Annotated in this window: 53 protein-coding genes (2 of these 53 cut by a window edge); 9 read left to right on the top strand and 44 right to left on the bottom strand. The window is 72.6% G+C overall.

The features are described 5' to 3' along the window. Positions 1-2,556, top strand: partial view of a 1,4-alpha-glucan branching protein GlgB gene (gene glgB / locus ACZZ97_RS04400; protein ID WP_463472385.1) — the 3' portion only. It extends 99 nt beyond the left edge of the window; 2,556 of the gene's 2,655 nt are visible here — the last part of the coding sequence; the start codon falls outside the window, past its left edge; its stop codon occupies positions 2,554-2,556. 85 nt (positions 2,557-2,641) lie between these two features. Here the strand turns inward: glgB and ACZZ97_RS04395 are convergent, their stop codons facing one another. Beyond that, positions 2,642-3,628 (bottom strand): tetratricopeptide repeat protein, encoded by a 987-nt coding sequence (locus ACZZ97_RS04395; RefSeq protein WP_463472384.1) that lies wholly within the window; start codon positions 3,626-3,628, stop codon positions 2,642-2,644. After that, positions 3,625-5,433, bottom strand: a complete 1,809-nt coding sequence (locus ACZZ97_RS04390) for a hypothetical protein (RefSeq protein WP_463472383.1) — start codon at positions 5,431-5,433, stop codon at positions 3,625-3,627. Before ACZZ97_RS04390 ends, ACZZ97_RS04395 begins: the two co-directional genes overlap by 4 nt. Positions 5,434-5,680: 247 nt before the next feature. Here ACZZ97_RS04390 and ACZZ97_RS04385 point away from each other — a divergent pair, with 247 nt between their 5' ends. Together ACZZ97_RS04385 and ACZZ97_RS04380 are read left to right on the top strand one after the other, a co-directional pair. Continuing rightward, a complete protein-coding gene (locus tag ACZZ97_RS04385) occupies positions 5,681-7,432 on the top strand; it encodes a coiled-coil domain-containing protein (protein ID WP_463472382.1) in 1,752 nt (583 codons plus the stop codon). Positions 7,433-7,487: 55 nt separating this feature from the next. Further along, the gene (locus ACZZ97_RS04380; protein WP_314104025.1) at positions 7,488-8,546 is read left to right on the top strand and encodes an AI-2E family transporter; all 1,059 of its coding nucleotides are present in this window, start codon (positions 7,488-7,490) and stop codon (positions 8,544-8,546) included. Between the two features lie 40 nt (positions 8,547-8,586). Here ACZZ97_RS04380 and ACZZ97_RS04375 read toward each other — a convergent pair whose 3' ends face one another. From ACZZ97_RS04375 to ACZZ97_RS04330, 10 genes are all read right to left on the bottom strand, one after another. Further along, positions 8,587-9,339, bottom strand: coding sequence for an alpha/beta hydrolase (locus ACZZ97_RS04375; RefSeq protein WP_463473758.1), 753 nt, complete (start codon positions 9,337-9,339; stop codon positions 8,587-8,589). Between the two features lie 2 nt (positions 9,340-9,341). Next, the gene (locus ACZZ97_RS04370; protein ID WP_463472381.1) at positions 9,342-9,659 is read right to left on the bottom strand and encodes a hypothetical protein; all 318 of its coding nucleotides are present in this window, start codon (positions 9,657-9,659) and stop codon (positions 9,342-9,344) included. Positions 9,660-9,737: 78 nt separating this feature from the next. After that, a complete protein-coding gene (locus tag ACZZ97_RS04365; protein WP_463472380.1) occupies positions 9,738-10,535 on the bottom strand; it encodes an aggregation-promoting factor C-terminal-like domain-containing protein in 798 nt (265 codons plus the stop codon). 93 nt (positions 10,536-10,628) lie between these two features. Continuing rightward, on the bottom strand, positions 10,629-11,186 hold the full coding sequence (locus ACZZ97_RS04360; RefSeq protein WP_463473757.1) for a DivIVA domain-containing protein: 558 nt from the start codon (positions 11,184-11,186) through the stop codon (positions 10,629-10,631). Positions 11,187-11,232: 46 nt separating this feature from the next. Continuing rightward, the gene (locus tag ACZZ97_RS04355) at positions 11,233-12,231 is read right to left on the bottom strand and encodes a phosphatidate cytidylyltransferase (RefSeq protein ID WP_463472379.1); all 999 of its coding nucleotides are present in this window, start codon (positions 12,229-12,231) and stop codon (positions 11,233-11,235) included. Beyond that, positions 12,232-12,750, bottom strand: coding sequence for a ribosome recycling factor (gene frr, locus ACZZ97_RS04350; RefSeq protein WP_197980542.1), 519 nt, complete (start codon positions 12,748-12,750; stop codon positions 12,232-12,234). A gap of 72 nt (positions 12,751-12,822) precedes the next feature. Next, complete coding sequence (pyrH, locus tag ACZZ97_RS04345; RefSeq protein ID WP_192042350.1) at positions 12,823-13,542, bottom strand: UMP kinase; 720 nt, start codon at positions 13,540-13,542, stop codon at positions 12,823-12,825. A 169-nt stretch (positions 13,543-13,711) separates the two neighbouring features. Then, the gene (gene tsf / locus ACZZ97_RS04340) at positions 13,712-14,539 is read right to left on the bottom strand and encodes a translation elongation factor Ts (RefSeq protein ID WP_463472378.1); all 828 of its coding nucleotides are present in this window, start codon (positions 14,537-14,539) and stop codon (positions 13,712-13,714) included. 44 nt (positions 14,540-14,583) lie between these two features. Continuing rightward, positions 14,584-15,534, bottom strand: coding sequence for a 30S ribosomal protein S2 (gene rpsB, locus ACZZ97_RS04335; RefSeq protein WP_314103006.1), 951 nt, complete (start codon positions 15,532-15,534; stop codon positions 14,584-14,586). Positions 15,535-15,897: 363 nt separating this feature from the next. Beyond that, positions 15,898-17,418: a sugar porter family MFS transporter gene (locus ACZZ97_RS04330; RefSeq protein WP_463472377.1), complete on the bottom strand. Its 1,521-nt coding sequence runs from the start codon at positions 17,416-17,418 to the stop codon at positions 15,898-15,900. Positions 17,419-17,496: 78 nt separating this feature from the next. On the opposite strand from ACZZ97_RS04330, the gene ACZZ97_RS04325 reads away from it, so the two are divergent. Then, positions 17,497-18,084: a M23 family metallopeptidase gene (locus ACZZ97_RS04325; RefSeq protein WP_463472376.1), complete on the top strand. Its 588-nt coding sequence runs from the start codon at positions 17,497-17,499 to the stop codon at positions 18,082-18,084. Positions 18,085-18,201: 117 nt separating this feature from the next. Here the strand turns inward: ACZZ97_RS04325 and ACZZ97_RS04320 are convergent, their stop codons facing one another. The 13 genes from ACZZ97_RS04320 to rpsP form a co-directional block, all read right to left on the bottom strand. Beyond that, on the bottom strand, positions 18,202-19,143 hold the full coding sequence (locus tag ACZZ97_RS04320) for a tyrosine recombinase XerC (RefSeq protein ID WP_463472375.1): 942 nt from the start codon (positions 19,141-19,143) through the stop codon (positions 18,202-18,204). 83 nt (positions 19,144-19,226) lie between these two features. Continuing rightward, entirely contained in the window at positions 19,227-20,477 is a 1,251-nt protein-coding gene (gene dprA / locus ACZZ97_RS04315; protein WP_463472374.1) for a DNA-processing protein DprA, read from the bottom strand. Beyond that, positions 20,474-22,003 (bottom strand): YifB family Mg chelatase-like AAA ATPase, encoded by a 1,530-nt coding sequence (locus ACZZ97_RS04310; RefSeq protein WP_463472373.1) that lies wholly within the window; start codon positions 22,001-22,003, stop codon positions 20,474-20,476. The genes dprA and ACZZ97_RS04310 overlap by 4 nt, the downstream gene beginning before the upstream one ends. Further along, positions 22,000-22,362 (bottom strand): YraN family protein, encoded by a 363-nt coding sequence (locus tag ACZZ97_RS04305; protein WP_463472372.1) that lies wholly within the window; start codon positions 22,360-22,362, stop codon positions 22,000-22,002. The genes ACZZ97_RS04310 and ACZZ97_RS04305 overlap by 4 nt, the downstream gene beginning before the upstream one ends. Positions 22,363-22,467: 105 nt before the next feature. After that, the gene (locus tag ACZZ97_RS04300) at positions 22,468-22,791 is read right to left on the bottom strand and encodes a DUF2469 domain-containing protein (protein WP_123546435.1); all 324 of its coding nucleotides are present in this window, start codon (positions 22,789-22,791) and stop codon (positions 22,468-22,470) included. A 69-nt stretch (positions 22,792-22,860) separates the two neighbouring features. Then, the gene (locus ACZZ97_RS04295) at positions 22,861-23,496 is read right to left on the bottom strand and encodes a ribonuclease HII (RefSeq protein ID WP_194612493.1); all 636 of its coding nucleotides are present in this window, start codon (positions 23,494-23,496) and stop codon (positions 22,861-22,863) included. Then, on the bottom strand, positions 23,496-24,248 hold the full coding sequence (gene lepB / locus ACZZ97_RS04290) for a signal peptidase I (protein ID WP_399540198.1): 753 nt from the start codon (positions 24,246-24,248) through the stop codon (positions 23,496-23,498). Before lepB ends, ACZZ97_RS04295 begins: the two co-directional genes overlap by 1 nt. 64 nt (positions 24,249-24,312) lie before the next feature. Then, positions 24,313-24,660 carry a 50S ribosomal protein L19 gene (gene rplS, locus ACZZ97_RS04285; RefSeq protein ID WP_043596315.1) on the bottom strand — a complete coding sequence of 116 codons (348 nt, stop codon included), beginning with the start codon at positions 24,658-24,660 and terminating at the stop codon, positions 24,313-24,315. Positions 24,661-24,847: 187 nt separating this feature from the next. Beyond that, positions 24,848-25,417 carry a hypothetical protein gene (locus ACZZ97_RS04280; RefSeq protein ID WP_314102195.1) on the bottom strand — a complete coding sequence of 190 codons (570 nt, stop codon included), beginning with the start codon at positions 25,415-25,417 and terminating at the stop codon, positions 24,848-24,850. Between the two features lie 74 nt (positions 25,418-25,491). Continuing rightward, entirely contained in the window at positions 25,492-26,184 is a 693-nt protein-coding gene (gene trmD, locus ACZZ97_RS04275) for a tRNA (guanosine(37)-N1)-methyltransferase TrmD (protein WP_463472371.1), read from the bottom strand. Positions 26,185-26,194: 10 nt separating this feature from the next. Continuing rightward, positions 26,195-26,872 (bottom strand): ribosome maturation factor RimM, encoded by a 678-nt coding sequence (rimM, locus tag ACZZ97_RS04270; protein ID WP_463472370.1) that lies wholly within the window; start codon positions 26,870-26,872, stop codon positions 26,195-26,197. A gap of 3 nt (positions 26,873-26,875) precedes the next feature. Further along, complete coding sequence (locus ACZZ97_RS04265; RefSeq protein ID WP_123546439.1) at positions 26,876-27,112, bottom strand: RNA-binding protein; 237 nt, start codon at positions 27,110-27,112, stop codon at positions 26,876-26,878. A gap of 3 nt (positions 27,113-27,115) precedes the next feature. Next, positions 27,116-27,538, bottom strand: coding sequence for a 30S ribosomal protein S16 (rpsP, locus tag ACZZ97_RS04260; RefSeq protein WP_133737737.1), 423 nt, complete (start codon positions 27,536-27,538; stop codon positions 27,116-27,118). A gap of 252 nt (positions 27,539-27,790) precedes the next feature. On the opposite strand from rpsP, the gene ACZZ97_RS04255 reads away from it, so the two are divergent. Further along, positions 27,791-28,936, top strand: a complete 1,146-nt coding sequence (locus ACZZ97_RS04255; protein WP_314102192.1) for a glutamate--cysteine ligase — start codon at positions 27,791-27,793, stop codon at positions 28,934-28,936. A gap of 70 nt (positions 28,937-29,006) precedes the next feature. On the opposite strand, the gene ffh is transcribed toward ACZZ97_RS04255, so the two are convergent. Both ffh and ftsY read right to left on the bottom strand, forming a co-directional pair. Further along, positions 29,007-30,572 carry a signal recognition particle protein gene (gene ffh / locus ACZZ97_RS04250; RefSeq protein ID WP_463472369.1) on the bottom strand — a complete coding sequence of 522 codons (1,566 nt, stop codon included), beginning with the start codon at positions 30,570-30,572 and terminating at the stop codon, positions 29,007-29,009. A 43-nt stretch (positions 30,573-30,615) separates the two neighbouring features. Further along, on the bottom strand, positions 30,616-31,485 hold the full coding sequence (gene ftsY / locus ACZZ97_RS04245) for a signal recognition particle-docking protein FtsY (RefSeq protein ID WP_314102190.1): 870 nt from the start codon (positions 31,483-31,485) through the stop codon (positions 30,616-30,618). A 250-nt stretch (positions 31,486-31,735) separates the two neighbouring features. Here ftsY and ACZZ97_RS04240 point away from each other — a divergent pair, with 250 nt between their 5' ends. Both ACZZ97_RS04240 and ACZZ97_RS04235 read left to right on the top strand, forming a co-directional pair. Continuing rightward, on the top strand, positions 31,736-32,755 hold the full coding sequence (locus tag ACZZ97_RS04240) for a TerC family protein (protein ID WP_463472368.1): 1,020 nt from the start codon (positions 31,736-31,738) through the stop codon (positions 32,753-32,755). A 139-nt stretch (positions 32,756-32,894) separates the two neighbouring features. After that, complete coding sequence (locus ACZZ97_RS04235) at positions 32,895-33,461, top strand: histidine phosphatase family protein (RefSeq protein ID WP_463472367.1); 567 nt, start codon at positions 32,895-32,897, stop codon at positions 33,459-33,461. Positions 33,462-33,494: 33 nt separating this feature from the next. On the opposite strand, the gene smc is transcribed toward ACZZ97_RS04235, so the two are convergent. The 11 genes from smc to ACZZ97_RS04180 form a co-directional block, all read right to left on the bottom strand. Then, the gene (gene smc, locus ACZZ97_RS04230) at positions 33,495-37,205 is read right to left on the bottom strand and encodes a chromosome segregation protein SMC (protein WP_463472366.1); all 3,711 of its coding nucleotides are present in this window, start codon (positions 37,203-37,205) and stop codon (positions 33,495-33,497) included. Between the two features lie 151 nt (positions 37,206-37,356). Further along, positions 37,357-38,370, bottom strand: coding sequence for an Fpg/Nei family DNA glycosylase (locus tag ACZZ97_RS04225; protein WP_463472365.1), 1,014 nt, complete (start codon positions 38,368-38,370; stop codon positions 37,357-37,359). Between the two features lie 3 nt (positions 38,371-38,373). Then, complete coding sequence (gene rnc, locus ACZZ97_RS04220; RefSeq protein ID WP_314104229.1) at positions 38,374-39,078, bottom strand: ribonuclease III; 705 nt, start codon at positions 39,076-39,078, stop codon at positions 38,374-38,376. Positions 39,079-39,131: 53 nt separating this feature from the next. Beyond that, positions 39,132-39,335, bottom strand: a complete 204-nt coding sequence (gene rpmF, locus ACZZ97_RS04215) for a 50S ribosomal protein L32 (protein WP_043593937.1) — start codon at positions 39,333-39,335, stop codon at positions 39,132-39,134. 69 nt (positions 39,336-39,404) lie between these two features. Then, the gene (locus ACZZ97_RS04210; RefSeq protein ID WP_463472364.1) at positions 39,405-39,995 is read right to left on the bottom strand and encodes a YceD family protein; all 591 of its coding nucleotides are present in this window, start codon (positions 39,993-39,995) and stop codon (positions 39,405-39,407) included. 11 nt (positions 39,996-40,006) lie between these two features. Then, a complete protein-coding gene (locus ACZZ97_RS04205) occupies positions 40,007-42,346 on the bottom strand; it encodes a transglutaminase TgpA family protein (protein WP_463472363.1) in 2,340 nt (779 codons plus the stop codon). Further along, entirely contained in the window at positions 42,339-43,604 is a 1,266-nt protein-coding gene (locus tag ACZZ97_RS04200) for a DUF58 domain-containing protein (protein ID WP_463472362.1), read from the bottom strand. The genes ACZZ97_RS04205 and ACZZ97_RS04200 overlap by 8 nt, the downstream gene beginning before the upstream one ends. A 2-nt stretch (positions 43,605-43,606) precedes the next feature. Continuing rightward, entirely contained in the window at positions 43,607-44,656 is a 1,050-nt protein-coding gene (locus ACZZ97_RS04195) for an AAA family ATPase (RefSeq protein WP_463472361.1), read from the bottom strand. Positions 44,657-44,778: 122 nt separating this feature from the next. Next, positions 44,779-45,261: a pantetheine-phosphate adenylyltransferase gene (coaD, locus tag ACZZ97_RS04190; RefSeq protein WP_314103220.1), complete on the bottom strand. Its 483-nt coding sequence runs from the start codon at positions 45,259-45,261 to the stop codon at positions 44,779-44,781. A 34-nt stretch (positions 45,262-45,295) separates the two neighbouring features. Continuing rightward, on the bottom strand, positions 45,296-47,467 hold the full coding sequence (locus ACZZ97_RS04185; protein ID WP_463473756.1) for an ATP-dependent DNA helicase RecG: 2,172 nt from the start codon (positions 47,465-47,467) through the stop codon (positions 45,296-45,298). A 139-nt stretch (positions 47,468-47,606) separates the two neighbouring features. Then, positions 47,607-49,313 carry an acyl-CoA dehydrogenase family protein gene (locus tag ACZZ97_RS04180; protein ID WP_314103225.1) on the bottom strand — a complete coding sequence of 569 codons (1,707 nt, stop codon included), beginning with the start codon at positions 49,311-49,313 and terminating at the stop codon, positions 47,607-47,609. Between the two features lie 131 nt (positions 49,314-49,444). Here ACZZ97_RS04180 and rsmD point away from each other — a divergent pair, with 131 nt between their 5' ends. Next, positions 49,445-50,014, top strand: coding sequence for a 16S rRNA (guanine(966)-N(2))-methyltransferase RsmD (gene rsmD / locus ACZZ97_RS04175; protein ID WP_463472360.1), 570 nt, complete (start codon positions 49,445-49,447; stop codon positions 50,012-50,014). Positions 50,015-50,213: 199 nt separating this feature from the next. Here rsmD and thiL read toward each other — a convergent pair whose 3' ends face one another. Continuing rightward, positions 50,214-51,362: a thiamine-phosphate kinase gene (thiL, locus tag ACZZ97_RS04170; protein ID WP_463472359.1), complete on the bottom strand. Its 1,149-nt coding sequence runs from the start codon at positions 51,360-51,362 to the stop codon at positions 50,214-50,216. Between the two features lie 24 nt (positions 51,363-51,386). On the opposite strand from thiL, the gene ACZZ97_RS04165 reads away from it, so the two are divergent. Continuing rightward, positions 51,387-51,944, top strand: coding sequence for a DUF3515 domain-containing protein (locus tag ACZZ97_RS04165; protein WP_314103049.1), 558 nt, complete (start codon positions 51,387-51,389; stop codon positions 51,942-51,944). 211 nt (positions 51,945-52,155) lie between these two features. Here the strand turns inward: ACZZ97_RS04165 and ACZZ97_RS04160 are convergent, their stop codons facing one another. From ACZZ97_RS04160 to leuD, 5 genes are all read right to left on the bottom strand, one after another. Beyond that, positions 52,156-53,304: a D-alanine--D-alanine ligase family protein gene (locus ACZZ97_RS04160; protein ID WP_463472358.1), complete on the bottom strand. Its 1,149-nt coding sequence runs from the start codon at positions 53,302-53,304 to the stop codon at positions 52,156-52,158. Between the two features lie 94 nt (positions 53,305-53,398). Beyond that, on the bottom strand, positions 53,399-54,412 hold the full coding sequence (locus ACZZ97_RS04155) for an NAD(P)H-dependent glycerol-3-phosphate dehydrogenase (RefSeq protein ID WP_314103054.1): 1,014 nt from the start codon (positions 54,410-54,412) through the stop codon (positions 53,399-53,401). Between the two features lie 127 nt (positions 54,413-54,539). Continuing rightward, complete coding sequence (locus tag ACZZ97_RS04150) at positions 54,540-55,364, bottom strand: lysophospholipid acyltransferase family protein (RefSeq protein WP_463472357.1); 825 nt, start codon at positions 55,362-55,364, stop codon at positions 54,540-54,542. A 7-nt stretch (positions 55,365-55,371) separates the two neighbouring features. Beyond that, on the bottom strand, positions 55,372-56,739 hold the full coding sequence (gene murA / locus ACZZ97_RS04145; RefSeq protein WP_123546459.1) for a UDP-N-acetylglucosamine 1-carboxyvinyltransferase: 1,368 nt from the start codon (positions 56,737-56,739) through the stop codon (positions 55,372-55,374). Then, positions 56,740-57,007: the 3' end of a 3-isopropylmalate dehydratase small subunit gene (gene leuD, locus ACZZ97_RS04140; protein ID WP_463472356.1), read on the bottom strand. The gene runs 329 nt beyond the window's last position; 268 of the gene's 597 nt are visible here — the last part of the coding sequence; the start codon falls outside the window, past its right edge; the stop codon is at positions 56,740-56,742.

Genomic DNA, 57,007 nt, shown 5'->3' with positions numbered 1-57,007 from the left:
GCGGCTGCCGAGCCCGACGTCGCCCAGCCCGTCGCTGCGGAGCCTGACGTCGCCGAGCCCGTCGCTGCCGAGCCTGACGTCGCCGAGCCCGACGTCGCCGGGCCGGTCACCTCGGTGCCCGACGAGAACGACCCGCCCGTCACGGCCGAGCCCCCGCTGCCCCTCGACGAGCCGACGACCGCCGATGAGCCGACCACTGCGGACGAACCGGACGAGCCGTCCGACCCGGCCGAGGCCGACGAGCCCCTCCTCGCCTCGTCCGTGCCCGCCCCGGTCCCGACCGAGGAGCGGCCCGTCCTCGAGCTCGACGAGGCGACCCCGGCCGAGCAGGCCGCGGAGCGCCCCGTCCTCCACGAGGACCCGACGCCCCCGGACGTCCGACGAGAGCCCGCGGCGTCCGCGCGTCAGCTCCCCGCGCTCGACGACGCCGAGGTGCTGGCCGCGGCCGAGGGTCGGCACGCCCACCCGCACGCCCTCCTCGGCGAGCACACCGTCGACGGCGTCACCGTCGTGCGCGTCGTCCGGCCGCTCGCCGGCTCCGTCAGCGTGACGGGCGCCTCCGGCGAGGCCGTCGTCCTCGAGCACCACGCGCACGGGCTGTGGCAGGGCGTCGCCCCGGCACCGCTCGGCGGCTACCAGGTGACGGCCGACTACGAAGGAGGCGCCCCCTGGGTCGCCGACGACCCGTACCGGTTCTCCCCCACCGTCGGCGACCTCGACCTCTACCTCTTCGGCGAGGGCCGTCACGAGCAGCTCTGGACCGTGCTGGGCAGCCACGTGCGCGAGCACGAGGGCGTCCGCGGCACCTCCTTCGCCGTGTGGGCCCCGCACGCGCAGGCGGTCCGCGTCGTCGGCGACCTGAACGGCTGGTGGGGCGAGCGCCACGCGATGCGGCGTCTCGACGGCAACGGCGTGTGGGAGCTCTTCGTGCCGGGCGTCGACCAGGGCTCGTACAAGTACCAGATCCTCACGCCCGACGGCGAGTGGGTCGAACGGGCCGACCCGATGGCACGACGCGCCGAGGTCCCCCCGGCCACCGCCTCCGTCATCACCGAGGCCGGCCACGACTGGGGCGACGATGCCTGGCTCGAGCGCCGCGCGGCGACCGACCAGCACGCCGGCCCGATGAGCGTCTACGAGCTGCACGTCGGCTCGTGGAAGCCCGGCCTCGGGTTCCGCGAGCTGGCCGATCCGCTGGTCGACTACGTCACCGCGCTCGGCTTCACGCACGTCGAGTTCATGCCGCTCGCGCAGCACCCCTTCGGCGGCTCGTGGGGCTACCAGGTCACCGGCTACTACGCGCCGCAGAGCACCTGGGGCTCCCCCGACGACCTGCGCTACCTGATCGACCGGCTGCACCAGGCCGGCGTCGGCGTCATCGTCGACTGGGTGCCCGGGCACTTCCCGAAGGACGAGTGGGCCCTCGGCCGCTTCGACGGCCGCAGCGTCTACGAGCACTCGGACCCGCGTCGCGGCGAGCAGCCCGACTGGGGCACCTACGTCTTCAACTTCGGCGACTCGCAGGTGCGGAACTTCCTGGTGGCGAACGCGCTGTACTGGTTCGAGGAGTTCCACGTCGACGGTCTCCGCGTCGACGCCGTGGCCTCGATGCTCTACCTCGACTACAGCCGGAACGACGGCGAGTGGCTGCCGAACGAGCACGGGGGCCGCGAGGCCACCGAGGCGATCTCGTTCCTGCAGGAGACCAACGCCACGGCCTACCGCCGCCACCCCGGCATCGTGATGATCGCCGAGGAGTCGACCAGCTGGCCGGGAGTGTCACGCCCCACCAGCGAGGGCGGCCTCGGCTTCGGCCTCAAGTGGAACATGGGCTGGATGCACGACACCCTCGACTACGTCGAGAAGGACCCGCTCTACCGCTCGTACCACCACGGCGAGATCACCTTCTCGTTCCACTACGCGTGGAGCGAGAACTTCATGCTGCCGATCAGCCACGACGAGGTCGTCTACGGCAAGGGCTCGCTCTTCGAGAAGATGCCCGGAGACGATTGGCAGAAGCGCGCGAACCTCCGCGCGTACCTCGCCTACATGTGGGGCCACCCCGGCAAGCAGCTGCTCTTCATGGGATCCGAGTTCGGCCAGCCGACGGAGTGGAGCCAGGAGCTCGGGCTCGACTGGTCGGTGCTCGACCGACCTCAGCACCAGCAGGTCTTCGACCTCGTCGGCCGCCTGAACCAGGTGTACAAGTCGGAGAGCGCCCTCTGGGCGCACGACTTCGACACCGAGGGCTTCGAGTGGATCGACGGCGGCGCGGGTGAGCAGAGCGTGGTCGCGTTCCTCCGCAAGTCGGGCTCGGGCGACTCGCTCGCCGTGCTGGCGAACTTCTCCGGCCAGCCGCAGCGCATGCGCTTCGGCCTGCCGGAGGCCGGCACGTGGGACGAGGTGCTGAACACCGACGCGACGATCTACGGCGGCTCGGGCGTAGGCAACTTCGGCGCCGTCACGGCCGTCGACAGCCCGTGGGCCGGGCGTCCCGCCTCCGCCGACGTCCAGCTGCCGCCGCTCGGCGTCGTCTGGCTGAAGCTCCGCCGCTGAGCAGCCGCGTCGCTCCTCCCCCGGGGCGACGTGCACGAAGGGCCCCGACGACCAGGTCGTCGGGGCCCTTCGTGCATCGCGCGTCTCAGTACAGCAGCATCGTCAACCGGCGCCGGGCGGCGACGACGCGGGGGTCGTCCACTCCCAAGATCTCGAAGTAGTCGAGGAGGCGGGTGCGGGCGGCGTCCTTGCCTGCCGCGTCGAGCGACGGGAAGACCGTCAGCACGCGGTCGAAGGCGTCGTCGACGTGACCGCCGCTGACGTCGAGGTCGGCCACTGCCAGCTGGGCGTCGACGTCGGCCGGCGCCGCGGCGGCCGCGCCGCGGACGTCGGCGATCGTCACGCCCTGCAGGCGGGCGATCAGCGACACCTGGGCGAGGCCCGCGACGGCCAGCTGGTCGCGCGGGTCCTGCGCGATGGCCGTCCGGTAGGCGGTGATCGCCGCGTCGTAGTCGCCTCGGTCGATCGCGTCGTAGGCGTCCTGGTGGTGCGGCGGCAGGGGCTCGGGCTCGGGTTCGGGCGTCTCGCCGTCCTCGGAGGCCGCGGCGCCGTCGACCACGGCCGTCCCGGTGACGCCGTTCTGCGCAGCCAGCTCGAGCACCTGCTCGAACACGTCGCGCACCTGGGCCTCGGGCAGCGCGCCGACGAACAGCTGCACGGGCCGACCGCCGATGACGGCCGCCACCGCGGGGATCGACTGCGCCTGGAACGCCTCGGTGAGCTGGGGGTTCGCGTCGACGTCGACCTTGACGAGCAGCAGCCGGCCCGCGTACTCGGCCACGAGCTTGTCGAGGACGGGCGAGAGCTGCTTGCACGGCCCGCACCACTCGGCCCAGAGGTCGACGATCACGGGGACCGTGTTGCTCAGCTCGAGCACCTGGGAGAAGGTCGCGTCGGTCGCGTCCACGACGAGCGCGGGGACCGCGACGGCGGCGCCCGGGGCGCTGGCGGGCTGGCCGGGTGCCGCCGGCTGCGCAGGAGCGCCGGCGGCGGACGGTGCGGGCCGGTTGACGAGGGACGACAGGTCGACCGCCCCTCGGAGGCCGGCGGGGACGGGGGGAAGGCCGGTCACGGCAGCTCCTTCGCTTGGATGAGTGCCTGGCTGAAGCCGAGCAGGACGATCTTGTCGTCGCTGCCCACGGGAGGCACCTGGAACAACAACTGGACACCGTAGGTCGCCTCGATGCCCTTCTTGGACGTGTCGAGGCCGAGCAGGGACTTGACGACGCCCTGCGGCTCGACGCTCGCGCCCTCGGCGGTCGGCTTGACCGTCTCGACCTCGTTCAGCGCCACCGAGACGAGCGCCCCGGCGTCGTTCGTCGCGAAGGCCACCGCGTCGTCCTCGACGGGGGTCGACGAGAACTCGATGGAGGCGGTGGTCGGCAGGGCCGTCCGCTTCGCGTCCTTGTAGGCCTTGCCGATCTTGTCGCGCAGCGTGTCGCCCTCGCCCTGGAACTGCGCGGCCCACTGGCTCTCGTCGCCGTTGCGGAGGATGTCGCCGTAGGCCTCGGCGAGCTGGTCCGGCCGCAGGGTCAGGAGCTTGACGTCCGGTGCGAGCCTCGCGGCGCCGATCGTGGCGGGAGCGACCGTCGGCAGGGTGGCCTGCGCCTCGAGCGACTGGGCGTACTCGACCTTGTACGGGTCGCGAGCCGTCTCCTGGAGCAGCGTCAGGGCGACGGGCGCCTTGGTCGCGTCGGCGTCCTGGACGACCGTGAAGAGGGTGCGCGGCCACGTGTCCGACTGCTGCGGCAGCGTGAGGGTCACGTCGCCTGCGGGGATGGCCAGCGGGCCGGCGGCCGCGGCGTCCTTCGCCCGGATGACGTAGTCGGCCTGGCGCTGCTGGAGGGCAGGACCGGTGAACCGCGTCTCGGCCAGCGCGGCGTCGAGCGCACCGTCCGCCTGCGCCGCGACCGCCGCGATGCGCTCGACGATCCGCTCCGCCTGGGCGACCGTCACGACCGGGGGCTGCACGCTCGGGGCGTCGTCCTCGGCGTCGGCGCCGTCGGTCGGGGCGGCCGTCGGGGTCGCCGTCGCGGCCGAGCTCGCGCCCGCGCCCTCGGCGGGGGCCGGCCAGTAGTCGGCGGAGCAGCCGGCGAGGGCCAGCGACCCGACGAGGAGGAGGGGCACGACGGCGACCGACCGGCGCGCCCGGCCGCGACGCGCGCCGGGCGACGCCGAGGCGTCGATCGACTCGGGGGTCCCCGCCTTGAGCGCGCGGCGGCGGGACGGCCGGGAGAGCTTGGGGCGCGAGCCGTCGCTGGAGGTGCGGCGGGGGCCACGCGTCCGGCGGTGGTGCACGATCGCCCAGATGTACAGCAGGACGCCGATCAGGAGCGTGACCAGTCCGCCGACGATCAGGGGGCCGGCGGTCGGGGTCGCCGTCGAGAGGGGCCAGGTGACCGCGACGTCCGCCGGCGCGGGCTCGGTCCCGTCGGAGACGACGACGAGGGACACGTCGTCGGGCGCGTCCAGGGAGAAGGTCAGGGGGCTGCCGCTGTACTGGTCGTACCAGAGGTCGGAGTCGGCCGGGTCGGGCACCGTCGTCTCGTCGCCGGCGACGGTTCGGGTCGTGAGCTCGCCCGAGTCCGCGTCCCACTCGACGAGGTTGTAGTCGGCGTCGCCGACCCAGCCCATCACGTCCGAGGTGCGACCGGTGGCGGCGAAGACGCTGTCGGCCCCGTCGATCGAGACGGTCTGGCGCCCGTCGTGCCCGTGCAGGGCGCTGGCGGGCACGACGGTGACGGTCGCCTCGGAGGAGCTGGTCGACACCGAGGACGAGACGCTCGACGGAGGCGCGAACACCGTGCGCTGGGCGAACCCGAGGGCCACCATCAGCGCCGCGAGCACGACGACGACGACAGCGATGATGAAACGCACGTTGTTTTCTCCCTCCGTGCCGCCATCCCGGTCGGGTGGGAGCGCCGCGGCAGAAGCCGACGGAGCTCGCGCGGGCCTGGCCGGGAGGCCGGGCACGGCGGCGGGTATTTAAGACGGCTCAGCGTATCCGACCAGCCTGAGTGCCGCACCCCGGCCTTCCTCGCGAACCGTCACGCCCTCCTCCGGCCGCTAAAATCGTCGCGCCGGGCACGTGAGCAGTGCCCGCCACGGACGCGAAGGAGACACGGTGGCTGCTGACGACACGGAATTCGGGACCGAGCTGCGCGGCTACCGCAAGGACGACGTCGACGCGGCCCTCGGCGACCTCCGTCGCGAGCTGATCAAGGCCAACGCCGACCGTGCCGAGATGGCGGGGTCCGTCAAGCAGCTCCAGACGCGCCTCGACGACCTGCAGACGGAGCTCGAGGAGGCCGGCACGCCCACCTACGCCGGCCTGGGCAGCAAGCTCGAGCAGACCCTCCGGCTCGCGGAGGAGCAGGCGACCGCCCTCGTCAGCAAAGCCGACATCGACTCCGAGGAGCTCCGCACCTCGTCGACGAGCGAGGCACGTCGGGTGCTCTCCGACGCCCGGGAGCGCGCCGACGCCCTCCTCGAGGACGCCCGGGGCCGGGCCGCCGCCCAGGTCGCCGAGAGCACCGGCGAGGCCGACCGCATGGTGGCCAGGGCGCGCGGCGAGGCGCGTTCGCTGCTGCAGGAGGCCCAGCGCGACTCCTCCGCCATGCGGGGCGCAGCAGCCACCGAGTCGGCCGAGAACGTCAGCACGGCACGGCACGAGGTCGCCGCCCTGCACGCGACCGCCGAGCGCGAGGTCGCCGAGCTGCGGGCCCAGGTCGAGCGCGAGGTCGCCGACGCCCGTGACGGCGCCGCGGCGCTGGCACGGGACACCGAGCTGGCACGAGCCGAGTTCGTCGCCGAGGACGAACGCGTGCGCGCCGACCTCGCCCGCGAGTCCGAGACGGTTCGCGCCGAGCTGGCGCGCCTGGACGAGACCACCCGCGCCGATCTCGAGCTCGAGGTCGCCACCCGACGGGACGACCTCGCCCGAGAGGTCGAGGCTGCCCGCGCCGAGCTCGACGACGACGTCGACACCGGCCGTGCGGAGCTCGCGGAGCACGTCGCGGTGACCAGGGCAGAGCTCGACGCGGACGTCGCGCAGACGCGCGCCGCCCTGGAGCGCGAGGTCGAGGAGGCGCGCCTCGCTGTGCGGAGGGAGGTCGAGTCCGCCCGGGCCGACCTCGAGCACGAGCTGACGACGGCTCGTGACGCCCTCTCCGCCGAGGTCGCCGCCACCCACGAGCGCCTCGAGCGCGAGGTGCAGCAGCAACGGGACCGGCTCGAGCGCGAGGCGGGCGAGGCACGGGCCGTCGTCGAGGCCGAGACGGTCAACGCGAGGGCCGACCTCGACGCCGAGGTGGCCGAGAGCCAGGCGCAGCTCGTCGACGACGAGGAGGCGCAGCGCGTGCGCCTCGCGGCCGAGGCCGCGACCCAGCAGGCGAGGCTCGTCGCCGACCGCGAGACCGCCGTCGCCGAGCTCGCCCGGGAGCTCGAGGAGCGCCGCAGCGACGCGGAGGTCGAGCTGCGCACCCGACGCGACGAGGCCGAGCGTGAGCTGGTGCAGCGGCACCACGCCGCGGTGGCCGAGACGCAGGGCTACCTCGACGACGCCGCGGGGCAGCTCGAGGAGGCGCGGCAGCGCGCCGTCGAGACGCGCCGCGAGGCGGACGAGCTGGAGCGCACGTCGCACGAGCACGCCCGCACGGTCCGGTCGGAGGCCGACGCGACGGCCCACGACGTCCTCACGAACGCGGAGCAGCGTGCGGCGAGCCTCGTCGACGACGCCGAGCGCCGGTCCGCGGAGCTCACCGACGACGCCGAGCGCCGCCTGGCCGAGATCCGGGAGGAACGCGACGCCGTCGCGGGGTACCTCGAGAACCTGCGCGCCGTGTTGGCCCCGCAGGCGCAGGGTGCGTCAGAGTAGGCAGTCGGTGGCGTCGGGCTGAACGGCGCACCGGTCGTCGACAGGAGCCGCCCGCGTGAAGATCCACGATCCGTTCCGCCTCGGGCTGCTGGCGGGCCTCGGCGTCATCGCCGCCCTCGTGATCGGGGGCGCCCTCAGCGAGCTGTCGACGATCCTCACCTACGTGGGGGCCGCGATCTTCATCGCCCTGGGCCTCGACCCCGTCGTGTCGTGGCTGGAGAACCGCTCGGTGCCGCGCTGGCTCGCGATCGTCATCGTCTTCACGGTCGCGATCGGCGCCTTCGTCGGCGTGGTCTTCGCGATCGTGCCCGTCATCGTCAGCCAGGCGACGGCGCTGATAACGAACCTCGTCACGTACCTGCAGAGCGTCACCACGCAGGAGTTCGTCGACAACCTCCAGGCGCTCGTGCCCCAGAACTTCTTCGACGTGCAGCAGGCGCTCGACTCGGTCCTCGACTTCCTCACGAACCCCGACAACGTCGTCACCATCGGCGGCGGTGTGCTGGCCGTGGGCGTGGCCATCGGCAACGGGGTCTTCGCCACGGTCGTCGTGGTCATCCTCGTGCTCTACTTCACCTCGTCGATCAACACCTTCAAGGCCGGCATCTACCAGCTCGTCCCTGCGTCCAAGCGCGTGCGGTTCGCCGACCTCGCCGAGCAGATCAGCCAGTCGGTGGGCCGGTACGTGATCGGCCAGTTCACGCTCGCCGCCATCAACGGCGTCCTCAGCTTCGTCTTCCTCAGCTCCATCGGGGCGCAGCAGCCGGCGGTCTTCGCCTTCATCGCGTTCCTCGGCTCGATCATCCCGCTCGTCGGCACCATCAGCGGGTCGGCGATCATCGTGCTCGCGCAGATCGTGCTGCTGCCGGACTCCCCCGCGACCTGGGTCACCGCGGCCATCTGGTACCTCGTCTACATGCAGGTCGAGGCGTACGTCCTCAGCCCTCGCATCATGCGCCGAGCGGTCAAGGTCCCGGGGGTCGTCGTCGTCATCGCCGCGCTCACCGGCGGCACGCTGCTGGGCGTGCTCGGGGCGCTGATCGCCATCCCGGTCGCCGCCTCGATCCTCCTGATCATCCGGCAGGTCGTCGTGCCGCGGCAGGACGCCCGCTGAGGGCAGGAGCTGCCGCGGACGAGCCCACGGCGGAGCTCCCCTAGGAGGCGGCCTGCTCGCCCCCCGAGGGAGGCCACGTGGTCGAGAGCGGGAGCGCGCCGGGCGCCACGCGCCGCACGATCTCGTCGAGCACCCTCGACGTCTGCTTCTCGCCCACCCAGAGGTGCTTGCCGCCCTCGACCGCGACGACCTCGGCGCGGGGCACGGCGGCGAACCGTGCCCTCGCCTCCTCGGGCTGCAGGTAGTCGTCGTGCTCGGGGACGACGGCGACGATCGGCACCTCGGAGTCGTTCCAGGCGGCGAGCTCGGCGTCCGTCGTGCGGTGCAGGGGCGGGGAGAGCAGGAGGAGCCCCGCGACGTCGACGCCGCGGCCGTGCTTCAGCGCGACCTCGGTGCCGAACGACCAGCCGAGCAGCCACGGCGTGGGCAGCCCGGCACCCTGGACGAGGGCGACGGCCGCCCTCAGGTCGGCTGCCTCGGCCTCGCCCTCGCCGAAGGACCCCTCCGAACGCCCCCGGGGCGACGAGACGCCGCGGAAGTTGAAGCGGAGGACGGCCACGTCGGCCAGAGCCGGCAGCCGGGCCGCCGCCTTGCGGATCACGTGCGAGTCCATGAACCCGCCGGCGGTCGGGAGAGGATGCAGCGTGACCAGGGTGGCGACCGGGTCCCGGTCGAGCGGCGACGCGAGCTCGCCCACCAGGGTGAGCCCGTCCGCCGTGTGGATCTCGACGTCGGAGCGGCGCGCCGGGAGCTCGACGCCGCCGCGCACGTCCACGGGCGAGGGAGAAGGCAGGGTCACGAGATCCTCCAGCAGTGGGTGTGCCAGTGACGGCGCGAGGCGAGGTCGTCCTGCTCGCCGAAGATCCCGTCGGCACGCCAGACGACGAGGTGGGGCGTGCCCGGGGAGACCGTCAGGGCACAGCCGGGGCAGGTGTACTCCTTGACCGCCGAGGACGCGGACACCGACTGCACGACGAACTCACGCCCACGTCGCGTCTCGGTCCGTGGACCGCCGAAGAGGGACCGCGCGAGATCACGCTCGTCACGGACCTCTTCTGTACGGTTCCGCTCCGCGCGGTCACGCGGACGACGCGGGCGGTTGCTGCGGGGCATGCCCTCCAGCGTAGCCGGACGATCAGCGGTCAGGACCCAGCGGTGCTGGCTCAGCGGTGCTGGCTCAGCGGTGCTGGCTCAGTACCAGCCGACCGACTGCGAGTGGCCCCACGCACCGCACGGTGTCTTGTAGCGGCCCTGGATGTAGCCGAGCCCCCAGGTGATCTGCGTGGCGGGGTTGGTCTGCCAGTCAGCGCCGGCCGAGGCCATCTTGCTGCCCGGCAGGGCCTGCGGGATGCCGTGCGCCCCGCTGGACTTGTTGTGGGCGTTGATGTTCCAGCCCGACTCCTTGTTCCACAACGAGACCAGGCAGTCGTACTCGCCGGTGCCCCAGCCGCGCGCGGCCACCATCTCGGCGGCGATGGCCTTCGCCGTGCCCGGGTCGGGGACACCAGCCACGGGCGCAGCGCTCGACGATGGCGCCTTCTTGGCGCTGCCGGAGGCGGCGTCCGCAGCTGCAGGCTCGTCAGCCGAGGCCTCCTCGACCACCGGTGCGGGCGGCGGCGGGGGCGGCGGCAGGGTGACGCCGTACTGGTCACGGTCAGCAGCCAGGACGACGCCGGCGCCCACGACGAACGACTGGCCCGGTGCCACCAGCGCAGCCGCGCCTCCCGCGCTCGTCGTCGCTGCCTCGGCACCCGACAGCGGGTTCACGAGGGAGGCGGAGAGGAAGGCGAAGGTCGCGGCGAAGCCCACCAACGGCAGGGCGTAGCGACGCCCGACCGAAGGACGAGGCACCGGGGCCGGCGGGGACGCAGGAGGTGCGACGAGCGAGGCGGGGACGCGTCGCCTCTCGATCGTGCGGGGTCGACTGACGACCAGCCGCTGCTCGGAGAGAGAGTGGCCCGTGGTCGCGTTCGCTGAGTGCCTGCCCATGAGTCCGTACAGGCTAACGGATCCGTCACGGATCGGCCAGGGGCCTCCCTGGCGCGTCGGGGACGGGCAGGGCGGCGAGCCTCGCGGTCCCCGTCAGCGGACGGCGAGCATGACGTCGACCACGGCGTCGAGGAGCACGTCCACCTGGGCCTCTCGGTAGCCCCCGCGCCGGGCGCGGAAGACCGATCCCCGGACGTCGTCGATGCTGAGGGCCTTGCCGTCGGTGAAGTAGCCCTGCAGCCGCCGCGCCAGACGATCCACGTCCTTGGGGTGGTAGCCGACGGTCAGCACGCTGACGCGGTCGAACCTGTGGCCCACCGGGCGGTCGAGCCTGGCCACGATCTCCTCGGCCGCGCTGCGCGCCTCGCCGTACCAGCCCTCGTCGCCCGCGGCGGTCACCGCCCGGTCGCGCTCACGGCTCGCGAAGGCGTCCTCGAGGCGCTCCAGCGCCTGGTCGACGTGCGCCGGGGAGTAGCCGCCCTTCCGCATGGCGAACGCGGTCCGGCGGATGCGAGCCGAGTCGACCGACGACGCCTCGGCCCCGCCCGTGTAGGCGGCTCGCGCCTCGGCGAGGAACGCCTCGACCTCGGACACGTCGTAGCCGCGCTGGCCCTTGGGCACCGTGGGGAAAGTTGAGCTCACGCCGTCCATCATGCCGCATCGACCTCGGGGGGCCGAGGCGGGACCCTCGGCGGGGTCAGGTGACGAGCAGGTAGAGCGCGTACGCGGCTGCCGCGGACGGCAACGTGCTGTCCAGGCGGTCGAGGAACCCGCCGTGGCCGGGCAGCCAGGTGCTGATGTCCTTGATGCCGAGGTCGCGCTTGATGAGCGACTCGGAGAGGTCGCCGATCGTCGCGGTGACGATGATCACGCCGCCGAGCACGAAGCCGAACCACCAGGGCTCGCCGAGCATCAGCCACGAGGTGAGCACGGCCGCGATCAGGCTCGCGGCGACGGACCCGGCGAAGCCCTCCCACGTCTTCTTCGGGCTGATGCGCGGCGCCATCGGGTGCTTGCCGAAGTTGAGGCCCGTCGCGTACGCGCCGGTGTCGACGGCGATCACGATGATGAGCGTCGCCAGCGTCCAGTTGGCGCCGTTCGGCTCGGCCGCGAGGACGAGCATGAAGCTGCCGAGGAACGAGCAGTAGATCTGCACGAAGACGCCGGCACCGATGTCACGCCAGACGACGGAGGCGGGCTTGCGGTGTGAGGGACGCACCAGCTCGGCCACGCGCCAGAGCGACACGACGAGGACGCCGCCGACGAGACCGAGCCACTGGCCCTGCACACCGAAGACGAACGAGAGCGGCACCATGGCCAGGCCCACCAGCACGCTCGGCAGACGGGGCACGTCCCGCCCGGCGAAACGGAGGGCACTCGTCAGCTCGAAGCACAGCGACCCGATCAGGGCACCAGCCACGATCATGAAGAACGCCGGCTCGAAGATCAGGCTCAGCAGGACGGCCGCACCGAGGCCGACGCCCACCGCGATGGCCGCGGGGAGGTTGCGTCCCGTGCGGGCCGTCAGCTTCTCGTTGCGGGCGCCGAGCTGGGCACGACGACTGCGGATCTGGTTCTCGAGGTCGTGCCGTGCGGCCTGCGCCCTGGCGTCGAAGTCGGCGCGACGGCTGCCGAGGGTGGTCTTGGGTGTCGGCACCGACTCGTCGGGACGTGCGCCGTCGGGAGCGTCGCTCATCTAGACCTCGAGCAGCTCGGCTTCCTTCTTCTTCAGGGCGTCGTCGATCTGGTCGATGTAGCCCTTCGTGACCGCCTCGAGCTCCTTCTCGCCCCGCGCGACCTCGTCGTCGCCGACCTCGGTCTTGAGCGCGTCGAGCGACTCCTTCGACTTCCGTCGGACGTTGCGGATCTGGACCTTGGCGTCCTCGCCCTTGCCGCGGACGATCTTGACGAACTCCTTGCGGCGGTCCTGCGTCAGCTCGGGGATCGTCACGCGGACGAGCGTGCCGTCGTTGGTCGGGCTGGCACCGAGGTTCGGGAAGGTCGCGATGGCCCTCTCGATCTCCTTCAGGGCCGACTTGTCGTACGGCGTCACGATCATGGTGCGCGCCTCGGGCACCTGCAGCGACGCGAGCTGCGCCAGCGGCGTCGGCGTCCCGTAGTAGTCGACAGGGATCTTCTGGAACAGGCTGGGGTTGATGCGCCCGGTCCGCACCTGCCCGAAGTCCGTCTTGGCCGACTCGAGTGCCCGGTCCATCTTCTCGCGTGTCTCGGTCAGTACGTCAGTGATCGTCACGATGCTCCCTTGGTTCGTCGTCGAGCTTAGTCGTCAGTTGCTGACGAGGGTCCCGATGCGCTCGCCCCGGATGGCGCGGGCGATGTTGCCGTCGCCCTCCATCCCGAAGACGTGCATCGGCATGCCGTTGTCCATGCAGAGGCTGAAGGCGGTCGAGTCGACCACCTTGAGGCCCTGGACCAGCGCCTCCTGGTAGGTGAGGCGGTCGAGCTTGACGGCGGACGGGTCGTGGCGGGGATCCGCCGAGTAGACGCCGTCGACGCCGTTCTTCGCGACCAGCACCTCGGCGGCCCCGATCTCGAGCGCGCGCTGCGCCGACACGGTGTCGGTCGAGAAGTAGGGCAGCCCCGCGCCCGCGCCGAAGATGACGACGCGGCCTTTCTCGAGGTGGCGCTCCGCGCGGCGCGGGATGTAGGGCTCGGCGACCTGGGTCATCTCGATGGCGCTCTGCACGCGCGTGGCGGCGCCGGCCTGCTCGAGGAAGTCCTGCAGGGCGAGGGCGTTCATGACGGTGCCCAGCATGCCCATGTAGTCGGCGCGCGCCCGGTCCATGCCGCGCTGGCTCAGCTCGGCGCCGCGGAAGAAGTTGCCGCCGCCGACGACGATGGCGATCTCGACGTCCTTGGCGGCCTCGGCGATCTCGCGGGCGATGGCGCCGACGACGTCGGGGTTGACGCCGAGCTGCCCGCCCCCGAAGGCCTCGCCCGAGAGCTTGAGGAGGACGCGTCGTCGTGTGGTGGTGTCTGTCGTCATGTGGGGTCTCCCTCGTGTCGTGGCCGTAGCCAGGGTAGCGAGTCGCGGCGCCGGTGCCCGCTCGTCTGGTGCCCGGCGCGCACCTCCTCGGCCTCGACGGGCCGGGACGGCGGCGGGCGCACGAACGGGGTCCGGGACGCGTGCGTCCCGGACCCCGTCCTGTGGCTTGCTAGGCGCCGACCTTGATCCGGGCGAAGCCCTGGATCTCGATGCCGGCCTGCTCGACGACCTTCGCGACCGACAGCTTGCTGTCCTTCGCGTAGGCCTGGTCGAGCAGGGCGATCTCCTTGAAGAAGCCGGTCAGGCGACCCTCGATGATCTTCGGCAGTGCGGCCTCGGGCTTGCCCTCGTTCTTCGCGGTCTCCTCGACGATGGCGCGCTCCTTGGCGACGTCCTCGGCGGGGACCTCGTCGCGCGACAGGTACGTCGGGGCGGCGAAGGCCACGTGCTGGGCGATCGAGCGAGCGGTCTCGGCGTCGGAGCCGGTGTAGCCCACGACCACGCCGACCTGCGGGGGCAGGTCCTTCGAGGTCTTGTGCAGGTAGATCGCGAACTCGGTGCCCTCGACACGGGCGACCGTGCGGAGCTCGACCTTCTCGCCCATGAGCGCGGCCTCGTCGTTGACGAAGGCCTCGACGGTCTGGCCGCCGATCGCGGCGGCGTTGCCCTCGGCGGCGTCCTTCGCGCCGGAGGCCGCGACGGCATCGAGCACGGAGTCGGCCAGCGCGATGAACTTCTCGTTCTTCGCGACGAAGTCGGTCTCGCTGGCGAGCTCGATCAGGGTGGCGTAGCCGCCCGACGCCTTGGCGGCGACGAGGCCCGCGGTGGTCTGACGGCCCTCGCGCTTGGCGACGCCCTTCAGTCCCTTGACGCGCAGGATCTCGACGGCCTTCTCGATGTCGCCATCGGCCTCGACGAGCGCGTTCTTGCTGTCCATCATGCCCGCGCCGAGGCGGTCACGGAGGGTCTTCACGTCAGCGGCGGAGAAATTCGCCATTGTCTGACTTCCTTTCGTGGAGTCGGAAGGGGGAGGTGGGGGTTCTACTTCGCGTCCGCGGCGGCGTCGGCGTCGGCCGGCTCCGCAGCGGTCTCGTCGCGGGGCTCGGCGACGGGCTCGACGACCGGCTCGCCCAGGGGCTTCGCGGCGACCTGAGCGTCGGCGTCGTTCTCCTCGACGGGAACGGCCTCGACAGGCGCCTCGGCGGCGGGAGCCGACTCGGCGGCCTTCGCCTCGCCCTGCGCGAGCAGCTCGGCCTCCCACTCGGCGAGGGGCTCGACGGGAGCGTCGGCGTCCTCCGGCTTCTGGTGACGCTGCACCAGGCCCTCGGCGGCAGCGTCGGCGACGATGCGGGTCAGCAGGCCGACGGAGCGGATGGCGTCGTCGTTGCCGGGGATCGGGAAGGTGATCTCGTCGGGGTCGCAGTTCGTGTCGAGGATGCCGATGACCGGGATGCCCAGCTTCTTGGCCTCGTCGATCGCGAGGTGCTCCTTCTTGGTGTCGACGACCCAGAGGGCGGACGGCGTCTTGGTGAGGTTGCGGATGCCGCCGAGCGTCTTGTGCAGCTTGTCGAGCTCGCGCTTCTTGATCAGGAGCTCTTTCTTGGTGAAGCCCTGCGTCGTGTCGTCGAAGTCGATGTCCTCGAGCTCCTTCATGCGGGCGAGGCGCTTCGAGACCGTCTGGAAGTTGGTCAGGAGACCACCGAGCCAGCGCTGGTTCACGAAGGGCTGGCCGACGCGGTTCGCCTGCTCGGCGATGGAGCCCTGGGCCTGCTTCTTGGTGCCGACGAAGAGGACGGTGCCGCCGTGGGCGACCGTCTCCTTGACGAAGTCGTACGCCTGGTCGATGTAGCCGAGCGACTGCTGCAGGTCGATGATGTGGATGCCGGAGCGCTCGGCGAGGATGAATCGCTTCACCTTCGGGTTCCAGCGGCGGGTCTGGTGTCCGAAGTGGACGCCGCTGTCGAGCAGCTGGCGGATGGTGACGACGGCCATGGTCGTTCTCCTATTTTCTGCGGCACGCGCGGACGCGAGCCTGTTGTCGGTTGTCTGGGCGGCCGGACGGCCGCCGCTGCCTGGTGCCCGGGCACGCATCCGCCGCCCGTGCCGGAGCACGATCGGACCGAGTGGATGCGGAGGCCGGTGTCACGCCGCGGGCGGCCGAGCTGCGAGGCAACTGAGCTGCGAGGGCGAGGTGCGTCGAGACGCACGGGCACGCGAAGTCAGCCTGCTGGGCAGGCTGCGTGTTCATGGTAGCACCGACGAGGGGCGCCCCGGAGGAGCGGTGCGACGCCCCGGGCCGTTCGTGCAGAACGCCCCGCCCGGACCCGGGCAGGGCGTTCTGCGTGAGGCCGGCGATCAGGCGCGGGCACCCCGGGCGGGCTTGCCGGACCCCGACTCGACCGCGGACACGCCCATCTCCTCGAGGCTGCGGCCCTTGGTCTCGGGGATCTTCGCGAGCACGAAGAAGAACGAGATGAGGGCGAAGGCCGCGAAGATGCCGTACGACAGCGTGAGGCTGACGGCAGCGAGCGACGGGAAGGACACCGTGACGATGAAGTTGGCGATCCAGTTGGCCATGCTGCCGATGCCGAGCGCCGTCGCACGGATGCTGTTCGGGAACATCTCGCCGAGCAGGACCCACATGAGCGGGCCCCACGTGGCGCCGAACGACACGACGAAGAGGTTGGCCGCGACGAGCGCGATCGGGCCCCAGGCACCGGGCAGCTGCGGGTCGCCGCTGGAGTCGACGACCGACTGGCTGAACGAGATCGCCGTGACGGCGAGGCTGACGAACATCCCGATCGAGCCGGCGAGCAGCAGCGGGCGGCGGCCGACCTTGTCGACCAGGCCGATCGCGACGAAGGTGACCACGACGTTGACCACGGCAGTGATGGTGGAGATCGTGAAGGAGTCGCTCTCCTGGAAGCCGACGGCCTGCCAGAGGGTCGTGGAGTAGTAGAAGATCACGTTGATGCCGACGAACTGCTGCAGCACGGCGAGGATGATGCCGACCCAGACGATCGGCTGGAGGCCGAACCTAGTGCCCCGGATGCTCGACTTCTTGTCGAGGGCCGCCTCGGTGGCGATGGAGTCCGTGATCTCCTTCAGGCTCGTGTCCACGGTCTCGGCGGGCACGATGCTCTTCAGCACGTCCTTCGCCTCGTCCTCCCGCCCCTCGCCGGCCAGGTAGCGCGGCGACTCGGGCAGCCGCCAGGCGAGGAAGCCGTAGACGACGGAGGGGACGATGCCGACGAGGAACATCCAGCGCCACGCGGCGAGGCCGAAGAGCGACGGCTCGGAGGCGCCGCCCGCGGTGACCGCGAAGAGCTGGTCCGAGAGCAGGGCGACGAAGATGCCGAGGGTGATGGCGAGCTGCTGGAACGACGCGAGCCGGCCCCGGATCGCCTTCGGCGACACCTCGGAGATGTACGCCGGGGCGATCACGGAGGCGATGCCGATGCCGAGGCCGCCGATGACGCGCCACAGGACGAGGTCCCAGACCGCGAAGGCGAAGGCAGCACCGATCGAGCTGATGAGGAACAGGGCCGCGCCGATGAGCATGACCTTGATGCGGCCCATCTTGTCGGCGAGACGGCCGGCGACGTACGCGCCGATCGCACAGCCGATCAGGGCCGAGGCCACGGCGAAGCCCGAGGCGAACTCGGTGAGCCCGAACTCGTCGGTGATGCTCTGGACCGCTCCGTTGATGACTGACGAGTCGAAGCCGAAGAGGAAACCGCCGACGGCCGCGGCGACCGCGAGAGCCGTCACCCGTCTGTTCAGGCTCTTCGTCGTCTCTGGTGATCGCGCCGCGTTCGACACTGGGTCTCCGTTCCACTGCTCGGGGAGCGGGCTCGTGTCCTCGCTCCCCCACATCCGTCGTGCACAGGTGTTCGTGCACGCGTGAACAGTACGCCCGGTGCGAGATCGGTGCACGCTCGGCAGAGTCTCACGATGGACATCGCTTGTCGCCGGGGTCGCACCCGGCCGCGCCGCCCCCTCCCCCGCCTCCTCGGCCTGTCGGTCGTGCTGCCGGTGCTGCTGCTCGTGCACGTCCCGGGCACCGACGTCACGGCGAGCGCCACGTCGGCCGGGACGACGGCCGGGACGTCGTCGGTGCCGGCCGTGCCGTGGTCGTGGCCGGCGGCCTCGCCGCACGCCGTCGTCCGGGTCTTCACGGCGCCCGAGCACCGCTGGTCGCCGGGGCACCGGGGCATCGACGTCGGCACGCCGACCGGCTCGGCCGTGACGGCGCCGGACGACGGCGTCGTGCACTTCGCCGGCGTGGTCGTCGACCGTCCCGTGCTGTCGCTGCGCCACGCCGACGGCGTGCTCAGCAGCCTGGAGCCGGTCGTCAGCGAGCTGGCCGCGGGCGATGCCGTCGTGCGCGGGCAGGTCGTCGGGACGGTCCAGGCGGGGCACTGCCCGGACGTCGAGTGCGTCCACCTCGGAGCCCGGATCGACGGTGAGTACGTGTCGCCGCTCATGATGCTCGGGCTGGGACGGCCGTCGGTGATGCTGCCGACACGTCGACCCGGGTGACCCAGGCGACCGGGCGGGTGGTCGGTCGGACGTGCGGGCGGGCGGGCTGCCCTGCGGGCGATCCGCCGTGCGGACGGGGGCGGGTCGACGGGGCGGGGTGGGCGACGAGTCGGCGGGTCAGGCCCTCGGGTGGGCCGTCCGGTAGCTCTCGCGGAGCCGCTCGGTCGACACGTGGGTGTAGATCTGGGTGGTCCCGAGACTGGCGTGTCCGAGCAGTTCCTGCACGGCGCGGAGGTCGGCACCGCCGTCGAGCAGGTGGGTCGCCGCGGTGTGCCGCAGCGCGTGCGGCCCCGCGGGGCCGCCGCCCGGCAGGTCGGCGAGCAGCCCCGCGACGAGCCGGTGCACGGCGCGGGTGCCGAGACGCGCCCCGCTCGCGCCGAGGAACGCCGCTCGACGCGCGTCGTCGGCTCGGGGCGGGTCGACGGGAGCCGCCTCGGCGAGGGCCGGCCTCCCGAGCGTGAGCCAGCGGTCGAGCGCCTCCGCCGCCGGCACCCCGAAGGGCACGACGCGCTGCTTCGCGCCCTTTCCCGTCACGAGCACGGTGCGCCGCTCGAGGTCGAGGTCGCCGACGTCGGTGCCGACCAGCTCGGACACGCGCAGGCCCGAGCCGTAGAGCAGCTCGACGACGGCGAGGTCGCGTCGGGCCACGGGGTCGGCCGTCTCGGCGCGGACGGACAGCGACCGCAGCACGCCGTCGATCTGAGGCGACGTGAGCACGCGCGGCAGGTGGCTCTCGGCCTTCGGGGCGCGGAGCCGCACGCCCACGTCGGCGACCGTGCGGTCCGTCTCGTCCAGCCAGCGCGTGAAGGCCCGCGCGCTCGAGGCCCGTCGCGCGAGGGTCGTCCGGGCGAGCCCCGACTCGGTCGAGCGCCAGAGCCAGTCACGCAGCAGCTCGAGATCGAGGTCGGCGGTGACGGGCGGCCGGCCGGCCCGCTCGGCGGCGTGGGCGTCGAGCTCGTCGAGGTCGGACGCGTAGGCCCGGACCGTGTGCTCGCTGAGCCCCCGCCCGTCACGGAGGTGGGCGAGGAACCGCTCGACGTCGCCGAGGAGGCGCGTCACGGCCTGACCCACCCGTCGCGGGAGTCCCCGGTCGTCTCCTGCGCCCCGGACCCGCCGCCGTTCGTCGCTCGCACGGGGCCAGGCTACCCACGTCGAGGGGCGGGACGACGGCGCCACCCGGCAGGCCGTCGCTCCACCAGATCGTCCGCCTCCATCTCGGCCAGGAGGGTCCGTACCGTCGCGACCGAGAGGCCGGAGGCGGCGGCGACCTCGTCCGTGCTGCGCTCGACCCGCGTACTGAGCGCGTCCTGCACTCGGCCGACGTCGACGGGCTGCTCGGCCTGCCAGGCCTGCTCGACGAGGTCGTCCTCACCGCCCACGAGCTCGACGACGTCGGCCGGCCCCGTGACGCACGTCGCGAGGCCGGACCGGAGCAGCGCGTGGCAACCGGCCGAGAGCGGCGACGTGACCGGCCCCGGCACGGCCCCGACGGGACGCCCCAGCGCGGTCGCGTGGCCGGCCGTGTTGAGCGATCCCGAGCGCCGACCGGCCTCGACGACGACGGCCGCGGCGCTGAGGGCGGCGATCAGCCTGTTCCGGCTGAGGAACCGGAACCGGTGGGGCATGGTGCCGCACGGCGACTCGGAGACCATGAGGCCGTCGCGCAGGACGGCACGGAGCAGGTCGTCGTGCCCTGTCGGGTAGAAGCGGTCGACGCCGCCCGCCATCACGGCCACCGTGCCGGCACCCGACGCGACGGCGGCTCGGTGCGCCATGCCGTCCACGCCGTACGCGCCGCCCGAGACCACGACGAGCCCGCGGTCGGAGAGCCCGCTCGACAGGTCGGCGGCGACCTGCTCCCCGTAGGACGTCGCCGCCCTCGCGCCGACGAGGGCCACGCCGGTCCGCCTCTCGGGCAGCCGTCCGCCGCCACGCAGCCACAGGGCGGCGGGTGCGTGGTCACCGAGGTCGTCGAGGCCCGACGGCCACGACGCGTCGCCCGGCACCACGACGCGCACGCTCAGGGCCGCCGCGGCCCGGAACCAGCCACGGACCGTCGCGGCCTCGACCCGTGGCGCCCACCGGCTCAGAGCCCGGTGCAGCTCGAGGCGGTCGACGTCGGGCACGCCGGCCTCGACCATCCGGGCCCCGAGGACTCCGGGGTCGAGCTCGGAGCGCCGCGCCGCGAGCGACTCGAGCACCAGCCGGAGCGACACGGCCGGGCCCAGGGCCCTGCGGCAGGCGCCCGCCGCGGCGTCGCCGTCGGAGGCGACGCCGCTCCAGGCCGCGAGCCCGAACGCGTCGACGGGGTCGCACCGGGACGGCTCGTCGGCCCGCACCCCGGCGGCGAGGTCGACGAGGTCGGCCGTGCTGGCCGAGAGCAGCGCGTTCACAACGACCTCCGCAGGCCGAGCGCCCAAGCGACGTGTCCGTGGCCCGGCACGTCTGCCCCGTCGAGGTCGGCGAGCGTCCACGCGACCTTCAGCACGCGGTCGTAGCCCCTCATGGTCAGGGCACCCGACTCGAGGGCGCGGTCGATCGGTCGGGTCGCGGACAGCGGGAGGCGGCGGCCCGGGGACCGCAGCCAGGTGCCCGAGACCTCGGCGGTGAGCCGCCACGGGGTGTCGGCGAGCCGAGCGGCAGACCGACGCCGCGCCTCCTCCACCCGTGCCCGCGCCGTCGCCGTCGTGACGACCTCGGCCGTCTCGGCGAGGCGGAACTGCGCCGAGCTGATGCGGGCGACCTGCAGCTGGATGTCGATCCTGTCGACGAGCGGACCCGAGAGCTTGGCGTGGTAGCGCCGCCGCTGGATCGGCGTGCAGACGCAGTCGCCGTCCCGGGTGCCGTGCTGACCGCACGGGCACGGGTTCGCGGCGGCCACCAGCTGGAACCGGGCCGGGAACCGAGCGACGGCACGGGACCGGTGGATCACCACCTGCCCGGACTCGAGGGGCTGGCGGAGGCAGTCGAGGACGGACTGCGAGAACTCGGGGGCCTCGTCGAGGAAGAGCACGCCCCGGCTCGCCCGGGTCACGGCGCCCGGGCGGATCACGCTGCTGCCGCCGCCGACCATGGCCGCGGCGCTCGACGTGTGGTGGGGATCCTCGAAGGGCGGACGTCGCTCGAGCTCGCCGTCGACGGGTCTGCCGGACAACGAGCGGACAGAGCTGACCTCGAGTGCCTCGTCGACGTCGAGGTCGGGCAGGAGGCCCGGCAGACGCGCGGCGAGCATGCTCTTGCCTGCCCCCGGCGGGCCCACCATGAGCAGGTGGTGGCCGCCGGCCGCGGCGACGACCAACGCCTCCACGGCGTCGGAGTTGCCGATGACGTCGCCGAGGTCGATGTCCTGCCGCCGAGGGTCGTCGACCCGCGGCCTGCGGATCGCGTCGACCAGCTCGGGGGCGAGGTCGGCGCCGTGCCGGATGGCCGCCTCGCGCAGGCTCGCGACCCCGACCACGGTGACGCCCGGCACCAACGACGCCTCGTCGACCGCGTCCGCGGGCACGACGACGGTACGCACGCCCGCCCGACGGGCAGCGAGGACGGCAGGCAGCACGCCGTCGACCGGCCGGACACGACCGTCGAGCCCGAGCTCACCGAGATGGACTGCCGCCTCCACCGACTGCGCCGACACGAGGCCCGACGCCGCGAGTGCCGCCATGGCGATGGCCAGGTCGAACGACGAGCCGTGCTTCGGCAGCGACGCCGGCGACAGGTTGGCCGTCAGCTTGCGCGCCGGGAGGGCGCACCCGGCGTTGCTGGCCGCCGCCCGCACGCGGTCACGAGCCTCGCCGAGCGAGGCGTCGGGGAGCCCGATGATGACGAAGGCCGGCAGGCCAGGGCCGATGTCCGCCTCGACCTCGACGAGCGCACCCTCGAGCCCGAGCAGGGACACGGCCCTCGTGCGACCGACGCTCACGCGCCGGCTCCCCGCACGTGCGAGATCGCGTCGTCGGCCGGGGTGCGGCCGAGGACGACGCCGACGACGTCGATGCGCACCCGCCTGCCCGTGCCGGGGTGCGCCTCGAGCCACGCCCCGGCCAGTCGCCTCAGCCGGGCCAGCTTCACGGGCGTCACCGCCTCGAGGGGATGGCCCCAGCCGATGCCGCGGCGCGTCTTCACCTCCACGAACACGACCTCGTCGCCGTCGAGCGCCACGACGTCGATCTCGCCCTCGCGGCACCGCCAGTTCAGCTCGACCACGGTCAGCCCATGGTCAGCGAGCCACCGGGCCGCGAGCACCTCGCCGTGCCGACCTGTCTCGTCCTTCTTCGCCATCTCGACCTCCTGCACGGACTGTGCCGGAGGTGGGGTCGAGGTCGCAGGTCGCGGACGGAGCCCTGGGGACGGGCGCCCCGCTTCGAGAAGTCGGGGAGGGACGAACTACTCGTCGAGTGCGAGTTCCTTGGGCAACTCGAGGTCGCGCGCCGTGAGCTCCTCGACGTTCACGTCCTTGAACGTGAGCACGCGGACCGACTTCACGAAGCGGTCGGAGCGGTAGACGTCCCACACCCAGACGTCGGTCATCGTCAGCTCGAAGTAGAAGTCGTGCTCGGTGTCGCGGCGCACGAGATCGACCTCGTTGGCCAGGTAGAAGCGCCGCTCCGTCTCGACGACGTAGCGGAACTGCGACACCACGTCCCGGTACTCGCGGTACAACGCGAGCTCGACCTCACGGTCGTAGTCTTCGAACTCGTCCTCGTCCATCGAGAAGACATCCTACGCGGCTGCGGACGAGCAGCACGCCGAGGACGACGCAGGGCAGCCGGTCGAGTCTCAGTGCAGCCAGGTGAGCCGGTGCAGGGGCGACGGCCCGAGCTCGCCGAGGGCCGCGTAGTGGGCCCCCGAGCCGTAGCCCTTGTTGCCTGCCCAGCCGTAGCCGGGGTGCACCTCGTCGGCCTCGATCATCATGCGGTCGCGGTGGACCTTGGCGATGACGGAGGCGGCGGCGACGGAGGCGCAGTCACGGTCGGCCTTGACCCGCGTCGTGATGCGGGGCACCGTCGTCAGTGCCGGGGACAGGTAGTCGTGGTTCCCGTCGAGGACGACGACGGAGCTCATGATGCCCACGCCCGCCTCGTGCAGGGCCGTCAGCGCACGCCGACCGGCGAGGCCGAGGGCGGCGACGATGCCGATCCGGTCGACCTCGTGCGCCTCGGCCAGCCCGACCGCGTGCGCCTGCACCCACCCCGTGGCGACGGGGTAGAGCGCCTCACGACGCTTCTCGCTGAGCAGCTTGCTGTCGCGCAGGCCGAGGGGCATCTCGCCGCACTCGGCGTGGACGGCGCTGAGGCCGACGGCGACGGGGCCCGCGATGGCGCCGCGGCCGACCTCGTCGCAGCCGATCACCCAGGTGGCACCGCGGGCGTGCAGCTCGCGCTCGACGTCGAGGGTGGGATCGACGACGGCCATCACTCGCCGTCGCGCTCGGTGCCGCGGAAGACGTCGGGGTAGTCGCCGAGCCACGTCCACCGCGTCGACGGCCAGCTGATCACGAAGGCCCGGCCCACGACGTCGGACATCGGGACGAAGCCCTGGCTCGGCGTCTCGCGGTTGTACCTGCTGTCTTTCGAGTTGTAGCGGTTGTCGCCCATCACCCAGAGGGACCCCTCGGGCACCGTGACGGAGAAGTCGTCGCCGGACACCCGCGTCTCGCCCGGAGGGAACTTCACGTACGGCTCTTCGATCGGCACGCCGTTGACCGACAACTGTCCGTAGTCGTTGCAGCACTCGACCGTGTCGCCCGGCAACCCGATGACCCGCTTGATCAGGTGGTCGTTGCTGTCCTGCGCGCCGAGGCCCACCTGGGTGAGGAACCACGAGAGACCGTCGGAGACCGGGCCGCCCGAGGCGGGGGCGACGGGGGCCGTGCCCTCGAGCCAGCCGCCGGGATCGGTGAAGACGACGACGTCGCCGCGCTTCACGTCGACGAGGTCGGGGACGAGCTCGTTGACGATGATGCGGTCGTTGATCTGCAGCGTGTCCTCCATGGACCCGCTCGGGATGTAGAACGACCGGATCAGGAACGTCTTGATCAGGAACGAGATGAGGAGCGCGGCGAGGAAGATGACCACCACGTCGCGCAGGAACGTGCCGATGCCGCGCTTGCGGTCATCGTCACGACGGGGGCGGCGCAGACGGCGCCGCAGGGATGCATTCGTCAATTTAACCGCCCGAGCTCCCCGCCATCGTACAGGGCGGGGAGCTCGGTGAAGATCGTGCGACGGGTCAGTTGTCGCGCTTCTCCTTGATCTTGGCCTTCTTGCCGCGGAGCTCGCGGAGGTAGTACAGCTTGGCGCGACGGACGGCGCCGCGGCTGACGACCTCGATGTGGTCGATGACCGGCGAGTGGACCGGGAAGGTGCGCTCGACGCCGACCTGGAAGCTGACCTTGCGGACCGTGAAGGTCTCGCGGATGCCCTCGTTCTGCTTGCCGATGACGACGCCCTGGAAGACCTGGACGCGCGAGCGCGTGCCCTCGATGATGTTCACGTGCACCTTGACGGTGTCGCCGGCACGGAAGTCGGGGACGTCCGAGCGGAGGTTGGCGGAGTCAACCGCGTCGAGGATGTGCATAGTCGTTCGCTCTCTGCAGCCGCCACAGGTCGACTGCCGTTCGTGGTGGGTTGCCCACCATCTGGTGATGAAGAAGACGTGCTCTGGAGAGGCAGACTCCCCTGAGGCAGAGTCGTGCCCAGGCACAAGGGTCAATGATGCCACAGCTGCGCGCCCCGACGCCACCGCAGGCGGTACGGCGCCGGCGCTACTCCCGCGGCGTGATGCGGATGACCCGGTCGGAGTCGCCGGAGGCGAGCCCTGCGGCGCGGGCGTCGACCCTGGCTGCCGTGGCGACCCGGTCGAGGTCGGCCAGCGAAGCCGCGACCCGGCGCCGCGCCTCCGCCAGGAACTGCCACACGGCGGCCGCGAGGAGGCCGAGGCCCCCAGCCACGGTCACGACGGCCGACAACCCGAAGAGCGCGCTCGACAGGTCGAGGTCGCCACCGGGCACGACACGGGTGAACGCCGACGACGCCGAGGAGGCGGCGGACCCGTCGACGAGGAAGAAGCCGAGGGCGAGCTGAGCCGCCCACGTGAGGGCCAGCAGACCGGCGTCGACCCAGGACACGGCTCGGTCGTCACGGACGCTGCGGCGAGCGATGACGACGCCCGCGGCGATCGCCTGGCCGACGAAGAGCAGCGGCACCAGCACGAGCTGCCCGAGGACCTGCAGCCCCAGCGGGACGCCGAAGAAGGCCCGTCCGAAGAGCACCCACAGGGGCAGCACGAAGACGGCAGGCCAGAGGAGGCGGTACAGGACTCGACGGATCGCCATGCGACGAGGCTACGGGCGCCCGGCGGAGAACTGGCTGCGAAGCCGGGCGAGGCGCGGCCGAGGAGGCGCCGTGCTCAGTGGAGCAGGTCGGGCCGCACCCGCCGGGTCCGCTCGACCTGCTGCTCGTGACGCCACGAGGCGATCGCACCGTGGTTGCCGCCCATCAGGACGGGCGGCACGTCGAGCCCGCGCCACGAGGCGGGCTTCGTGTAGCTGGGGTACTCGAGCAGGCCGCCCTCGTGGCTCTCCTCCGTGAGGCTCTCGGGGTTGCCGACGACCCCGGGGACGAGACGGCCGACGGCCTCGATCATGGCGGTCACGGCCACTTCTCCCCCGTTGAGGACGTAGTCCCCGAGGCTGATCTCGCGCACGGTGACCCGTGTCGCCGCGTGCTCGACGACCCTCTGGTCGATGCCCTCGTAGCGCCCGCAGGTGAAGACGAGGTGCGGCACGGCGGCGAGCTCGCGCGCCAGCGCCTGGGTGAAGGGCGTGCCCGCCGGCGACGGGACGATGACCGTCGTCGTCGCCGGGTCGCCGGCGTCGCCGAGCACGTGGTCGAGCGCCTCGCCCCACGGCTCGGGCTTCATCACCATGCCGGCGCCGCCGCCGTACGGGGTGTCGTCGACGGTGCGGTGCCGGTCGTGGGTGAAGTCGCGGAGGTCGTGCACCGCGACGTCGAGGAGGCCCTGCTGCCGGGCCTTGCCGAGGAGCGAGATGTCGAGCACGGAGAAGAACTCCGGGAAGATCGACACGATGTCGATGCGCACCGCGTCGCCGTCAGTTCTCGTCGGCGGGACGTGTTGCGTCGTCGGAATCGCGCGACGCCGGCTCGGCCTCGGCCCCGGCGTCAGCCGTGTCACCGTCGGCGGTGTCGGCCGTGTCGCCGTCGACCGTGTCGGCCTCGACCGTGTCGTCCGCGAGCTCCTCGAAGAGCCCGGGAGGCGGCGTCACGGTGACGACCCCCGCCTCGATGTCGACCGAGGGCACGAGAGCGCTGACGAAGGGCACGAGGACCTCGCCGTGCTCCGTCTCGACGGCCAGCAGATCCTGTGCGGGCAGGTGGTCGACGCGCGCCACCGTGCCGACGACGACGCCGTCGCGCTCGACCCGGAGGCCGACGAGCTGGTGGTGGTACCACGCGTCGTCCTCGTCGGGGAGCTCGTCGAGATCCTGGTCGACCCAGAGGATCGCCTTGACGAGGGACTCGGCCGCGGTGCGGTCGTCGACGCCCTCGAAGAAGCCCACGGGGTGGCCGTTGTACCACCGGAGCTCGCCCAGGGTGAGGGTCTTGCCGCTCCACTCACTGGTCTCGGGGACCTGCAGGGTGAACGACGCGCCGGGCGTGAAGCGCTGCTCGGGGGTGTCGGTGAACAGCTCGAGCTTGAGCGCGCCCTTCAGGCCGTGGGCCTTGGTGAGCCGCCCCACGCGGAGCTGGGTCTTGTCGGTGGGCGCCACGGCTCAGGAGTCGCTGTCGACGACGTCGACCCGGACGCGCTTGCCGTCGGCGATCGCCGTCACGAGCGTGCGCAGGGCCTTGGCGGTCCGGCCGGAACGGCCGATCACACGCCCGAGGTCGTCGGGGTGGACGTGCACCTCGAGCACGTCGCCGCGGGGCGACGACGACTCGACGACCTGCACCTCGTCCGGGTGATCGACGATCCCCCGGACGAGGTGTTCGAGTGCAGGTGCGAGCACTGACTACGCCTCGGTGGTCTCGGCGTCGTCAGCAGCCTCGGCCGGGGCCTCGGCGGGCTCGGCCTTGGCGGGCTTCTCCGACTTCGGCACGAGCACGGGCTTCTTCTTCTCGTCGGCGACGAAGGACTCTTTCGGAGCCTTGGTCTTGACGGTGCTGACAGCGTCGGCGTCGCCCTTGAAACGGCCCCAGTCGCCCGTGAGCTTGAGGATGGCGGCGACCTGCTCGGAGGGCTGGGCGCCCACGCCGAGCCAGTACTGCGCACGCTCGGAGTCGACCTCGATGAACGAGGGCTCCTCGGTGGGGTGGTACTTGCCGATCTCCTCGATGACACGACCGTCGCGCTTGGTGCGCGAGTCGGCGACGACGATGCGGTAGTACGGAGCACGGATCTTGCCCATGCGCTTGAGACGGATCTTGACAGCCACAATTCTCCTGTGTGATGTGATGTGGGCGAGTTGCTAGCCGTGAGCGTGGGGGCACACTCGGCTCGAAAGCTCTATGAGGTCTGGCGGTCACCTGATTAGAGGGTCGGACGACCGAAGACTCGACCCACCATTGTTGCAGACCGGACTGCCGATCTGCCAATCCCTCGAGATCGTGTCGGCGGACCCCGACCGCGTGCGGCTGCCAGGATGGTGCAGCCGAGGACCCGCACCCCCGGCGAGAGAGCAGGCACCATGCGCATCGACTTCACGAGCTCCGAGCCGTCGACCCTCGGCGTCGAGTGGGAACTCGCCCTCGTCGACCAGGGCAGCGGCGAGCTCGCGCCGTACGCCCCGGCCGTGCTGGCCGACCTCGCCCACCTCAACGACGACGGGCCCGAGCGCCTCACGGGCGAGCTGCTCACCAACACCGTCGAGGTCGTGACGGGCGTGCACCGGCGGGTCTCCGACGCCGTCGACGACCTCCGCTCGACGATCGACCACGTCCAGTCGAGCGCCGACCTGCTCGGCGCCGACCTGATGTGCGCGGGCACGCACCCGTTCAGCCGGTACGCCGACCAGGACGTCACCCCTGACAAGGAACGGTACGCGACGCTCATCGACCGGACCCGGTGGTGGGGCCGCCAGATGATGATCTGGGGCGTCCACGTGCACGTCGGCATCGACTCCCGCGACAAGGTGCTGCCCGTCCTCAACGGCCTGCTCACCTGGCTGCCCCACTTCCAGGCGCTCACGGCGTCGAGCCCGTTCTGGGTGGGCGAGGAGACGGGCTACGCCTCGAACCGCGCCCTGATGTTCCAACAGCTGCCCACCGCGGGCCTCCCCCCTCAGTTCGGCGCCTGGGCGAACTACGAGGAGATGGTCGCCGACATGACCCACACCGGGGTCATCGACGACCACAGCGAGCTGCGCTGGGACATCCGCCCGTCGCCGAAGTGGGGCACCCTCGAGACGCGCGTCTTCGACGGGATCTCCACGTTCGAGGAGGTGGGGGCGATGGCCGCCCTCGTCCAGTGCCTCGTCGACGACATGTCGACCAAGCTCGACCAGGGGCACGAGCCCGCCCAGATGCAGCCCTGGTTCGTCCGCGAGAACAAGTGGCGGGCGGCCCGCTACGGCATGGACGCGATCGTCATCCTCGACGCCGCGGGCGACGAGCGCCTGGTGACCGACGACCTCCGCGACCTGCTCGTCGACCTCGAGCCCGTCGCCGAGCGCCTCGGCTGCCTCGACCAGCTCCGCGGGGTGGACACGATCATCGAGCGCGGCGCGAGCTACCAGCGCCAGCTCACCGTCTCCGCACAGCACGGGGGCGACCTGCGACCGGTCGTCGCGTCGCTCGTGCGCGAGCTCCGTGAGGGGATCGCGCCCGCTTCGTGAACAGCAGGAGGCGCGGGTCGGCCGACCCGCGCCTCCTGCGCTCTCGAGGGCCTGCGCCCCTGACGGGCCGCTAGCCGCGGCCGAGCATCTTCTGCAGCGACGCCAGCTCTTCTTCGGTGGGCGCCTTGCCGGCGCCGCCGCCGAGGCCGAAGCCCGAGCCGCCCGCCGAGCCGCCCGCGGCGCCTGCCGACCCGCCCGACGCCAGGGCCGCGTTCTGCGCGGCGCGCTTGGCGGGGTTGCCGGCCTTGGAGCCCTTCTTCTTCGGCTGCTGCTTCTTGCCGCCGTAGGACGCGCCGGGGATCGGGCCCATGCCGGGAACCTGCGGCACGCCGCCCTTGGCGACGGTCTTCATCATCTTCGAGGCCTGCTCGAAGCGCTGCACGAGCTGGTTCACGTCGGTGACGGTCATGCCCGAGCCGCGCGCGATGCGCAGACGGCGAGAACCGTTCAGCAGCTTCGGCAGCGCCCTCTCCTGAGGGGTCATCGACTGGATGATCGCCTCGGTGCGCACGATCTCGCGCTCGTCGAAGTTCTCGAGCTGCTCGCGCATGCCCTTGGCGCCGGGGAGCATGCCGAGCATGCCCTTGATCGACCCCATCTTGCGCAGCTGCTGCATCTGCTTCAGGAAGTCGTCGAGGGTGAAGTTGTCGGTCGCGATCTTCTCCGCGACGGCCCTGGCCTCTTCTTCGTCGAAGGCGCCCTGCGCCTGCTCGATCAGGGAGAGGATGTCGCCGAGGTCGAGGATGCGGCTCGCCATGCGGTCGGGGTGGAACGGCTCGAACGCGTCGAGCGTCTCGCCCGTCGAGGCGAACATGATCGGCCGACCGGTGACCGAGGCGACGCTCAGCGCCGCGCCGCCCCGCGCATCGCCGTCGAGCTTCGACAGCACGACGCCCGTGAAGTCGACGCCCGCCTGGAAGGCCTTGGCCGTCGCGACCGCGTCCTGGCCGATCATGGCGTCGATGACGAAGAGCACCTCGTCGGGATCGATCGCCTTGCGGATGTTCGCGGCCTGCTTCATCAGCTCGGCGTCGACGCCGAGACGGCCCGCGGTGTCGACGATGACCGTGTCGTAGACCTTGTCGCGGGCGAACTTGATGGCCTGCTTAGCAACCTTGACGGGGTCGCCGACCCCGTTGCCCGGCTCGGGGGCGAACACGGCGGCACCCGCCTGCTCGCCCACGACCTGGAGCTGCTGCACCGCGTTGGGGCGCTGCAGGTCACAGGCCACGAGCAACGGCGTGTGGCCGTCCTTCGCGAGCCACTTGGCGAGCTTGCCGGCCAGGGTCGTCTTGCCCGCGCCCTGGAGGCCGGCGAGCATGATGACGGTCGGCGGGTTCTTCGCGAACTCGAGGCGGCGCTGCTGCCCGCCGAGGATCTCGATGAGCTCCTCGTTGACGATCTGGACGACCTGCTGCGCCGGGTTGAGGGCCTTGTTCACCTCGTCGCCCAGGGCGCGGTCGCGGATCTTGGTGGTGAACGCCTTGACGACCTCGAACGCGACGTCGGCGTCGAGCAGGGCGCGCCGGATCTCCCGGACGGTGCCGTCGACGTCGGCGGGCGTGAGCTTGCCCTTGTTGCGGAGGTTCTTGAACGTGTCCGCGAGGCGGTCAGAGAGGGTTCCGAATGTGGCCATGGTGGCCTCAGCTTAACGGACCGCGAGACCGGTGCCCTGCGGACTAGCCGATCAGGTTCTGGACGAACACGTGGGGCGTGAAGCCCGTGAGGTCGGCGATGCCCTCGCCCTGGCCGACGAGCTTGATCGGGATGCCGGTCTGCTCCTGCACGGCGAGGACGAACCCGCCGCGGGCCGAGCCGTCCAGCTTCGTGAGGACGAGCCCCGTGACGCCGGCGTGCTCGATGAAGGCCTGAGCCTGGGCCAGGCCGTTCTGGCCGGTCGTCGCGTCGAGCACGAGCAGCACCTCGGCGATCTCGGTCTGCTTCTCGACGACGCGCTTGATCTTGCCGAGCTCGTCCATCAGGCCGGACTTGGTCTGCAGGCGGCCGGCGGTGTCGATCAGGACGATCTCGACGCCCTCGCGCATCGCGTACTCGACCGTCTGGAACGCGACCGAGGCAGGGTCCTGACCCGGCTGCTGTGGCCGGACGATCTGCGCGCCCGCGCGCTCGGCCCAGGTCGCCACCTGCTCGACCGCGGCGGCCCGGAAGGTGTCGGCCGCGCCCACGACCACGGACCGGTCGAAGTTGCGCAGGAACTTGGCGAACTTGCCGATCGTGGTCGTCTTGCCGACGCCGTTGACCCCGACCATGAGCACGACGGCAGGACGGGCGCTGAGCTTGAGCGTCGAGTCGAGCACCGACAGCCGCTCCTCGAGGGTCTCGCGCAGCATGCGCTTCAGGTCGGCCGGGTCGGTCGTCGCGTAGCGCTGCACCTTCTCGCGCAGGTCGTCGACGACCTGCTCGGTGACGTCGGGACCGAAGTCGGCGCCGATCAGCGCCTCCTCGAGCTCGTCCCAGGTGGTGTCGTCGATCGTCTTCTTCGCGAACATGCCGCGGAGGGCACCGGAGAGGGACCAGGGGGAAGCCATGGGCCACAGCCTAACGAGCCGCACGGACAGCACGGGCCGCGCGGACTCGTTCTCGGGCCGACGACCGCCCGGACCGTTGCAGTGGATGTAAGCTCAGCGGGTTGAAGGGGAGTACTCCCTCGCGGTGCCATCGTCAATACGGAAGAGACCGATCTCGACCCGGTGCGCCGGTCCTCGAACGTCCAGCTGAGCTGGACGGCCGTCTGGGCGGAAGAGACCTTCAGTACCCGTCGCGTACTGGAGGTACACCATGGACGTCCACTTCCTCACCTGGGCGATCACCATCGCCGGAATCCTCGGGTTGTTGATCTTCGACTTCTACAGCCACGTCAAGACCCCGCACGAGCCCACCATCCGCGAGTCGGCCTTCTGGTCGATCGTCTACATCGGCATCGCGATCCTGTTCGGCGTCGGCGTCGGCGTCTTCTCGAACTGGACCTACGGCGGCGAGTACTTCGCCGGCTGGATCACCGAGAAGGCGCTCTCGGTCGACAACCTCTTCGTCTTCCTGATCATCATGACGAGCTTCGCGGTGCCGCGGATCTATCAGCAGAAGGTGCTGCTCGTCGGCATCGCGATCGCCCTGATCTCGCGTGGCCTCTTCATCGCCGCCGGCGTCGCGATCATCGACAACTTCTCGTGGGTCTTCTACCTCTTCGGCGCCCTGCTCTTCTGGCTCGCCTACAGCCAGGTCCGCGGCGGCCACGACGAGGGCGACCAGGCGGACAGCAAGCTCATCCGCACGCTGCGCCGCATCGTCCCGACGTCGGACGACTACGACGAGGACCGCCTGACGACCAAGGTGAACGGCAAGCGCCTCTTCACGCCGCTGTTCCTGGTGATGCTCGCCATCGGCCTCACCGACGTGTTGTTCGCGCTCGACTCGATCCCCGCGATCTTCGGCCTGACGCAGGAGGCGTACATCGTCTTCACCGCCAACGCCTTCTCGCTGCTCGGCCTCCGCCAGCTGTACTTCCTGATCTCGGGCCTGCTCGAGCGACTCGTCTACCTGGCCCAGGGCCTCGCGGTCATCCTCGCCTTCATCGGCGTGAAGCTCGTGTTCCACGCCCTGCACGTCAACGAGGTGCCGTTCATCAACGGCGGCCAGCCGATCGAGTGGATCCCCGAGATCCCGATCTGGTTCTCGCTCGGCTTCATCCTGCTGACCATCGCCGTCGCGACGGTCCTCAGCCTCCGCAAGACGAAGCGGGACGGCATCCCGAACAAGCTGCCCGCGACGACCGCCGAGGCCGAGGCCGACGAGCGCTAGGGCGCAGAAGGCGGTGCGCGCGTCCACGGGACGTGCGCACCGCCTCCTCGGCTCCGCTGCAGGACAACCACACCGCACCACCGCACGACAGCGGCACCGCACCACCACGACCGCGACACCAGGACGGAAACACAGGCACATGCGACTCGAGCTCATCCGACACGGACAGACCGACTGGAACAGCCAGGACAAGCTGCAGGGGTCGTCGGACGTCCCGCTGAACGACACCGGTCGCGGGCAGGCCCTCGAGGCAGCACGCGTGCTGGCCGGCGCCGAGTGGTCGGCGATCGTGTCGTCGCCGCTGATGCGGGCCCGCGAGACGGCTCAGATCATCGCGGCCGAGCTCGGCATCGAGCTCGGCGACGCCTACGACGAGCTGATCGAGCGCGACTACGCGTCGCGCGAGGGCTGGGTGCCCGACTCCCCCATCCCGGACGAGCCGAACGAGTCGTTCCCGGACATCGAGCCGCGGGAGTCGGTCGCCGCGCGCGGCCTCGGCGCGCTCGAGATGATCCGCGACACCCGCCTGCACCTCGACGGCCCCGACGCGCACATCGTCGTCGTCTGCCACGGTACGATCATCCGCTTCACCCTGGCTGCGATCATGGGCGCCGAGGTGCCGCACATCGAGAACGCCGCCGCCAACACGGTCGAGTGGGACGGGTCGGCCTGGAAGGTCCTCTCGATCAACGACCGCTCGGTCTAGGCCGCAGAGCCCGTCGGGGCCGGCGCACGCCGTCTAGGCCACGGAACCCGTCGCGGCCGCGGTCCGCTGCCCCGGCGTGCTGTCGGTGACGACCCGCTGGCCGATGACGGCGCTCACCCCGTCCTGGCGCATCGAGACGCCGTACAGCGCGTCGGCGATCTCCATCGTGCGCTTCTGGTGCGTGATGACGATGAGCTGGCTGGTCTCGCGGAGGTCCTCGAAGATCGCGAGGAGGCGGCCGAGGTTCGCGTCGTCGAGCGCTGCCTCCACCTCGTCCATGATGTAGAACGGGCTCGGCCGGGCCTTGAAGATGGCGATCAGCAGCGCGACCGCGGCCAGCGAGCGCTCCCCGCCCGACAGCAGCGACAGGCGCTCGATCTTCTTGCCGGCCGGCCGCACCGTGACCTCGATGCCGGTGGCCAGGAGGTCGTCGGGGTCGGTGAGCAGCAGCGACCCGATGCCGCCGGGGAAGAGCACCGGGAAGACCTGGTCGAAGGCGGCCTGCGTGTCCGCGAACGCGCTCGCGAAGACCGTCTGCATCTTGTCGTCGATCTCGTCGATGATCGCGAGCAGGTCGCGCCGCGTCCGGGTGAGGTCGGCGAGCTGCTCGGTGAGGAACGCGTGGCGCTGCTCGAGCGCGGAGAACTCCTCGAGCGCGAGCGGGTTGACGCGGCCGAGCTGGGCGAGCTTGCGGCTCGCGGCCTCGAGCCGGGCGGTCTGCTCGGCGCGGTCGAAGCGCGTGCCCGCCGCCGCGTCGCCGTCGAGCGCCCCGGAGTCGTTCCCCGACGTGACGTCCTCGGGCACGAGCACGTCGGGGCCGTACTCGGCCACGAGCACCTCGTCGTCGAGCCCGAGCTCGGAGGCAGCACGCTCGAGCAGCTGCCCGAGGTGCAGCTTCTTCTCGTAGATCTCCATCTCGAGGCCGTGCACGTCCTCCGTCACGCCGTGCAGTCGCTCCCGGAGGGCTCGCTCGTCTCGTCGCAGCGCCGCGAGCTCGTCGTTCTGCTGCGTGCGTGCCGCTTCCTGCGCGGCGAGCTCCTGCCGGGCCTCGGCCAGCGACCGACCGACGGCGTCGAGCACCGAGGGCAGCCCCGCGAGCACCGCGGAGGTGCGCCGCATCTCGCGCTGCCGGACGACGGTGCGCCGGGCGTGCTCGTCGGCGGCGGCCCGCTGCTCGTCGAGCTGACGCTGCAGGTCGACTGCGCGGGCGGCCTCGGCACGCACGCGCTCGCGGACGGTCTCGAGCTGCACCCGGCGCTCGATCTCGGCCGCCCTCGCCTGCTCGACCTCGGCGAGGACCCCGTCGCGGGCCGAGGCGTCGAGGATCGGACGTGGATGCGAGGCGTGCTCGTCGTGCTCGGCCCGTGCCGAGTCGACCGCGGCCTGGGCCGTGACGGCTCCCTGCTCCGCGGCCGCGAGGGACTCGGCGAGGCGTGCCTCCTCGGCCTCGGCCGCGTCGACCTGGGCCCGCAGGCGTGCCAGCTGCTGCTCGACGGCCGCGGCCGCCGCCTGCCGCTCGCGGGCCGACCGGGCCGCTTCCGCTGCCGCCCGAGCCTCCTCCGCGGCCTGCTCGCGGGCCAGGCCGGCGGCCTCCGCGGCCTGTGCCCGGGACGTCGCCAGCGCCTCCTCGGCGGTCGCGTGCAGGGCGGAGAGCCGCCTCGCCTCGGCCTCGACCTCGCCGAGGCGCTCGGCGGCGGCGTCGCGCTCGGCGACCAGCTCGAGGCGCGAGCGCTCGGCGCCCGAGCCGCCGCGGAGGACGAAGTCGGTGAGCACCTCGCCCGAGCGCGTGATGACGGTGACCGGCAGCGGGTGCGCCGAGAGCGCGGCCCAGGCCGCCCGGGCCGTCGTCAGGTCGTCGGCGACGACGGTGCTCGCGAGCAGGCCCAGGACGCCCGGAGGCGCGTCGACGACGGAGGAGGCGGCCACGGCTCCCGGGGGCAGGTCGACGGCGAACGGGGGCAGGACCCGCTCGGGCGCCGCCACGACGACCTCGACGCGCCCCAGCTCGGCGTCGGTCGCGTGCGCGACGGCGGCGAAGGCCGCGTCGAGGTCGTCGACGAGGACGGAGTCGACCACGCTGCCGAGCGCCGCGGCGACGGCGGCCTCGTAGCCGGGCCGCACCTGCACGTGCTCGGCGACGGCGCCGCGCACCCCCGGGCGGCCGGCGGCGACGAGGGCCGTCGTGCCGTCCGCGCGCTCGAGCGCCATCGTCAGCGCGGAACGTCGGGCGGCCACCGCGTCACGCTCGCGCTCGGCCGCGTGCAGGCGACCGCGGAGGTCGTCGACCTCGGACTGCAGCTCGGCGGAGGCGCGCTCGGCCTCGGCGCGGACGGCCTCGTGGTCGACCGGGTCGCCGCCTGCCCCGTCGGCCCCGTCGGCCGTGTCGTCTGCGTCGTCCGTGTCGTCGGCACCCGTCGAGGCGTCCGCGAGTTCGTGCTCGTGCTCGAGCTCGAGCTGGGCGAGCTCGACCCGGCCCGCGTCCCGGCGCGCGACCGCCGCCTCCCGCGCCGCGCCCTGGCGGAGGACCTCGCCGCGGACGGCCGCCAGCCGTGACTGCGCGACCTCGAGGGCGCCGCGGAGCTGGCCGAGGACGAGGTCGTGCCGGGAGATGAGCGCGCTCTGGGCGGCGATCTCGTCGTCGAGCGCCTCGAGCACGGCCCGAGAAGCGACCGTGGCGGCTCGCGCCTCGGCGAGGGCCTGCTCGCCCTCGGCCACGCCTCCCTGGAGCCTCTCGGCCTCGTCACGCGCGTCGGCGACCATGCCGGCGCTCACGGTGCTGGGCAGCTCGGGCTGGTCGGACTGCTCGGCGAGCAGCTGGAGGCGCTGCCGCGCGAGGCTCGACGTGCCGCGGAGCCGCTCCTCGACCGACTCGAGGCCGAAGGCGACCCGGCGCGCCTCGTCGACGGCGTCGCCGACCATCTGCTGCTCGAGCCGCTGCTCACGCGCCTTCGCCTGGTCGAGCTGCTCCTGCAGCACGTTCCGCTCGCTGCGGCGCTCGGCCTCGCTGCTCGACCGGCGTGCGACCGCGGCGCGCAGCGCCACGACCTCGTCGGCGAGGAGGCGCGCCTTCGCGTCGCGGACGACCGCGGCGATCGTCTGGGCCTCGCGCGCGACCTCGGCCTGACGGCCGAGGGGCTTGAGCTGGCGACGGATCTCGCCGGCGAGGTCGCTCAGCCGGGTCAGGTTCGCCTGCATCGCGTCGAGCTTGCGGAGCGTCTTCTCCTTGCGGCGCCGGTGCTTGAGGATGCCCGCCGCCTCCTCGACGAAGCCGCGCCGCTCCTCCGGAGTGGCCCGCAGCACGGCGTCGAGCTGCCCCTGGCCGACGATCACGTGCATCTCGCGGCCGAGGCCGGAGTCGCTCAGCAGCTCCTGCACGTCGAGCAGACGGCAGCCCTCGCCGTTGATCGCGTACTCGCTGCCTCCGTTGCGGAAGAGGGTGCGGCTGATCGTGACCTCGGCGTAGTCGATCGGCAGGGCGCCGTCGGAGTTGTCGATGGTCAGCACGACCTGCGCCCGGCCGAGCGGCCCCCGGGTCGACGTGCCGGCGAAGATGACGTCGGCCATGGTGCCGCCGCGCAGCGACTTGACGCCCTGCTCGCCCATCACCCAGGCGAGCGCGTCGACGACGTTGCTCTTGCCCGAGCCGTTGGGGCCGACGACGCAGGTGACGCCGGGCTCGAACGCGAACGTCGTGGGCGAGGCGAACGACTTGAAGCCCTTGAGGGTGAGGCTCTTCAGGTGCACGTGCCCCTCCTCCCCTGCTCCAGGTGACGTGTCGACACGGTCTGCGGCGTCCCTCCGAGGATAGGCGAGGGCTGGCCTCGGCCCCGGGAGGCGCGGGCAGGGCCGCGCAGGCCCGCGCGGCTTCCGCCCGACGTGCGCGAGGGCGCGCGGCTCAGGCCGTGCGGACCCGCTGGCAGCGGGGGCAGAGGTGGCTCGAGCGGTTCATGAAGGCCTCGCGCACGATCGCGGTGCCACAGCGCGGGCACGGCCGCCCCTGCTGTCCGTAGGCGGCGAGGCTGTGGCTGAAGTACCCGGACTGCCCGTTCACGTTCACGTACTGCGCGTCGAAGCTCGTGCCGCCCTCGCCGAGGGCCTTGAGCAGCACGGCCCGGACCTCGGACAGCAGGAGGCGCGCCCTGGCCCGCGAGAGCGCCTCCGTCGGCTGCTCGGGGTGCACGCGTGCCGCCCAGAGACTCTCGTCGGCGTAGATGTTGCCCACGCCGCTGAGCAGGCCCTGGTCGAGCAGCGCGCGCTTCACCCCCGTGCGGCGGGCCAGGAGGCGCGTGACGACGGCAGCCTCGTCGAAGGCCGGGTCGAGGGGGTCGCGGGCGATGTGCGCGACCTGCTGCGGCACTCGCGACGCCCACGAGGGAACGGCAGGGGCCGAGGCTGAGGCCGACGGGGCCGCAGCGGCGGCGCGCACCTCGCCGTCGGCTGCCGCCTCAGGAGACCCGAGCAGGTGCGCCCCCGCGTAGCCGGCCGCACGGCCGTCGGGCGTGGGGACCGTCTCGTCGAGGGCCATCGACCCGAAGATCCGCTGGTCGACGAACGCGAGCCGCACGGCGCCGAGGCTCGGGCTGTCGACGTCGAGCCGGATGCGCATCAACCGGTCGCCCGGGTGATCGGAGCTGCGGAGCAGCACCTGGCCGCTCATGCCGAGGTGGGCGACGAGGGCGAGGGGGTGGTCGTGCGACTCGGCCGGCTCGAACGGGAACCAGAGGAACTTGCCGCGGCGGACGGCCGAGTCGAGGGTGCCGCCGACGAGGCGGTCGACGAAGTCGACGGACGGGCCCCGGTGCCGCTTGAGCGAGCGCTCGTCGAGCACGGTGACGCCCGTGACGACGGATCCGGCCACGACGGGCGCGAGGCCCGCACGGACGACCTCGACCTCGGGGAGCTCGGGCACGGGCTAGCGGTCGGTGCTCGAGAGCCGCGTCCAGGCCTCGAGCGCCGCGGCCATCTCGGCCTGCTTCTTGCTGCTGCCGGTGCCGTGGGCGACGTCGTCCGGCGAGTCGCCGAGCCGCACGGCGGCGTGGAACCGCTTGTCGTGGTCGGGCCCGCTGTCGGTCACGTGGTACGACGGCATCCCGCGGCCACGGGCGGCGCTCAGCTCTTGCAGGCTCGTCTTCGGGTCCATCGCGGCGCCGAAGCGCGCGGGGTCGACGAGGAGCGGTGCGACCAGTCGCAGCACGAAGGCGGTCGCGGCCTCTCCCCCCGCGTCGAGGTAGGTCGCGCCGATGATGGCCTCGACCGTGTCGGCGAGGATGGACGGCTTGTCGCGCCCGCCGGTCAGCTCTTCGCCGCGGCCGAGGCGCAGGTGCGCGCCGAGCCCGATGTTGCGGGCGACCTCGGCGAGGGCGACCGTGCTCACGAGGCTCGCGCGGCGCTTGGCCAGCTCGCCCTCGTCGAGGTCGGGGTTCTCGGTGAAGAGCATGACCGTCACGGCCTGCCCGAGGATCGAGTCGCCGAGGAACTCGAGCCGCTCGTTGTTGGCGATGCCGCCGTGCTCGTAGGCGTACGACCGGTGCGTGAGAGCGAGCTCGATCAGGTCGGGGCGCACCTCGATGCCGAGCTGCACCAACAGATCAGCCCGGTCGGCACGGGGGCTCGACACGGGCTGATCGGGGTGTGACGGTGTCACGGGTGACGTGGTCACGGGAGACGGGTTCAGACGTCGGCGACCTTGCGGCCCTTGTACTCCATGTACAGGGCGGTGCCGGCGCTGTCCTCGACGACCTTGGCACGGTGCGGGAGGCTGTAGGTGACCTTGCCGTTCTCGATGGTCTTCACCAGCTGGACGGGAGTGGCCTTCCACTGCGACCGACGTGCGTGGGTGTTCGAGCGTGACTGCTTCCTCTTGGGAACGGCCATGAGGTTCTCTTCTCTGTTGCGGCCCCCGCGGGGGCCTGGGTCTGACGTGGGTGGGTGACGCGGGTGGTCTCAGGCAGACGTGTCGGGCTTCGACTCGTTGTCGGTGACTGCCCTGCCAACTGGTTCTTGGAGGACCGGTGCCTGTTCAGCCTGGAACCCTGCGAGGGCCGACCACCGGGGATCGACGCCTTCACGGGGCTGGTAGTCGGGGATGTCCTCGACTCGTTCGCCCGTCACCGGGTCGAGTCCAGGGCAGTCCGGGCGACAGACCGGCTGGAAGGGCAGTGACAGGACCACTGCGTCTCTGACGACAGGTTCAAGATCGACGTGGTCTTCGTGAACCTGGTAGTCAAAAGCTTCGTCGACATCGTACGCGAAAAGCTCGGCGATATCGACTTCGACAGGCTCGGCGATCGGCTTGAGGCAGCGGCTGCACTCGCCGGTCGCGGTGCCGGTGACGGTCGCGGACACGAGGATGCCGTCGTGCAGGCCCTCGAGCCGCACGTCGAGGTCGAGCACGGCACCCGCCTGCACGGCGACCTGGCCCTCGCCCAGTCGCTCGGGCACCACGACCTCGATCGCGTGCTCGCGCATCTCGCCCGCTCGGTGCAGGAGGTCGTAGACCGACAGCGTCCAGGGGGTCTTGGTGTAGTGAGGCACGAGGGAAGACTCTACGCGCCCACGCCCGATCTCGCCTCCGACGGCCTCACGAGCGAGCGCGGGGCCAGGGTCGCCGCCACGCGGCGGCCGGGGGACGAGGAGGCGCGGAGGGCCCGCAGCACCCGTCGCGCGTCGTCCGCGACCGCGACCCCCGCGGGGTCGCCGCCGAACCGCTCCGCCTCGAGCGCCGCCGCCAGCGAGGCCAGGGCGCGCCGCGCCTCCTCGTCGGGACGGGCCACCGAGCGGAGGACGCCGTCGAGCGCGGCCGCAGCCGCGGCGGGCGTCGCGCCGGACGGCGGCGCCGCGCCGAGGTCGAGGGCGGTGTCGAGCACCTCGCGCCACGCGCCGAGGGCACGGTCGGGCGGACCCGCCGTGAGACGGCGCCGACGACGGGCGAGGCGCATGCCGGAGGGCACGACGAGCAGGGCGGCGAGGACGGCGAGGCCCAGGACGCCGCCGGCCACGGCGACGGGGCTCGAAGCGCCCGACCGAGCGGACGTGCCCTGCGTCTCCTCCGCGCCGGGCGTCGGGCCGGCCGCGCTCGGCACGGCGGAGGGCTCGTCGGCCGAGGGCTCGGGGGTCGCCTCGTCGGGCGCGCTGGGCGCGGCGGTCGGCTCGACGCCCGTCTCCTGCAGGTACGACTGCGGCGTGCCGAGCCCGACGGTCGGCTCGAACGGCACCCAGCCGAGTCCCTCGAAGTACAGCTCGGGCCAGGTGTGCAGGTCGTCGCTGCTGACGGCCCGGGCGGTCTCGTCCCCGAAGCCCGTGGGCGTGCCCGGCAGGAACCCCACGGCCATCCGCGACGGGATGCCCAGCGTGCGAGCCATGACCGCCATGGCGGAGGCGAAGTGCACGCAGTACCCGCTCTTCACCTCGAGGAACCGCTCGACGGCGTCGAGGCCGTTGCCGTCGTAGCCCTCGTCGACCGGGGTGTCCTCCGAGTAGGTGAAGTCCCCGTCACGGAACCAGTCCTGCAGGGCGACGGCGGCGTCGAAGGGGTTCGCGGAGTCCGCGGTGACCTCGGCCGCGAGGTCGGTGACGCTCTGCGGCACGCCGTCGATCGTCAGGTAGGCGGACATGTCCGAGGACTGGTCGCCGACGGCCGCGACGACCTGCTCGGGGCTGGGGTCGACCGGCCTGCTCTCGACCGTGTAGTCGAGGCCCTGCGTGCTCTCGCTGGTGCTGCGCACGGTCACGCCCGACTGGTCGACGAACGACCAGCCGTCGTCGAGCCCCGTGATGGTCTGCGGGGGCACGGGCACCGGCAGGTAGGGGCTGCGGAGGGCCCCGATCTGCACCTCCGTGCTGACGACGCGACGCGAGGTCCCCTCGGCGATGCCGGGGGCGTCGGGGATGGCGTCGAGGCCGTCGTCGGGGCCGATCTCGGCGTCGGCGGGGCTCCACGTGCGGCCGCTGAAGTCGACGAGGTCGACCAGCTTCAGGTAGGTGCCGTCGGCGTCGGACGACCGGTAGGTGAGGACCGTCAACGGCGCTCCGCGACGGAGGTCGTCGCCGAGGTCGACCACCGGGTTGACCCCGGTCGCGAGGCCCGTGCCGGTGCCGACCCCGGTCAGCGGGGAGACGCCGCCGAAGGGCACCACGGCCGTGAGCAGGGCCGCGACGCCGACCGCCGCGACTCCCCCGACGGCGGTCGCCCGGGTGGGACGACGCCCTGTCGAGACGGCCAGCAGCGCGATCCAGCAGAGGACCGCGAGCACCACCCAGGGCCACCGGACGGCCGTGCCGGGGACGAACGAGGGAACGGCCAGGACGACGGCGGGGAACGCCCCGGTGAGGCCGGGCAGGCGGCCGACGGTCGAGACGAGGTCGCTGACCACGGCCACGCCGAGCACGGCGGCGACCAGGACGGCGAGGAGGCCGTCCTGCACCTCGACGGGCGCGGTGCCCTCGACGATCGTCGTCGTCGCCTGGTCGCCCAGGTCGCGGAGGCGCTGCAGGGTCGCCGCCGTGGGGACGACGCCGAGGACCGCCGTGCCGCCCGAGACCAGGGCCGACGTGACGAGCAGCCCCGAGACGAGGCCGGCGACCCAGCCGAGCACCGGGCCGGCGCCCAGCGCCCTGACCCCGAGCGAGGCACCCAGCACGACCGCGGAGACCCCGGCGCCCGCGAACCACCAGCCTGCCCCCTGGAACAGCGAGGACAGGCTCGCCAGCGACGCCGCGAGGGTGAGCCAGACGAGCAGGCTGGTGGCCCAGCCCGTCGGCGGGGAGGCCGAGCGTCCGTGAGCCGACGAGACCCGGTCGGGCGGGCGCGGACTCGACGTCCGGGGTGCCGGGGAGCTGACGCCGCCGCCGCTCGCCGTGCGTCCGTTCTTCGTGATGTCAGCCATCGAGCAGCCCTGCCCCTCGGACGACGTCCGCGACGGCGTCGCCCGCCCCTGCCTCGACGACCCGCCACCGGGAGCTCCGCAGCGCTGCCGCGACCTCGTCGGGGCCGAGCGGCGCGTCGCGGGCGTCGCCCGTGGCCGACCGGACCGTGTGGGTGAAGCCGAGGGTCGGGGAGACCACGACGGCGACGGCGGACGCGCCGACCGCGCGCGACCGCAACAGGACGTCGAGGTCGCGGCGCCGGAGGCTGGACACGACGGCGACGACCGGCTCCCGAGCCGCGGCGGGCGGTGCGGGCGGCCCGGCCGGGTCGTCGAGGACGACGTCGGCGAGCGCGTCGAGGAAGGCGGTCGTGGTCTCGGGGTCGTGCCGGGCGACGAGGTCGCCGTCCGGCGTCGTGAGCAGCGCGACGGACCCCGCGTGGCCCCACTCGACCGCGAGCGTGGCGACGACCGACAGCGCCCACTCGAACGCGTCGCTGTGCCGACCCGCGCCTCCCGGACCCGTCGTCGCGTCGTCCCACGACCCGAGCGAGGTGGGGAGGACGAGGCGCACGTGCGGCAGGCCGTGCTGTTCCTCCTGGCGCACCATCAGGTCGTCGTGCCGCGCGGAGGCCTTCCAGTGCACGCGGCGCATCGGGTCGCCGCGACGGTACTCGCGGGTGACGGGGTCGTCCTCGGCGCCCGTGAGGCTCTGCCCGCGCTGGCGGCGGGCCCCGTCGCCGAGGGCCCGCGACTCGCGTGCGAGCCCGAGGTCGAGCACCTCGGGCACGACGACGAGCTCGTGCGTGCCGGGGACCGTCGTCCGGCGCCGCCCGACGCCGAACGACTCGACGAGGTCCACGGTCAGCGGGCCCACCCGGTGTCGGCCGCGGACGAGGTCGACGTGGCGGAACACGGCGGTGGAGGTGCGACCCGGCTCGAGCGCGACGGTCGCGGACTCCGCGGACGGCCCGCCCCTCCACGGCAGGCCCTCGCGAAGCACCACGACCTGGCTCCTCCCCCGGGGCGTGAGCGAGAGCGTCTCGACGACCGACCACCCGGCGACGCCGCGGCCGGGGCTGAATCGCCGCGCCACGTCGAGGTCGGGGCGGCGGACGACGAGGGAGACGAGCACCACGACGACCAGGAGCACGAGCACGAGCCCCGCGAAGACGAGGGGCGTCGAGTCGAGCAGCACGCCGGACACGACGACGACGACGCCGGCGGCGACCACGCCCGCTCCCCGCGCCGTGGGGCGCGGCGCCTGCCCGAGCGCCACGGTCAGCGCGCGTCGGCGGGGTCGCCGAGCGGCACGTCGGTCGCCTCGACCACGTCGGCGACGAGGTCGTACGCCGCGGTGACCGCCCCTGCCCCGGCACGGCCCGCGAGGATGATCCGGTGCCCGAGGACGGGCCCGCTGAGGGCGTCCACGTCGTCGGGGACCACGAACGAGCGGCCGTTCAGCGCCGCCCACGACTTCGCGGCCCGCATCAGCTGGAGCGTGGCGCGGGGGCTCGCCCCGAGCCGGACGTCGGGGTGCACCCGGGTCGCCTGCACGATGCGGACCGCGTACCGCTCGACCGCCTCGGCGGCGTAGACGTCGCGGACGGCGGCGATCATGCGGGTCAGGTCGTCGAGCGAGACGAGGGGCTGCAGCACGTCGAGGGGACTCGTCCGCTCGCGCTGGCGGAGCATGCGCAGCTCGCTCTCGGCGTCGGGGTAGCCGAGCGAGATGCGGGCCATGAAGCGGTCGCGCTGCGCCTCGGGCAGCGCGTAGGTGCCCTCCATCTCGACCGGGTTCTGCGTCGCGACGACGAGGAACGGCTGCGGCAGGGGGTGCGTGATGCCGTCGACGGTGACCTGCCGCTCCTCCAGGCTCTCCAGCAGGGCCGACTGCGTCTTCGGGGACGCCCGGTTGATCTCGTCGCCGATGACGACGTTCGCGAAGACGGGGCCGGGGACGAACTGGAAGCCGCCCCGCTCCCGGTCGTAGACCGAGACGCCCGTGATGTCGCTCGGCAGCAGGTCGGGGGTGAACTGGATGCGCGTGACGGTGGCGTCGACCGCCTTGGCGAGCGCCCGGGCGAGCTGCGTCTTGCCGACTCCGGGGACGTCCTCGATCAGGAGGTGCCCCTCGGCCAGCAGGACGGTGAGCGCCGTGCTGATGGCCCCGTCCTTGCCGTCGATCACCGTGGCCACGGCCTCGAGGACGCCGCGCGCCTTCTGCTGCACCTCGTCGAGCGACATCGGCGGGCCCGCGACCGCGGCCTCGGGCCTGCGGCGGTCGCGTCGAGCGTCGCTGCCGGGGGTGCTGGTCGTGGTCGTCGTCATCGTCGTCGTCTCTCGGGTGCCGGGCGTGATCTGGATCGGTCCGTGGTGCGTCGTGTCGTGTTCGGAGTGCGGTGCGGCGGAGGTGGGTCGGTGGGCCAGGGTCGCGGGGTGGGCCGGGTCGGTCAGCTCGTCGCGAGGTAGTCGGCGACGGCCGTCGGGACGTAGGGCCGCACGTCGCCGCCGAGCGACGCGACCTGGCGCACGAGCGAGCTCGAGACGTGGGCGTGGGCCGGGTCGGGCAGCAGGAACACCGTCTCGACGCCGGCCAGGCTGCGGTTCATGATGGCCATCGGCGTCTCGTAGGCCACGTCGACCTGGGAGCGGATGCCCTTGACGAGGACGGACGCGCCGACCTCGGTGCAGTAGTCGACCAGCAGCCCGACGCTCCAGCTGTGCACCGACACGGTGCCCGGCAGGCCCGCGTCGCGGAGGGACCGCTCGAGCAGCGACACCCGCTTCGGCAGAGGCAGGAGGGCCGTCTTGTCGGGGTTGTGCACGACCAGGACGTGGACCTCGTCGAAGATGCCCGCAGCCCTGGCGATGACGTCGACGTGGCCGAGGGTGACCGGGTCGAACGACCCCGGGACGACGGCGATCCTGCTCATCCCGTCACCCTAGCCGGTGGCTCGGCAGAGACCCTCAGCCCGCCGCCATGAAGTCGCGGCTCGAGTCGTCGAGCCGGCGCGCGATGGCTGCGGCGAGCGCGGGGTGCTCCCCCAGCGACGGGTCGGCCTCGAGCAGCTCGGCGGCGTGCTCGCGGGCGGTGCCGATCAGGTCGCCGTCGGTCGTCACCCGCAGCAGGCGCAGCGACGACCGGCCGCCCGACTGGAGGCTGCTGAGCACGTCGCCCTCGCGCCGCAGCTCGAGGTCGACCTGGGCGAGCTCGAACCCGTCGAGGGTGGCGGCGACGGCGTCGACGCGCTCGCGTGCCGTCGAGTCGACGGGCGCGTGCGTCACCAGGAGGCAGAGGCCCGGATGGCCGCCCCGGCCGACCCGGCCGCGCAGCTGGTGCAGCTGCGAGATGCCGAACCGGTCGGCGTCGAGCACCACCATCGTGGAGGCGTTGGGGACGTCGACGCCGACCTCGATCACCGTGGTCGCCACCAGCAGGTCGATCTCGCCCCGGGCGAAGCGCTGCATGACGTCGTCCTTCTCGTCGGCCGACATGCGACCGTGCAGCGGCTCGACCCGGGCGCCAGCGAGCACGGGCAACGAGCGGGCGAGAGCCGTGACGGCCTCGACGCTGGCGCGCTCGGGGGCAGGAGGCGCGCCTCCTGCGGTCTCGTCGGCCGCGGCGGAGCCTGCCCTGCCTGCCTCCGGTCCCCCGCCCTCGGCCCCGGCGGCCGGCTCGCCCTGCTCGACCGTCGCGGCGTCGATGGCGGGGCAGACGACGAAGACCTGGCGCCCCTTCGCGATCTCCTCTGCGGAGCGCTGCCAGATGCGGTCGGCCCAGCCGGGCCGGTCGGCGAGGGGCACGACGAACGACTCGATCGGCTGTCGGCCGGCCGGCAGCTCGGTGATCGTCGACACGTCGAGGTCGCCGAAGACGGTCATCGCGACCGTGCGAGGGATGGGCGTCGCGGTGAGCACGAGCACGTGCGGCGGGGCGGCGCCCTTGCGGCGGAGGGACTCGCGCTGCTCGACGCCGAAGCGGTGCTGCTCGTCGACGACGACGAGCCCGAGGTCCCAGAACTCGACCGCGTCGCTGATCAGCGCGTGGGTGCCGACGACGATCCGGGACTGCCCGCTCACCACCGCGAGGGTGGCCTTGCGGCGCTCGGCGGTGCTCATCTGCCCGGTCAGCAGCACGGGGCGCAGCTCGGCGGCGAGGTCGGGGCCGAGCGACCGCACGATCGAGCGGAGGTGCTGCCCCGCGAGCACCTCGGTCGGGGCGAGCAGCGCCGACTGGCCGCCGCTCTCGGCGACCGCCAGCATCGCGCGCAGGGCCACGAGGGTCTTGCCCGAGCCGACCTCGCCCTGCACGAGGCGGTTCATCGGGACGTCGGCCGCGAGGTCGCGGTCGATCTCGGAGCCCACCAGGACTTGGTCGGCGGTGCGCTCGAAGGGCAGCGCCGCGTCGAGGCGCTCGAGCAGGCCGCCCGGCCTCGCCGAGCGAGCCGTCGCCTTCGTCGTGCGCAGAAGGGCACGCTGCTGCAGCAGCGCGCTCTGCAGCACGAACGCCTCCTGGAACCGCAGGGCGTCGCGGCCCCTCAGGTGGTCCCTGTCCTTCTCGGGCCGGTGGACCAGCTCGAGCGCCTCGCGGAGCGGCACGAGCTCGAGCTCGGCCCGGACCGACGCCGGCACGGGGTCGTCGAGAGGCGGCAGCGTGTCGAGCACCACCTCGACGGACTTCTGCACCTGCCAGGACGCCACGGAGGCGCTGGCCGGGTAGATCGGGATCGGCTGCCGGGCGAAGGCCTGCGCCTCGGCGTCACCGATGCCTGCGACGGCCTCGTGCGACGCGTCGAACAGCTCGTAGTCCGGGTGCGCCAGCTGCCGGAGGCCGCGGTAGTCGCCCACCTTGCCTGCGAAGATGCCGCGCGCCCCGGGGACGAGGTCGCGCGAGCGCCAGGCCTGGTTGAAGAACGTCAGGGTGAGGATGCCTTCGCCGTCGCCGATGCGCACCTCGAGGATCGACCCCCGCCGGGCCCGCATGGTGCGCTCGCGCACGTCGAGCACCTCAGCCACGATCGTCACGGACTCGCCGAGCGGCAGCGAGTCGAGCGCCGTCAGCTCGCCGCGCCGGGCGTAGCGCCGCGGGTAGTGCGACAGCAGGTCGCCGACGGTCCGCAGCCCGAACGCCTTCTGCATCGCCTGGGCCGTGCGGCCGCCCAGGGCGCTCGAGAGCGCGGCGTCGAGCGGCGACGGGTCGGGCAGGGGCGCGGGCACGCGTCCACGCTACTGCGCGCCCCCGACAGGGACGGGCGGCCCGCGGAGCCGGCCCCGCGCCTCAGAGCCGGAACGAGTAGCCGCCGGAGGCGCGGGTCGACGCCGCGAGCGCGGTCACGTGCCGGTCGTCGTTCACCTCGAGGGCCCGGAGCTGCCGCGCGACCTGCCGTGCGGACTGCTTGCAGAACCCGATCGCCAGGTGGCGCTCGGCGTCGGAGTCGGCCCGCGCCTCCTCGAGGGCGACCGAGGCCCGTGACAGCACGGCCGTCTGCGCGTAGATGCCGGACGCCGCGTCGGCGAGGCGCTTCTGCACGAGCTGGGCCTCCTGCACCCGCTTGCCGTGCTTGCGGAGGGCGCCCTCGGCCCGCTCGCGCAGCTGAGAGACCTGCTCGCCCACCTGGGCCGCGGCGCGCGCGAGCTGAGGGTGCACGCCCACCGGCCGCTCGGGCCTGATGCGACGCTGCACCCGACCTGCCACGTACGGCGCCAGCACGCCCATCGCCCGGCCGGGGTCGCCGATGCTGAGGGAGGCGACGTCCGGCAGCTCCTCGCTGAGGGCCTTGAGTCCGTTGAGGGCGACGAAGGCGCGGAGGACGTCGTTCGCGCCCTCGAAGATCGGGAAGATGCGGAAGTCGCGCAGGGCCTTCGACAGCGGGTGCCCCTCCATGTAGGCCTCGCCGCCGTGCAGCTGCACCGCGCGGTTGAGGGCGTACCAGCCGGTGTCGCTGGCGGTCACCTTGGTCATGGCCGACTCGAGCGCGAAATCGGTGTCGCCGCGGTCGACGAGACCGGTGGTCAGGTACGACATCGACTCGACGCCGTAGATCTGCTGCGTCATCCACGCGAGCTTGTCGCCGACCATCTCGAAGTCGGCGAGCGGCCTGCCGAACTGGTGACGCGCCTCCGTGTGCTCGAGGCTCAGCTCGAGGAACCGCTTCATGCCGCCCGCGATGGCCGTGCCCATCGACATGCGGCCGTTGTTCAGCGTGTTCACCGCGATGCGGAAGCCGTCGCCCGGCTCGCCGAGCAGGTTCTCCGCGGGCACCCGCACGTCCTTGAAGTGCACGCGCTGGAGGTGGTTGGCCTTGAGGCCGTGGGTCTCGAAGCGGGGGCCGGTGCTGAGCCCGTCCGTGCCCTTCTCGACGATCAGGGCCACGTGCCCGAGGTCGCTCTGCGCGAAGACCGTCAGGACGTCCTTGTCGCCGTTGCCGATCCAGCGCTTCTCGCCGTTCAGCAGCCAGCTCCCGTCGGCCTGCCGCTCGGCCCGGGTCTCGAGGGCGTAGGCGTCGCTGCCCACGTTCGGCTCGGTGAGGACGAAGGCCGCGAGCTTCCGTCCGCTCGCCAGGTCGGGCAGCCAGCGGGCTTTCTGGTCGTCCGTGCCGAAGAGGTGCAGCGGCTTCGTGCCGATCGACTGGTGCACGCCCATCACGGTGGCGAGGGTGCCGTCGACCCGGCCGAACTCCTCGTAGACGCGGCAGTAGGCGCTCTGGCTGAGGCCGAGCCCGCCGTACTCCTCGGAGACGAAAAGGCCCATCAGCCCTCGCTCGCCGAGTGCGCGCACCGTGTCGTCGCCGATCCAGCCCTCGCGCTCGGCCCGCAGCGGGTCGTAGTCGGCCAGCACCTCCCGGGCCGACGCGGAGACCGTCTCGACCCTGGCAGCCTCGGCCGTCGACATGTGCGGGTAGGGGAACGCCAGCTCGGACGCGATGCGCCCCGCGAAGAGCGACTTGGTGAACGAGGGCCTGACAGTACGATCGACGCTGGTCATGGGGGCGATCGTGCCCGCAGGGGTGCCGGCGGACAACTCGCTTGTGCGGGTCCCACGACCGGTCGGGCACCTCCTCGGGACCGCGTTGTCGACTTGCTCGAACGACTGCGGCGATGGACCAGGATGGGGTCGTGTCCCGCATCATCTCCGGCTTCGCCGACAACCTGACCCTGGCCGTGCCGAAGACGGGCACCCGACCCACGAGCGACCGGGTGCGCGAGGCGCTGTTCTCGTCGCTCGACGCGCGGGACGAGATCGCCGGACGCCGCGTGCTCGACCTCTACGCCGGCACCGGCGGGCTCGGACTCGAGGCAGCGTCGCGGGGGGCCGCCTCGGTCGTGCTCGTCGAGAAGGCGCCGGCCGCGGCGAAGGCGCTGCGGAAGAACGTCGACGCCGTCGTGGGCCGGGCACCCGCCGGGAAGGCACCCCGGGTCGACGTCGTCGCCCAGCCGGTCCGGTCGTACCTCGGCGGCGGCGCCGGACTCGTCGACCTGGTCTTCTTCGACCCGCCCTACGAGCTGTCCGCGGCCGAGCTGGCCGCCGACCTCGAGGCGCTGCTGCCGTCGCTGGCCGAGGAGGCGCTGGTCGTCGTCGAGCGCGCCTCCCGCGACGGGGAGCCCGGCTGGCCCGACGGGCTCACGCTCGACGCCCGCAAGTCGTACGGCGACACGACGGTCTGGTTCGCGACGCTCGACGCCTGAGCAGCGGGTGGGACTGCGGGTGCGGCTGCTGCCGAGGGGCCCGCAGGATGTCGAGGCGAGACAGATCCGCCTCGGCAGGGCCGCCGCAGGCTGGCCCCGGGCACTCCTCGGGCCGGATCACTCTCACATTATGGGGCAGAGAACATCGTCGGGGCCGCGGGCGGACGCGGCGGGGCACGAGGGGCAGCGACCGGGCAGGTCAGCCCTGCTGGCCGGTCCAGAGGCGGTAGGGGTCCCAGCCGCCGGGCTCGCCGAGGTCGCGGCCGTCGACGGCGACACGGGGGGTGCCTCCTGCGAGGTCACGGACCGTGCCGATCGGCCGGAAGTCCCCGGGCAGGTCGACGCCCGCCGGGAACGTCGCGAGCAGCGAGTGGTCCTCTCCCCCGGCGAGGGCAGCGTGCGGGTCGGCACCGAGGGCCCCCGACTCGAGGTCGAGCACGACTCCGGAGGCGCGGGCAAGGCGGGACGCGTCGAGCGCGAGACCGTCGGAGAGGTCGAGCATCGCCGTGGCCCCGGCTAGGGCGGCAGCGGGCCCGTCGGCGATCGGCGGCGTGGGCGCCAGCTGCCAGCCGACGTCGGCGTCGCGGTCGCGCACCTCGCGGGCGAGGGCGGCATCGGGGACGCCGTCGTGGTCGACCCCGAGGCGGAAGAGCAGGTCGAGGCCCCGGGCCGCCCGGCCGAGCGGACCGGAGACGGCGACCACGTCGCCGACGCGGGCACCGTCGCGGCGGACCGGGTCGTGTCCGCCGAGGTCGCCGAACGCCGTGACCGCCACGGTGAAGACCGCGGAGACGGAGAGGTCGCCGCCGACGACGCCGCAGCCGGGCGCCATGGCCGCGCACGCGTCGCGGAGCCCGTCGGCGAGGCCTTCCAGGTCGGTGACGGGAGTGTCGCCCGGGACGGCCAGCGCCACCACGAGGGCGGTGGGACGGGCCCCCATGGCCGCCACGTCGGAGAGGTTCGAGGCGGCGGCCTTCCAGCCGAGGTCGTGCGGCGTCGACCAGGCGCGCCGGAAGTCAGGGCCGTGCACCATCAGGTCGGTCGTGACGACGAAGCGGCCGTCGGGCGAGGCGACGACGGCGGCGTCGTCGCCCGGGCCGAGCTGCGTGTCGAGACCGCGGGGCAGGCGGGGCAGGATGCGCGCGAGGGTGGTCAGCTCGCCGACGGCCTCGACGGTGTCCGCAGGATCGACGGTGTCGGCAGCAGCGACGGTGTCCGCTGCAGCGGCGGTGTCGGCAGCGTCGGCGGTGTCGGCAGTGTCGGCAGCGTCGGCGGTGTCGGCAGCGTCGGCGGTGTCGGCAGCGTCGGCGGTGTCGGCAGCGTCGAGAGACCTGGAGGATCGTTCCATGGGGTCGACGGTAGCCTGGCCGGGATGTCCGCTCCGTCCCGCCGCCTCCTGCGCCCTTCCCTCGTCGTCGCGCTCGGCGTCGTCGCCGCGTCGATCCTCTCGGGCTGCACGGCCGCCGTGCCGATGCAGTCGGCCGACGGTGCGAACGACCCCGACTGCGCCCAGGTCGTCGTGCACCTGCCCGACACGGTCGGGCCGGACTCCGACCCCCAGCAGCGGCGGGAGACCGACGCGCAGGGGACGGGAGCCTGGGGCACGCCCTCGACGGTGCTGCTGCGCTGCGGCGTCGAGTCCCCCGCGATCTCCGACCTGCCCTGCAACGACGTGCAGGGCGTCGACTGGCTGTCGGACGACGGCCCCGAGGACGGCGACACCTTCACGTTCACGACGTACGGCCGCACGCCCGCCGTGCAGGTCGTCGTCAGCGCCGAGGTCGGCAGCACGGCCCTCTTCGACCTCGCCGACGCCGTCGGGTACCTGCCGGAGGACGGCCGCGGCTGCGTCGGCGTGGAAGACCTGCCGAGCGTCGGCGACCCCTCCGACACCTCGACCGACGGACCGTCGGAGACGCCCGCTCCCTGACGCGGTGACCCGGTGACGGGCTGACGCGCTGAAGGAGCCGGCACCGTGGTGCGCCGCGCCGCCGCTCGATCTGCGTCGCGGCCAGCATCCACGATCGCACCGGGTCTCGTGCACTGCATCGTGTCTGGACGCGGTGCAGTGCACGAGACCCGGTGCGATGTCCGGTCCCGACACGAGCCAGCCGACGACGCCCACGGCCGGGGGCGCCGGCTCAGCGGTCGGTCGCGAGCCCCAGCTCGATGAGCTCGGTGATGAGCTCGGGGTAGCTCAGGCCGCTCGCGAGCCAGCAGGCCGGGAACATCGAGATCGGCGTGAAGCCGGGCATCGTGTTGACCTCGTTGACGACCCAGCCCCCGTCTGTGAGGAAGAAGTCGACCCGGGCGAGCCCGGTGCCGTCGATCGACTCGAAGGCGAGGGCCGCGAGCCGCTGCATCTCGGCCAGCTCGTCGTCCGACAGCGGCGCCGGGCACAGCAGGTCGGCGCCCGCCCCGCCCAGGTACTTCGACTCGAAGTCGTAGAAGGTCTCGTCGCTGAGCACGATCTCGCCCGCGACCGACGTGCGCGGGGCTCCGCCGTCGCGTCCGCCGAGCACGGCGCACTCGATCTCGCGGCCGACGACGCCGGCCTCGACGAGGACCTTGTGGTCCTCCGCCAGCCCGACCTGCATGGCAGCGGCCAGCTGGTCGGGGCCGTCGACGCGTGAGACGCCGACGCTCGACCCGGCACGTGCGGGCTTGACGAAGAGCGGGAAGCCGAGCGAGGCGACCTCGGCGGCCACCGCCTCCGGGGCGCTGGCCCACTCGGCGCGGCGCACCGTCCGCCAGGGAGCGACGGCGATGCCGGCCTGCTGCAGCACGGTCTTGGTGAAGTGCTTGTCCATGCCGACGGCCGAGGCGAGCAGGCCGGCGCCGACGTAGGGCAGCCCGACGAGCTCGAGCAGGCCCTGGACGGTGCCGTCCTCGCCGAACCGGCCGTGCAGGATCGGGAACACCACGTCGACGTCGCCGAGCAGGCGGAGGCCGCCGTCGGGCTCGACGACGCTCAGCCCCCGACTCGTGGCGGTCTCGGGCCAGCGCACCCGGGTGCCGTTGTCGCGCACCTCCGGCAGCGACTCGGCGTCGAGGGCGAAGAGGGCCGCGTCGTCGGGCTGCAGCGTGAAGGCGCCCTCGCGGGTGATGCCGACGGGCACGACCTCGAAGCGGTCGCGGTCGATCGCGGCGAGCACGCCCCCGGCGGTGGCGCAGCTGATCGAGTGCTCGCTCGAGCGGCCGCCGAACAGGACGACGACGGTCTGCTTCTCGACGCTCGCCGCGGCTCCGGTCGCAGGGGCCGCGGTCGTGGCGGGGGTGGTGGTGGTCATCGAGGGGCCCTTCGGGGTGGTTCGGCGCCGCCGGCCCGCGTGAGCAGGCAGGAGGAGCGGGTCGCGTCCGTGACGGACGCCGCGCCTCCTGCCGCTACTCGCCCTGGGGCTCGTCGGTCTCGGTCAGGTGCGGCGCGATGTTCCGCGGGTCGAGCGTACCGGCGAGCACCTCGGCGACCTGCTGCACGATGGGCATGTCGACCCCTCGCGAGCGGGCCAGCTCGAGGATCGGCGCGACGGAGCTCAGCCCCTCGGCGGTCTGGTTCATCTGCCGGACGACGTCGCCGAAGGCGTAGCCCTGGCCGAGGAGGCGGCCGGCCGTGTTGTTCCGCGAGAGCGGCGACTCGCACGTCGCGATGAGGTCGCCGAGGCCCGCGAGCCCCGCGAGCGTCTCGGCCTTGGCCCCGAACGAGACGGCGAACGAGGTCATCTCGGCCAGGCCGCGGGTGATGATCGACGCCTTCGTGTTCTCGCCGTAGCCGACGCCGTCGACGATGCCGATGGCGACCGCGATGAGGTTCTTGAGGACCCCGCCGAACTCGGTGCCGATCACGTCGGTGTTCACGAACGAGCGGAAGTACGGGTTGGTCGCGGTGGCGGCGACGAGCGTCGCGGTCTCGAGGCTCTGCGACGAGACCACGGCGGCGGTCGGCTGTCGCTTGGCGATCTCGAGCGCGAGGTTCGGGCCGGAGGCGACGGCGATCAGGTCGGGGTCGATGTCGAGCTCTTGCTCGATGACCTGGCTCATGCGCAGGCCGGTCGCCTTCTCGACGCCCTTCATGAGGCTGACCACCGGGACGCCGCGCGGGACGAGCTCGCGCACCGCGGCGAGGTTGTCGCGGAGGGTCTGGCTGGGCACCGAGAGGTAGACCTGCTCGGCGCCACGGAGCGCCGCGGCCACGTCGGGCGTCGCCACGAGGGTGCGGGGCAGGTTGATGCCCGGCAGGTAGTCGCTGTTGCGCTTGCTCTCGGTGATCTCGCGCGCGACCTCGGGACGCCGGGCCCAGAGCGTGACGTCCGCCCCGCCCTCGGCGAGGACCTTCGCGAACGTCGTGCCCCAGCTGCCGGAGCCCAGCACGGCCACCGTGCGGGGCACGGCGCTGCGCATCACGACCGAGATCGCCTCCGTCGTGACGGCGCCCTCGCCGAGGGCCCCGATGGCGTCCTCCCGCGTCCCGGCGCCTCGACCGGCGTCGCCGGTCACGTCGTGGCTGCTGTCGGCGCGGCTGCTGTCGTCACGGCTGCTCAAAGCGTCCGGTCTCCTTCTGGTGCTTCGTGTGCGGGTCCCACTGCTCGGCGGGCGCCTCCTCGTCGCGGAGGCCGGCCAGCAGCTCGGTGATGCGCTGCATGACGAGGGCCGTGGCCTCGGTGTAGGCGGCCTGGTCGAGGTGGCGGCCCCGCCACGGCGACAGGTCGACGGGGTCGCCGATGGCTGCCACGATGCGCTTGCGCGGGAACAGGCTGATCTTCGCCGAGTAGCGGCCCATCACGTGCTGGCTGCCCCAGTGCGCCATCGGGATGAGCGGCACCCCCGCCTGGAGGGCGAGCCGGACGGCTCCGCTCTTGCCCTTCATGGGCCACAGGTCGGGATCGCGCGTGAGCGTCCCCTCGGGGTAGATGATCACTCCCCCGCCGCTGGTCGCCAGGGCGCGCCCGGCCTGCAGAGGGTCGCTGTCGTGCGTGCGGCCGCCGCGCTCGACGGGCACGTGGCCCATGGCGCGCATCAGCGAGCCGAACACGGGCACGCGGAAGAGCGACGCCTTGGCCAGGAACCGCGGGACGCGTCCGAGGGTCCACATCAGCCGCGCCACGACGACGGGGTCGATGTTCGTGTAGTGGTTCGGCGCGAGCACGAAGGCACCCTCGGCCGGCAGCTTCTCGGCGCCGCGCACCTCGATGCGGGCGAGCCGGTCGAAGAGCGGGGCGCCCACGGCGGCGACGCCCCGGAACACGGCGCTCTTCTCCTTGCCCCGGCCGAAGCGACCGACCCGGCGGGGCGTCTGGACGAGGGGAGCGTCGACCCCACCGGCCGGCGGGGTCGGCGAGGAGGCGTCGATCACGTCGCGATCAGCCCTGGAAGTCGAAGTCGGCGCCCAGCTTGCGCAGCTTCGCGATGAAGTGCTCGTAGCCGCGGCTGATGATGCCGACGTTGCTGATCTTCGACTCGCCCTCGGCCGTCAGCGCGGCGATGAGGTGGCTGAAGCCGCCGCGGAGGTCGGGCACGCGGATGTCGGCGCCGTGAAGCGCGGTCGGGCCGTTGATGACGGCCGCCTGCTCGAACTCGCGACGGGCGACGCGGCGGTCGTGCCCCGGCAGGCCCTCTTTGTGGACGGTGATGTCGGCGCCCATGTCGTTCAGCGCCTCGGTGAACTGGAAGCGGTTCTCGTAGACGGTCTCGTGCACGATCGAGGTGCCCTGCGCCTGGGTGAGCGCCACGATGAGCGGCTGCTGCCAGTCGGTCATGAAGCCGGGGTGCACGTCGGTCTCGACGACGACGGGCTTGAGCTCGCCGCCGGGGTGGAAGAAGCGGATGCCGTCCTCGTGGACGTCGAAGTCGCCGCCGACCTTGCGGAAGACGTTGAGGAACGTCATCAGGTCTTTCTGGTCGGCGCCCTCGACGAAGATGTCGCCCTTGGTCGCGAGCGCGGCGCTCGCCCAGCTGGCGGCCTCGTTGCGGTCGTTGATGGCCCGGTGCGTGTAGCCGCGCAGCGTCTTGACGCCCTCGATGAAGATGACGCGGTTCGGCTCGACGGAGACGATGGCGCCCATCTTCTGCAGGATGGCGATGAGGTCCATGATCTCGGGCTCGATGGCCGCGTTGCGGAGCTCGGTGACGCCGTCGGCGAGCACGGCCGTGAGCAGGACCTGCTCGGTCGCGCCGACACTCGGGTAGGGCAGCTCGATGTTGGCGCCCTTGAGCCCGTCGGGCGCGGTGAGGTGGATGCCGTTGTACGACTTGTCGACGACCGCGCCGAAGGCACGGAGCGCGTCGAGGTGGAAGTCGATGGGACGGTCGCCGATGCGGCAGCCGCCGAGGTCGGGGATGAACGCCTCGCCCAGCCGGTGCAGCAGCGGGCCGCAGAAGAGGATGGGGATGCGGCTGGACCCGGCGTGCGCGTCGATCTCGGCGAAGTGCGCCGACTCGACGTTGGCCGGGTCGAGGATCATCTCGCCGCGGGCCGGGTCGGTGATGCGGACGCCGTGCACCGACAGCAGGCCGCGGACGACGTTGACGTCGCTGATGTCCGGGACGTCGCGCAGGATGCTCGGGGTGTCGCCGAGCAGCGCGGCGACCATCGCCTTCGTGGCGAGGTTCTTCGCCCCGCGCACCTCGATGCGACCGATCAGCGGCTTGCCGCCGCGGATGACGATCTCATCGGACTTCAGGCCGACACGGGCCCCTGCAGCTGCTGCGTCTTGGACGAGAGAGTTCACTTACTTCACCGGCAATGTCTTCGGGCGCCAGGCGGCGCGGCGGGTTTCGAATTCTGTGATGGCGGCTTCGTCGCGGAGGGTCAGTCCGATGTCGTCGAGACCCTCGAGGAGGCGCCACTTAGTGTAGGCATCGACCTCGAACGAGACCGTGAGGTCGCCGACCGTGGCGGTCTGCGCGGCGAGGTCGACGGTGATCTCGATGCCCGGAGCGGCCTCGACGACCGCCCAGATCCGCTCGATGTCGTCCTCGGCCACGACGGCGCTCAGC

Source organism: Frigoribacterium sp. AC512 (assembly GCF_979258295.1).
Note: the sequence above shows the minus strand (reverse complement) of the source record. Positions and strands in the feature narration are given on the sequence as shown.

Bases quoted from the DNA above. Each gene is read 5' to 3' on its own strand.
- ACZZ97_RS04370 (WP_463472381.1), bottom strand. From the start codon at position 9,659: ATGCCCCGCAGCAACCGCCCGCGTCGTCCGCGTGACCGCGCGGAGCGG.
- ACZZ97_RS04365 (WP_463472380.1), bottom strand. From the start codon at position 10,535: ATGGGCAGGCACTCAGCGAACGCGACCACGGGCCACTCTCTCTCCGAG.
- ACZZ97_RS04360 (WP_463473757.1), bottom strand. From the start codon at position 11,186: ATGGACGGCGTGAGCTCAACTTTCCCCACGGTGCCCAAGGGCCAGCGC.
- ACZZ97_RS04355 (WP_463472379.1), bottom strand. From the start codon at position 12,231: ATGAGCGACGCTCCCGACGGCGCACGTCCCGACGAGTCGGTGCCGACA.
- frr (WP_197980542.1), bottom strand. From the start codon at position 12,750: ATGGACCGGGCACTCGAGTCGGCCAAGACGGACTTCGGGCAGGTGCGG.
- pyrH (WP_192042350.1), bottom strand. From the start codon at position 13,542: ATGACGACAGACACCACCACACGACGACGCGTCCTCCTCAAGCTCTCG.
- tsf (WP_463472378.1), bottom strand. From the start codon at position 14,539: ATGGCGAATTTCTCCGCCGCTGACGTGAAGACCCTCCGTGACCGCCTC.
- rpsB (WP_314103006.1), bottom strand. From the start codon at position 15,534: ATGGCCGTCGTCACCATCCGCCAGCTGCTCGACAGCGGCGTCCACTTC.
- ACZZ97_RS04330 (WP_463472377.1), bottom strand. From the start codon at position 17,418: ATGTGGGGGAGCGAGGACACGAGCCCGCTCCCCGAGCAGTGGAACGGA.
- ACZZ97_RS04325 (WP_463472376.1), top strand. From the start codon at position 17,497: ATGGACATCGCTTGTCGCCGGGGTCGCACCCGGCCGCGCCGCCCCCTC.
- ACZZ97_RS04305 (WP_463472372.1), bottom strand. From the start codon at position 22,362: ATGGCGAAGAAGGACGAGACAGGTCGGCACGGCGAGGTGCTCGCGGCC.
- ACZZ97_RS04300 (WP_123546435.1), bottom strand. From the start codon at position 22,791: ATGGACGAGGACGAGTTCGAAGACTACGACCGTGAGGTCGAGCTCGCG.
- ACZZ97_RS04295 (WP_194612493.1), bottom strand. From the start codon at position 23,496: ATGGCCGTCGTCGATCCCACCCTCGACGTCGAGCGCGAGCTGCACGCC.
- rplS (WP_043596315.1), bottom strand. From the start codon at position 24,660: ATGCACATCCTCGACGCGGTTGACTCCGCCAACCTCCGCTCGGACGTC.
- ACZZ97_RS04280 (WP_314102195.1), bottom strand. From the start codon at position 25,417: ATGGCGATCCGTCGAGTCCTGTACCGCCTCCTCTGGCCTGCCGTCTTC.
- ACZZ97_RS04255 (WP_314102192.1), top strand. From the start codon at position 27,791: ATGCGCATCGACTTCACGAGCTCCGAGCCGTCGACCCTCGGCGTCGAG.
- ffh (WP_463472369.1), bottom strand. From the start codon at position 30,572: ATGGCCACATTCGGAACCCTCTCTGACCGCCTCGCGGACACGTTCAAG.
- ftsY (WP_314102190.1), bottom strand. From the start codon at position 31,485: ATGGCTTCCCCCTGGTCCCTCTCCGGTGCCCTCCGCGGCATGTTCGCG.
- ACZZ97_RS04240 (WP_463472368.1), top strand. From the start codon at position 31,736: ATGGACGTCCACTTCCTCACCTGGGCGATCACCATCGCCGGAATCCTC.
- ACZZ97_RS04235 (WP_463472367.1), top strand. From the start codon at position 32,895: ATGCGACTCGAGCTCATCCGACACGGACAGACCGACTGGAACAGCCAG.
- rpmF (WP_043593937.1), bottom strand. From the start codon at position 39,335: ATGGCCGTTCCCAAGAGGAAGCAGTCACGCTCGAACACCCACGCACGT.
- ACZZ97_RS04205 (WP_463472363.1), bottom strand. From the start codon at position 42,346: ATGGCTGACATCACGAAGAACGGACGCACGGCGAGCGGCGGCGGCGTC.
- ACZZ97_RS04195 (WP_463472361.1), bottom strand. From the start codon at position 44,656: ATGACGACGACCACGACCAGCACCCCCGGCAGCGACGCTCGACGCGAC.
- coaD (WP_314103220.1), bottom strand. From the start codon at position 45,261: ATGAGCAGGATCGCCGTCGTCCCGGGGTCGTTCGACCCGGTCACCCTC.
- ACZZ97_RS04185 (WP_463473756.1), bottom strand. From the start codon at position 47,467: ATGCAGAAGGCGTTCGGGCTGCGGACCGTCGGCGACCTGCTGTCGCAC.
- ACZZ97_RS04180 (WP_314103225.1), bottom strand. From the start codon at position 49,313: ATGACCAGCGTCGATCGTACTGTCAGGCCCTCGTTCACCAAGTCGCTC.
- thiL (WP_463472359.1), bottom strand. From the start codon at position 51,362: ATGGAACGATCCTCCAGGTCTCTCGACGCTGCCGACACCGCCGACGCT.
- ACZZ97_RS04165 (WP_314103049.1), top strand. From the start codon at position 51,387: ATGTCCGCTCCGTCCCGCCGCCTCCTGCGCCCTTCCCTCGTCGTCGCG.
- ACZZ97_RS04160 (WP_463472358.1), bottom strand. From the start codon at position 53,304: ATGACCACCACCACCCCCGCCACGACCGCGGCCCCTGCGACCGGAGCC.
- ACZZ97_RS04155 (WP_314103054.1), bottom strand. From the start codon at position 54,412: ATGCGCAGCGCCGTGCCCCGCACGGTGGCCGTGCTGGGCTCCGGCAGC.